The following is a 57,671-nucleotide window of genomic DNA, read 5'->3' on the forward strand; positions in this document are numbered from 1 at the left end:
AGCGCGCGGACAAGCTCGGCGTAGCGGAGCCGGAAGTTCTCGCCGAAGGCGAAAACCGTATCCGTGTCCGTCTGGCGGGCGTCCAGAACGAAGATGAGGTGCGCAAGCAAATCGGCAAACCGTCTTCCCTTACATTCCGCGACCCGGAAGGCAATAACATGCTGATCGGTACGGATTTTGTCGAAGGTGGAGCCTCGGTCGGTTACGATTCGACGAATCGTCCGGTTGTACAAATTAAGATGAAAGACCGCAGCAAATTTAAAGATGTGACTACAAAAATGGTAGGCAAGCCCCTTGCGATTTATCTTGATGAGGAAATGCTGTCCTCGCCGATGGTTAACACGCCGATCGACAGCGACGTAGCTACGATTTCAGGCAGCTTTACTTTCGAAGAAGCGCAAAAACTGGCCGACACGATCAACCTCGGTGCCCTCCCTCTGAAATTGACGGAGAAATACACGCAGGTAGTCGGCGCCTCCCTCGGACAGATGTCTCTGGAGCAAACGATCCGCGCGGGTATTATCGCATCCGTTATCATTCTGGTCTTTATGATTCTCCTTTACCGTCTGCCGGGTATTATTGCGGCCTTTACGCTTATCACGTATACTTGGCTGCTTCTCGTGCTGTTTGACTGGATCAACGCGACACTTACCCTTCCGGGGATTGCGGCACTCGTGCTCGGGATCGGGATGGCGGTCGACGCCAACATTATTACGTACGAACGGATCAAAGAAGAAATCCGCAGCGGCAAGAGCATTCCTTCTTCGCTTAAAGCGGGCTCCAAAGCCTCTTTCCGTACGATTATGGACGCGAATATCACCAATATCATTTCCAGCCTTGTGCTCTACTATATCGGCAACGGAGCTATCAAAGGCTTTGCTTTGACCACGATGCTCAGTATTATCGTGAGTATCTTGACGAACGTGTTCTTCTCGAGATTCCTCATTCACCTGCTCATTAAGGGTAATGTGTTTAAAAAGCCCGGCTATTTTGGCGTGAAGGAGGCGGAAATCCGTGAACTATAGTAACAAATTCAACTTTGTCAAACACCGGAACATCTTCTTCGCAATCTCCGGTATACTTGTATTGGCCGGTATTGTGACGCTCCTGCTGTTCCAAATGAATTACGGCGTCGACTTTAAAGCGGGTACTTCCATCGACGTTTCGGTAGGACAAGCGATCACCAAAGAGAAGGCGCAGGAAATTTACAAAGGCGCGGGCTTTGATCAGACGGTAACGATCGGCGGAGCCAACGGCGACCGCGTTTCCACCCGTTTCGATGAAATTCTGGGCAAAGAACAGGTCGATAAAATCAAGGCGGCTTTCGAAGCCCCTTATAAAGATAAGGTGTCCATGGAAGTGAACACCGTATCGCCCGACATTGCCAAGGAACTTGCCATTAAAGCGATCATCGGTATTCTCATCGCGAGTGTCGCGATCAGCATCTATGTGAGTATCCGGTTTGAATGGAGATTCGCGTTAGCCGCCATCATTTCCATTCTTCACGATGCGTTTATAGTCGTCGCAATGTTTGCCATTTTCCGTTTCGAGGTCGACTTGCCGTTCGTAGCCGCCGTACTGACTACCGTCGGTTACTCGATTAACGACAAGATCGTTATCTTCGACCGGATTCGTGAAAACCTTCGTTTCGCCAAGCTGAAAACTCCGGAAGATCTGGAGAAGCTTGTTCATGACAGCACATGGCAAACGATGGCCCGGAACATCAACACGGTTCTTACCGTATTGATCGCGGCTGTCTGCCTCTTTATTTTCGGCAGCGAATCTATTAAATTATTCGCCCTGGCGAAAATCATCGGTCTGACAAGCGGCGCATACTCTTCCATCTGTATCGCGAGCCCGCTGTGGTACCTGCTCAAAAGAAATTCGCTCGGCAACAAGCGCAAAGCCGCTCCTGCCGCAGCCGCAAAAGAATAAGCTCACTGCCGCGTGAATCCTTGTTCCCGCGGCTTTTCCTTGACATGAGATAGAAGCGTCACCCAGCAAACTATTCATTTAGGAGAGTCGACATGTCAGACGAACGATTTCAGAAAGCCGAAGTCGCCGCGTGGATTGGAATAGGTGGCAACATCGGTCTTACGGTTCTTAAGGGTGTGGTCGGCGTGATGGCGGGAAGCCGGAGCCTCTTGGCGGACGCCGTGCATTCCGCTTCGGATACAGCGGGTTCATTCGCTTCGCTGCGAAGTCTGAAAGCGCCGGGAACTCCCGTCGACCATGGCCGCTCCTACGGTCGTGACAAAGCGGAATCCATAGCCGCGATTCTAATTGCGGTCATTATGACGATCATTTCCGTGGAAATCAGTATGAACGCGGTGAAGGATATGGTTTCCGGCGTACATAACCCGCCCGAGAGCTACGCGCTTATTGCCGTTATCGCTTCCCTTGTTTGCAAAGAAGTCATGTTCCGGTACAATTACTGGGTCGGGAAAAAGCTCGGCTCACGCGATCTGATGATCGGCACATGGGAACACCGTTCCGGCGTGTATTCCTCGATTATGGCGCTGGCCGGGGTAGGAGGCGCTCTGATCGGTGAAAAAATGGGCTGGGGGTTTATGTACTACCTGGACCCGGCAGCAGCCGTCGCCGTCACCCTTCTTATCGTTAAAAACAGCTACGGGGTGATTACCGACGCGCTTCAGAAAACGATGGACCGTGCCCTGCATCAGGAAGATGCGCGGGATATGATCGACGCCGTACAAGGCGTAAAGGGCGTCATTTCCGTAGAAGACCTCCGAGCCCGGGAACACGGGCATTATGTCATTGTGGAGCTCAGAATCAGCGTGAATCCGCGCATTTCCGTTCTGGAAGGCAACGATATTGCAAGATCGGTCAAGTACCAGCTCATGAAAAAATTTATACACCTTTCGGATGTCACGATTCACGTATTCCCTTACGATTCGGGATATCCTTACAAACAAGGTATTGATGCCGCTGCAAATGACAGCGCGCAGATGCTTCATTAACGAACGAGCAAAGAAATGATTATGCAAGTTTAGGAGGAACAACGTGCTGGAATCCAAAGCAAGATGGCGGTTGGGCGCTGGAGACGAGGCCGTTGCCGGGCAGCTTTGCGATGCTCTCGGGATCGATCCGCTGCTTGCCAGGCTGCTTGTGCTGCGCGGAGTTAGCAGCGTTCCCGAAGCCGAACAGTTTCTCAGCGGAGGAAGCGGTCATTTTCATGATCCTTTCCTGATGGAAGGCATGGAAACGGCGGTCAGCCGGATCCGATCCGCTCTCGGCAGTGGACAAAAAATTCGTGTCTACGGCGACTACGATGCGGACGGAGTCAGCTCGACGGCGCTTATGGCTCACCTGCTCCGAGGTTTGGGCGCCAATTTCGACACCTACATTCCGCATCGAGTCAAAGAAGGCTACGGTTTGAATAAAGGGGCCGTTGATCTCGCCAAAGAGCAAGGAGTATCTCTAATTATCACGGTCGATACCGGTGTAAGTGCGGTAGAAGAAGTCGCTTATATTCAGGAGCTCGGCATGGACGTCATCGTGACGGACCATCATGAACCGCCCGGTACGCTGCCTCAGCCGCTTGCCTTGATTAATCCCAAGAAAGAAACCTGCCCCTATCCGTTTAAGGGGCTTGCAGGTGTTGGAGTCGCTTTAAAGCTGGCTCAGGGACTGCTGGGCCGTCTGCCCGAAGAATTGCTGGAGATTGCCGCAATCGGCACCGTAGCGGATTTAATGCCGCTGCATGACGAGAACCGGCTTATCGTTAAGCTCGGACTGGAACGAATGAGAAAGTCGGCTTATCCCGGACTGCGTGCCTTGATGGACGTCTCGGGTGTCGACCGGAGCGCAGTGAATGCCACGCACATCGGATTCAGCCTCGCGCCCCGGATCAATGCCAGCGGCAGGCTCGAGCATGCCTCGACGGCTCTCAAGCTTCTGGTGACGGAAGACGATGCCGAAGCGGTATCAATCGCGGAAGAGCTCGATCTGCTGAACAAAGAACGCCAGTTCATTGTAGACGAGCTGACGGGACTGGCTAAGGCCGCCGTGCAAGAAGAACAGGACGAAGCTTTGAAGCGGGGAGAAACGCCCAAAAACTTTCTCGTCGTTTCCGGTGAAAAATGGAATGTCGGTGTCGTCGGTATCGTGGCTTCGCGTTTGGTCGACACTTATTACCGGCCGACCATCGTGCTCAGCATAGATCCAGATACGGGCATGGCCAAAGGTTCCGCCCGCTCGATCGCGGGGTTCGATATGTATCAGGCGCTGACGCACTGCGCCGATCTCCTGGATCATTACGGCGGGCACCAGGCTGCAGCCGGCATGTCGCTGCGCAGGGAGAACATCGCCGAGTTTGAACGGAGGCTGAACGTTCTAGCCGGAGAATGGCTCACTGCGGAAGATTTTATCCCGCTGCTTGCCGTCGATGCGGAATGCAGCCTCAGCGAGGTGCCCCTCGAATGCATCGAGGAGCTGGAGAAGCTGGCGCCGTTCGGAGTAGGCAATCCGGCGCCGAAGATTTTGTTCAGCGGCCTCCGTCTCGATGAAATCAAGCTGATGGGCCGGGAGCGCCAGCATCTCAAGCTGGTTCTCACGGATGCCGCCGCCGAGATCGCGGCCGGAGTCGAGGCCGTGGGCTTCGGCAAAGGCTGGCTCGGCAGCCTGATGACGCCGCAGGCGCCCGTTGACATTGTCGGAGAACTCTCCGTCAATGAGTGGAACGGCGTGCGCAAGCCGCAGCTCATGCTGCAGGACTTGCGCATCCCGGCTCTCCAGGTCTTCGACTGGAGAGGCAAACCCGCCGCGCGCGTCGGCGAAGACCTGGCCGCGCTCGGCGAGCGGCTCGCCGCCCTTCCGGGGCGCGGCTCCGCCCGGCCGCCGGCCCTTGTCCTCTTCGGCGAAGAGGACCGGGCGCCCGGCGCCGGCGGGCGTCCGGCAGGCCCCGTGTGGCGGTGCCTGCCGGACGGGAGCCTGGCAGCGGACAATGAAACGGCCCGGGAACTTCAGTTCCCGGAAATGACCGACATTGTCCTCTGCACGGCTCCCCGCTCGCTCGCGCAGCTGGAGCGGGCGCTCGCTCAGGCGGACGGCATTCGCCGGTGCTATGCCGTCTTCGCCGATCCCGTGCCGCAGGATGGCGGCGCGATGCCTACGCGTGACCAGTTCAAAGCGGTCTACGCGTCCGTCAGGCAGCAGGGCATGTGGGATATGCGCAATCCCGCCCTGCTGCAATCGTTCAGCCGCCGGTCGGGCTTATCGGCCGCGATGATCTCTTTCGTCCTCGATGTGTTCGAGGAGCTGGGATTTATCGAGAAAGCCGGAGGCGTCGTCCGCCCGGTAGCCGCTCCGTCCAAGCGTGACCTGACGACCTCGAGAAAATACCAGGAACGTCTGTCGCGCGCGGAAGTCGACCGCGTCTGCGTGTATACGTCCGCCAAAGAATTAAGCGACTGGATTGCAGGCTGCCGTTCACCGCAGCAGCTGTCGTCCGCGCAACCCACATAAATGGAGGAATCCCCATGAATTTCAAAGAGTACATCCGCGTCATCGAAGATTTCCCGCAGCCGGGCATCCGTTTTAAAGACATTACGACCCTGCTGCAAAATGGGGCTGTATACAAAGAAGCGATCGACGAGATCGCCCGTTTCGTCAAAGACAAGGAAATCGACCTGATCGCCGGTCCGGAAGCACGCGGGTTCGTCGTGGGCGCTCCTCTTGCCTATGCGCTCGGAGTAGGTTTCGTGCCGATCCGCAAGAGCGGCAAGCTGCCGGGCAAAACCATTGAAGCGGACTACTCCCTGGAGTACGGCAAAGACAAGCTGGCGGTGCATGACAATGCGATCAAACCGGGTCAGCGCGTGCTGATTGCAGACGATCTGCTCGCAACCGGCGGCACCATCAAAACTTGCGTCAATCTGATCGAACAACTGGGCGGAGAAGTCGTGGGTTCGGCATTCCTGATCGAGCTGACTTATTTGAACGGCCGCAAGCAGCTGCCTGAGGGCAAAGACGTCTTCACTTTAATCCAGTACTAAGGTTAAGTTCCGATACCAAAAAAGGCCTGTTCTCCTTGCGGAGAGCAGGCTTTTTATACATGACTTTTTTCTTGAACGACGCAGATGAACTAATCGTTCGAAAGCTTCAACACCTCGACCAGTTTGAAGAAAAGGCTGAGCACGATAGCCGATACGGTCGCCAGCGCCATGCCTTTCAGCTCGAAGGAATCGATTTTGAGGGCCGCGCCGCTGAGGCCGATAATAAGCACGATGGAAGTCAAAATCAGATTAGTCGCCTTGGAATAATCGACTTTGCTTTCGACCAGCATCCGGATACCGGATGCGCCGATCACTCCGAAGAGCAGGAGCGAAACGCCGCCCATCACCGGAGTCGGGATGGTCATGATCAGTGCGGCAAGCTTGCCGGAGAAGGAGAGTACGATGGCAAAGCAGGCCGCGCCGCCGATGACCCAGGTGGAGTATACACGAGTCAACGCAAGTACGCCGATGTTTTCGCCATAGGTCGTATTCGGCGTAGAACCGACGAAACCGGACAGGATAGTAGAGATCCCGTTGCCGAGCAGCGAGCGGTCCAGTCCGGGATCCTTGGACAAGTCCTTGCCGACGATGTTGCCGGTTACGACGAGATGACCGATATGCTCGGCGATCACGACAAGGGCCGCAGGCAGGATGAGCACGATGGAAGTGAGGTCGAACTGCGGCGTGTACACCTGCGGCAGAGCGAACCAGTTCGCTTCCGAAACTTTGGCGAAGTCCACGATACCGACTGCGGCGGCTAAGATATATCCGATTACGATCGAGACGAGAATCGGAATGATTTTCATAAAGCCGCGGAACAGGACGTTGCCCAGCAGGGCGATCAGCAGGGTAACGATGGAGACGAGCAGCGCTTTGCTGTCGAGGGGAGCGCCGTCCTTCGGCAGGAATCCGGCCATGTCTGCGGCTGTCGGTGCCAGCTCAAGCCCGATAACGGCAACGATGGCGCCCATGGCGGCCGGCGGGAAAACGACGTCGATCCATTTCGTCCCGACTAGCTTGACCAGCAGAGCGACAAGCACGAAGACGATTCCGACGATGATGAAGCCGCCCAGCGCGGAATTGTAGCTCTTGGTGGCGAGCACGGCGAGCACCGGCGAAATGAAGGCGAAGCTGGAGCCCAGATAGGCCGGAATTTTTCCTTTACACAGAAAGATGTAGAGCAGGGTTCCGATCCCGTTCATCAGCAGCACGATGGCCGGGTTGACTTGAAACAGCGCGGGAACGAGAACAGTGGAGCCAAACATGGCGAACAAATGCTGCAGGCTCAGCGGAATGGTTTTGCCAAGAGATGGCCGTTCTTCAACCCCGATGGTACGGTTACTCATGTCCGAACATTTCCTCCTTTATCGCGTTTAAGCGATGATAGCTAGAGTTCCATCGACAAGTGTAGCAGATTTTCGGGATTCGTCTATAGCTTTTTTCGGACCGGAAGGAGAATTTGCGGAAAAAGGTCGTCATTTCCCGAATTTTCTTGTTTTGAGCGGGCTTGACAGTTGACGCAAGGCGCACAATTTAGGCATAATGAATAGAAATATCCATGTTTCGTAGAAAGGGTTTATTCATGGGAATAGAGCAGTTGCTGGAAAAGGCGGCACAGTACTTTAAAGAGACAGAACTCAACCGAATCAAAGAGGCGTACGAGTTCGCGGAACAAGCCCATCACGGGCAGGTGCGTAAATCCGGAGAGCCTTATATTTTACATCCTCTGGCCGTTGCCGACATTCTGGTCGACATGCAAATGGACGTGACGTCCATAATTGCGGCTCTGCTTCACGATGTCGTGGAAGACACTACGGTTTCGCTTGAGGCCGTCCAAGATAAATTCGGCAGAACCTGCGCCATGCTGGTAGACGGTTTGACCAAGCTGGAGCGGATCAAGTTTAAAACCAAAGAAGAGCAGCAGAACGAGAACTACCGCAAAATGTTCGTGGCGATGGCGCAAGATATCCGCGTCATTCTTATTAAACTGGCCGACCGGCTGCATAATATGCGGACCCTCAAGTACCAGTCCGAAGAGAGCCAGCGGCGGATCGCCGACGAGACGCTCGAAATCTTCTGCCCGATCGCCCACCGGCTCGGTATTTCCGCCATCAAATGGGAAATGGAAGATATCGCGCTCCGTTATCTGAACCCGCAGCAGTATTACCGGATCGTCAATCTCATGCAGAAGAAGCGGACGGAACGGGAGAAGTACATCGAGGACGTCATCCGGAATATCCAGGACAAGCTCCGCGAAATGGGAATCGAAGGCGATATTTCCGGCAGGCCCAAGCACATTTATTCCATCCATAAAAAAATGTCTTCGCGCAACAAGCAGTTTAACGAGATCTACGATCTGATGGCCCTGCGCGTCATCGTTGACAATATTAAGGATTGCTACGCCGCGCTCGGGATTATCCACACGCTGTGGAAGCCGATGCCGGGACGTTTTAAAGACTATATCGCCATGCCGAAGCCGAACATGTACCAGTCGCTCCATACGACGGTAATCGGCCCGAAGGGCGAGCCGCTCGAAGTCCAGATCCGGACTTGGGAGATGCACAAAACCGCCGAATACGGAATCGCGGCCCACTGGGCCTACAAAGAAGGCAACGGCTCCCCCGAGGGAACGTTCAGCGACAAAATGCAGTGGTTCCGTGAAATTCTCGAGCTGCAGAAAGAAACAGACAACGCGTCGGAATTTATGGAATCCATGAAGATGGATTTCTTTACCGATCTTGTTTTTGTTTTTACTCCCAAAGGGGAGGTTATCGAGCTTCCGGCGGGCGCGGTCCCGCTTGATTTTGCGTACCGCATTCATACCGAAGTCGGCAATCGCACCATCGGAGCCAAAATCAACGGCCGGATCGTGCCGCTGGACCACAAGCTCAAAACGGGCGATATCGTCGAAATTTTAACGTCCAAGCATTCGTACGGACCCAGCCAGGATTGGGTGAAAATCGCCCAGTCCTCGCACGCGCGCAGCAAAATCAAGCAGTGGTTCAAGAAAGAAAAGCGCGAGGAGAACGTGGCCAAAGGCCGCGAAGCCATCGAACGCGAGCTGAAGCGGCTGTCTTTCGATCCGCAGATGCTTATGACGGACGAGAAGCTGCTGGAGGCGGCCAAGAAATTCGCTTTTAACGATATCGAAGATATGATGTCCGCTATCGGGTTCGGCGGAATCACCGCCGCTCAGATATGTACGAAGCTTACGGAGAAGCTTCGCAAAGAGAAGGAAGCGGAAGAAGCCCAGGCGATGGAATTGACCAACGAGGTCAAGGAAGTCAAGGCGGCTCCCGCCGAGAAGAAAAGCAGACCGGTCAGCGGCGTAAGGGTAAAAGGAGTGGATAACCTCCTGATCCGCTTCGCGAGATGCTGCAACCCGGTGCCGGGCGACGACATTATCGGCTACATCACGCGCGGCCGCGGGGTGTCGGTTCACCGGACGGACTGTACGAACATTCCGGGAGAGAACACGGAGGAAGGCAACCGCGTCATCGAGGTCGAGTGGGCGGATTCCGTGGAATCGAATTTCCACGTGGAAATCGAAATCACGGGGCATGACCGCCGCGGTCTGCTGAACGAAGTGCTTCAGGTCGTTTCGGAAAGCAAAACGATGATTTCCGCGGTTTCCGGCCGTTCCGACAAGAACAAAATGGCCATGATTCACATGACCATCCTGATCCGCAACATCGAGCACCTACATGCCGTTGTGGAGAAGATCAAGCGGGTGGAGGACGTATATTCCGTTCAGCGGATTATGCAATAAGCACTTTCGGCAGGGAGAGTGGAATTAATGAAAGTCGTGGTACAGCGCAGCAAGGAAGCGCAGGTTACGGTAGACGGGGAAATCGTCGGCCGCATCGACAGGGGCTTGATGCTTCTGGTAGGGGTGGGCCATGAAGATACCGAAGAGGACGCCAAATATTTGGCGGACAAGATAGCGGGCTTGCGCATTTTCGAGGACGAACAGGAGAAAATGAACTTTTCCGTGAAAGATATCGGCGGCAGCGTGCTTTCCGTTTCGCAGTTTACCCTGTACGGGGACTGCCGGAAAGGCAGAAGACCGAATTTTATGGGAGCGGCCCGGCCCGAGCAGGCAGAGGCTTTGTACGATAAGTTCAACGGCCTTCTCCGCGAACAGGGCCTTCATGTGGAAACGGGGGCGTTCGGACAAATGATGGATGTCACTTTCACCAACTGGGGGCCGGTCACGCTTATTCTCGAAAGTAAAGCTTAATCGGGCGGGGGCAGGGCTGGCATAATGCGGCAGCTCTTGGGACAGGCTAAAAGTCGAAGCCGCCGGCCGGAGGGCCTTCTCTACGGGGAAGAACTTCCGCCGGCGCGCCACTAGACAGAGGAGCCTTCCTACACCATGCGCCGATCCCTTAAAGAAAAGCAAATGACCCAGCCGGAGAGCCAGCTCGCTCATTCCGCTTATTCCGAAAGAATACGTGCCGGAGCGGAGCTGTCCGGGATGGAAGCGAGCGGGGAAATCGCCCCCGTGCAAGGAAGATTCAAACGGACGGCCAAAGTGCCGCCGCGTTAACGAGACCGGCCTCCCAGCGGAAGGCCGGTTTTCATTTTGCGCGAATAAGGGAGACGCGGGAGCTCATCCGGCTTTAAGCCTTTGTCCCCCTTGCAAAATATGTTACACTAATCATGGTCATTTTTAGGAGGAAATGAAGCTTTTAGCCGATTGGCGGAGACCGTTCGGCTTCATTCCCGTATAAGAAGAAGTGGTGCTTGAATTTCCCGCAGTTCCGGGGATTCAAATAAGGTCACGACCCTACAAAACCGAGAGGTACACCCTAAGGCGGATAACGGGTTCAACTCCCCTACTCTCCGCTGTCCCGGACGTAATCATATGTAGTGCTCTAAACCGGAAAAAGCTCCGGAACAACCCCATGCACGCAGGACCACATGACCGGGACGCAAGCAGTAACGCAAGCAGTTGGAATACAATGAGGAAGGTGCCCCATGACAAAGAGTAAGAGCAACCATTCGAAGCATGCCGCATCAAAATCCTGGATCGTCTGGATGTGCCTGCTGATCGTGCTGACCGTAATCGCAGCCGCAGCCGCACTTTACTGGCAGTACCGCCATCACAACAAACCGAAACCGATCGTTCAGCATACGCTGTCCGAAGTGAAGTCGGCGTCGAATCTGGAGAAGCAGTATGATGTGATCGTCGTCGGTACGGACCCCGAGGGCGTAACAGCAGCGGTGTCCGCCGCCCGAAACGGGCAGAAGACCCTGCTGGTGGACGGGCACGACCGGGAAATTCTCGGCGGCCTGATGACACTCGGCTGGCTGAACAGCATCGACATGAACTATGTGCCGAATCCGTCCGTGCTCAATCCGCACGACGTGCTGAACAAAGGCCTTTTTTCCGAATGGTACAGTAAAATCGAAGGCGATTCCTTCAGCATCAACACGGCGGCGAACGCCTTCTACGACATGGTGCGCGGCGAAAAAAATATCGATCTTATGCTTAAACTTAAATCCATCGAGCCGCTCTTGTCCAATCAGGGACAGCAGACTCGCGTAGAAGGCATCACCCTTACAAAAGAAGACGGAACGAAGCAGGAAATCCGTGCGAATGCGGTGATCGATGCGACCCAAGACGGCGATATCGCCGCGGCGGCGGGCGTGCCTTTTACATACGGGCTGGAAGATTTGGGCAACAAAAACGCCAAAATGGCGGTCACGCTTGTTTTCAAGCTGAAAAATGTGACGCCTGAAGTCTGGTCCCAGATCAGCAAGCATTTGAAAACGGACGACGACCCGATGTCAGATGCCAACGAAGTCAGCGCATGGGGTTACAAAGAGCTTTACAACTACCCGGCGCTTAACCCGGAACGCGTGAAGATGCGCGGTCTGAACATCGGCCGCCAGGACGGCGACATGGTGCTGATCAATGCCCTGCAAATTTTCAATATCGACGGTCTGGACGCGAAGTCGCGTGCCGAGGCGTTTGAAATCGCGAAGAAAGAAATTCCGAACGTGGTCGGTTTCCTGAAAAAGAACTACCCCGAATTCGCGGGTGTCGAACTCGCGGGAACGGCTCCGGAGCTGTACGTCAGGGAGACGCGCCACATTCAGGGGGAATACCGGCTGAATATTATCGACCTGCTGGAAAACCGCGACCAATGGGACCGGATCGCGTTCGGCTCGTATCCGGTCGATATTCAGCGTCTGGCTCCGACGGACACCGGAATGGTCGTCACGCAGCCGGAGCAGTACGCGATTCCTTTCCGGAGCATCGTGCCCAAGAAGGTGGACGGGCTGCTCGTCGTCGGGCGCGCGGCTTCTTACGACACGCTTCCGCACGGCAGCGCCCGTGTCATCCCGGTCGGCATGGCCGAAGGTGAAGCGGCCGGCGCCGCGGCCAAGCTGGCCAAAGATGCGGGCCTGAGCTTCCGCGAGCTTGCCGCTTCGAAGGAGAATATTGCGAAGCTTCAAGACATGCTGAACAAACAGGGTGTGGATCTTAAGCCTTTCAGCATGAAGCCGCAGCCGTTTATGACCCATAAGCAGTATGAAGGTCTCAAAGCAGCCGTATCCATGTCTCTCGTAGGCGGCGGCTACAAGAACGAGTTTGAGCTGGACAAAGTGTCAAACCCGCAGCGCATGGTGAACTATATCACCCGGATGAAGAAAATCATCCCGTCGGCTTACGGCGGCGACCCGAGCGGTTCGCTGAAAGGGATCGACGAGGAAGCGCGCAAGAAGTCCGCGCTGACGCTCGATCAGGCTGCCTATACGATAACACAGGGACTGGGCATCGCGGTTTCGAAGGATGACGCTCTAGCCGAGCTTTCCAAGCGCGGAATCGTGCAGGAAACGTCGCTCGCGACTATCAAGGACAAGCAGAACCTGACCAACGGCGATACCTTTATGCTGATCATGGATTTGCATAAATACGCCGAAAGCAAAGGCGCAAAACCCGCGGCGTCATAAGATTGTCCGAGATTGTAACGAAATTGTAACTTGATTTTCATCTGGGATTAATGTTCGCGCCCTATACTAAATATCGACCCCCTTTACGATATAGATATCCATGGACAGTCTGCAGCTTAATGCTGCAGGCTCTTTTCTTTTTATGGCCTCATATTCTCGCAAGAACGGATTGTCAATGCAGGGCAATCATCTGATAGATTTGCCTTTTGTCGCCCGGCAGGGAAGCCTGCGCCACCTTGAGCTGGGAGGAGCCGTTCCCGTCCAGGAATACGCCGTCTACGAGTCCGCTTCTGCCCAGCGATCCCGCGATTGCGGCGCGGAACTGCTCGCCGGTGCACGGTGTCGGCGTTACGACCAGCCAGACGGCGTTGCTTTTGTCGTACACGATGCCGGTCCGCATGCGGGCTTCGTTCAGGGCCGGCATATTCTCCTCCTTGGCGAGCTTGCGCCAGTCGGCTTCGTTTTGCAGGCTCATGGAGATTCCGCCTTGAGCCCAGTAGCGGCTGCGGTCCGCTACCTTCAGCTCGGCCGCGTCTGACGCCTGCTGGACCGTAAACTGCCGGGCCGCACCGTCCCAGACGAGGGTTCCCCGCTTATGGCCGGTATTGAACCAGCCCGATCCGTATTCGCCCTGCGCCCCTTTGACCGGCCGGTCGTTCATAACGGCGATGCTGAGCAGGTTGCCCTGCCAGAAAAAGCCGCCGTTAATTCCGAACTCCGACAGCTCCATGATGTTGCCTTTTACGGCTTTGAGCGCGATCCGTTCGGGTTTGGTTTTCGCCACATGCAGCTCGACCCCGTTGGGCGCCGTTATTTGCGCATAGGCATAAGCAGGAGGGGGCGGGCCTTTTTCTCCGGACTGATGGGCGAAGAGCAGGGTGACGGCAAAACTGGCGGCCGCAACGGCACCGTAAATCGCAAGCAGCTTGTCTATTCGGGTGAAAAACCGGGGAAGCATAGCCAACCTCCTGTCTGTTCGGCTCTATGATTCACGAACTCTATGATCCTATTCTATGAGGGAGGCGCTAGAGTAGAACCCGCATTTTTCAAATGGCCGAAAAAGGTTTAAAGAAATGACAGCCCGGCGGCGGATGAGCAGGTGAAGGCATAACCGGGCCGTCGGCGGGATATTAGCTTAATAGACTTACTTTTGACAAGTCACTATGGTAAGATGTAACTAAGGAGATGATGTCGCATGGCAGATTTTCATTTGTGTCCCAAATTCGAGAATGCGTTTGAACTGCTTGGAAAACGTTGGACAGGGTTGATCATCCGGGTCCTTTTGAGCGGTCCCAAGCGTTTTAAAGATATATCCGATATGATTCCGAGCATGAGCGACAGAATGCTGTCCGAACGCTTCAAAGAGCTGGAGGCGGCGGGAATTCTGATCCGGCACGTTTACCCGGAGACGCCTGTACGGATCGAATACGAACTGACCGAGAAAGGCAAGGGCCTCGAACCGGTTATGGACGAGCTGCAAAAATGGGCGGAAACTTGGTAAGGGAAAAGCTTGACTTTGCCGGGAGAGCCGTTTACAATCATCTCTAATACAACCCTGAAAAACTTTGATCCGCTGAAGGGATGAAGTCGTTCGACTCCACGTACTCAGAGAGGGAAGCCCTGGCTGCAAGCTTCCTTATGATGGCCGAGCGTAAGACCTCCCGGAGGACAATCGGTGAACAGAGGGCTGCCGGTGCTTGTTCCTTGGAACCTGCCGTGCAGACCGCGTCTCATTAGCCGTTTTGCGTAGACGGGCGTTAACCGTATGAAGCGAAAATCAGCCGGGCCGGACTTTCCGCGCCGCAGGCCGCCGATTTTCGGAATGTGGGTGGCACCACGGGTGATGGTTAGTTACTGACGTCTCTCGTCCCTTTGACCGTTTTTGCGGTTTTAGGGATGGGGGACTTTTTTAATGGCAAAAAAGAAAGGGCCGTAGACGTCAAGACGACGGGGAAGTCGACAAGGAAAGCAAGGAGGAAGCTCGCATGAGCATGCAAAAGCCGAAGGGCACCCAGGACATTATGCCGGGTTCCGTAGAAAAGTGGCAGGCGCTGGAAAGCAAAGCCCGCGACCTGTGCAGCCGGTTCCGTTACCGGGAAATCCGTACGCCGATTTTCGAACACACCGAACTGTTCTCCAGGGGTGTCGGGGAGACGACGGATATCGTGGAGAAAGAAATGTACACGTTCCAGGACAAAGGAAACCGCAGCATTTCGCTTCGTCCGGAAGGAACGGCCGGCGTCGTACGCGCGTATGTGGAAAACAAACTGTACGGCGAGCCGGATATCAGCAAGCTGTTTTACATCGGACCCATGTTCCGGTATGAGCAGCCTCAGGCCGGACGCTACCGGCAGTTTCACCAGTTCGGGATCGAAGCGTTCGGCTCGGAGGATCCTTCGCTGGATGCCGAAGTCATCGCGTTCGGTTATACGTTTTACCGCGAACTGGGGATGACGGGCGTGTCCGTCGAGATTAACTCGGTCGGAACACCCGAGATCCGGGGAAATTACAAACAGAGACTGCAGGCGTTCCTGGAGCCTTTCAAGGATAAGCTCTGCAAGGACTGCCAGTCGCGGTTCGACCGCAACCCGATGCGGATTCTGGACTGCAAAGTCGACCAGAAGTATTTCGACGGGGCGCCCGAACTGCTGGACGATCTGGACGAAGCTTGCCGGACGCACTTCGAAGCGGTGAAACGCCATCTGACCGCGATGGAGATTCCGTTTACGATCAATCCCCGCCTCGTGCGCGGGCTCGATTATTACACGCACACCGCTTTTGAATATAAAGCGGCGGGCATCGGCTCTATCGATACGATCGGCGGCGGCGGCCGGTATAACGGCCTCGTCTCCGAGATCGGCGGTCAAGATCAGCCCGGCGTCGGCTTCGGCCTCGGCCTCGAGCGCGTTCTGCTCGTCCTGGAATCCCAGGGCGTGCAGCTTCCTCAGCCTCCAGGGCTGGACGTGTACCTGATCGGGCTCGGTCAGGCGGCCGAGGACGAGATCGTGAAGCGGCTCTACGAGCTGCGTGCGCACGGCATTCTGGCGGAGAAGGATTACCAGGGCCGCAAAATGAAAACGCAGATGAAATCGGCTGACCGCTCTGCGGCGCGTTTTGTCGCCATTCTGGGGGACGACGAGCTGGAGCGCGGTGAAATTACGGTCAAAACTATGGCCACCGGCGAGCAGGAAACGATCAAGCTGGAGGATTTTGCGGAAGCGATTTTGAAACGGACAAGATCCGGAAACGAAAATGGAGGGGTTCAGTCATTATGATGCTCAAAACACATCATTGCGGGCAATTAACGAAAGCGAACATCGGAGAAACGGTTATTCTGAACGGTTGGGTACAGCGCCGTCGCGACCTGGGAGGCGTCTTGTTCATCGACCTGCGCGACCGCAGCGGTCTCGTGCAGATCGTCTTCAACCCGGATTTCTCGGGAGAAGCGCTGGCGATCGGCGACCGCGCCCGCAACGAGTACGTACTGGCCGTAAAAGGGACCGTCGTCGAACGTGACGCCGAAACGGTAAATACCAACCTGCAGACCGGTGAAATCGAAGTCCGGATCACGGAAATCGAAATTATGAACGCGGCTAAAAATCCCCCGTTCTTCATCGAAGACGGCATCGAAATCGACGAGACGCTGCGCCTGAAGCACCGCTACCTGGATCTCCGCCGTCCGGAAATGCAGCAGACTCTGATGCTGCGTGCCAAAGCGGCCCGGATTTTCCGCGACTTCCTCGACGAGAACGGGTTCCTCGATATCGAGACACCGATCCTCACGGGCAGCACACCGGAAGGCGCGCGCGACTATCTCGTGCCGAGCCGTGTACACCCGGGCGAGTTCTTCGCGCTGCCGCAGTCTCCGCAGCTGTACAAACAGCTGCTTATGGTGAGCGGACTGGAGCGGTACTACCAGATCGCGCGCTGTTTCCGCGACGAGGATCTGCGGGCAGACCGTCAGCCGGAGTTCACGCAGGTGGACATCGAGACGTCCTTCCTGTCCCAGGATCAGCTTCTGGACATGATGGAGCAGCTGATCGTGCGTCTGTTCCGCGAAACGGTCGGAGCGGAGATTCCGACACCGTTCCAACGTCTGACTTACGCGGAAGCGATGGACAAATACGGCTCCGACAAGCCGGACCTGCGCTTCGGTCTGGAGCTGTCCACGGTGACCGATATCGTGGCGGACAGCGACGTAAAAGTGTTTAATATGGTCGCCAAAAACGGCGGCATCGTCAAAGCCTTGAACGCCAAGGGCTGCGGCGCGACGTGGAGCCGCAAAGAACTTGACGATCTCCAGCCGTTCGCATCCCGCTACGGCGGCAAAGGTCTCGCCTGGATCACCGTGAAGGAAGGCGAGTGGAAAGGGCCGATCGTCAAATTCTTCAAGGAAGAAGAGATCGCCGCGCTGACCGAGCGTCTGAACGTGGAAGAGGGAGACCTGCTCGTCTTCTCCGCAGACAAACCGAAAGTCGTATACGACGTATTGGGCAACCTTCGTCTGAAAGTCGGCCGCGATCTGGGTCTGATCGACGACAAAGCCTACAAATTCCTGTGGGTCGTCGACTTCCCGATGTTCGAGTACGACGAAGATGAGAAGCGGTATGTCGCCATGCATCACCCGTTCACCCGTCCGAAGGACGAAGATCTGCATCTCTTCGAAACGGACCCGGGCCAAATGCGCGCCCAAGCCTACGATATCGTGCTCAACGGCTACGAAGTAGGCGGCGGTTCCATGCGGATTTACCAGCGCGAGGTGCAGGAAAAAATGTTCGCGGCGCTCGGATTCACGCCTGAAAAAGCCAAAGAAAAATTCGGCTTCCTGCTGGAAGCTTTCGAATACGGCACGCCTCCGCACGGCGGAATGGCATACGGCTTCGACCGTCTGGTGATGCTGCTTGCGGGACGTACGAACCTGCGTGAAACGATCGCCTTCCCGAAAACGGCAAGCGCGTCCGATCCGCTTACCGATGCGCCGAGCGAAGTCGACGAGAAGCAGCTTGAACAGCTTTCCATCCGCATCGCGTTGAAACAACCGGCAGCCAAAGCTTAAGTTCGGCAGCCGCCACGCTCCCCGGCCGTGTAAATTTTACAGGCCGCAGGGTAAAATAGACGAAACAGGGAGGGACCTTCGGGTCCCTTTTTTTCGGGCCGCAGAGGTAAAACCAAGCGCACGACTTGACATTAACCACCGAATCAGGTCAAACTTAGCGTAAACCTATCATATTGTTAGCTGACAGAGGAGGAAATTCCGAATGCTTCATCAATTCTCCCGGACGGAACTTGCCATTGGACCCGAAGGCCTTGAGGTTATGAAAGGCAGCACAGTAGCCGTTCTCGGTATCGGCGGAGTCGGTTCCATAGCGGCCGAAGCCCTGGCCCGTACCGGAGTCGGACGAATTATACTGATCGATAAAGATGTGGTGGATATTACGAATGTGAACCGTCAGATCCATGCCCTTACGACGACGGTAGGACAACCTAAGGCCGAGCTTATGCAGGAGCGGATCAAGCTCATCAATCCCGAATGCGACGCCATCGCGCTGCGGATGTTCTACACGGAGGAAACGTACGAGCAGCTGTTTGACTACAAGCCGGACTATGTTCTGGACGCTTCGGATACCATCTCCTATAAGATTCATCTCATCAAGCAGTGCCTGGACCGTAAAATCCCGATGATCTCCAGCATGGGCGCGGCGAATAAAATGGACCCGACCAAGTTCCAGGTCGCCGACATTTCCAAAACGACGATGGACCCCATTGCCCGGGTCGTCCGGACGAAGCTCCGCAAGGAAGGCATCAAAAAAGGCGTGAAGGTGGTTTTCTCGACGGAAGAGCCGAAGAAACCGCGCGAAGATGTCACTCAGCGCATCGTTCCGGAGAACGCGCCGGAAATCCGCAAAGCGCAGCAGCCTCCGGCGAGCAACGCGTTTGTGCCGCCCGTTGCGGGCCTGATCATGGTCAGCGTATGCGTCAAAGACCTGCTGCACAACGCCGGCATCGACGTTTAACGACCCTTGCGAAGTCACAACAGCACCTAGAGAGGCAGGAAAGGTATGGCTTGGAAAAAGGTTCTCCTCACTTTATCCGCGGCTGCCGTGATAACTTCGGCAGCCGGACAGGCCTTTGCGGCGGCAGAGCACCGGGAGGCGGAACGGGCCGGCGGAAGCCGGGCTGAAGCTCCGCAGGAGGGACAGGCGGCGGAGGCGGAAGCAGGCCCGGCCGCAGGCCGCCTCTTCGCCGATGTGGCCCCGGATAACCGCAACGCGGACGCGATTGCGGATCTGGCTGCGCGGGGCCTCATCGAAGGAACGGCATCCGGCCGGTTCGATCCGGACGGGGCGCTGACCCGCGAGCAGTTTGCCAAGCTGCTCGCATCCGCCTTCGGACTCGGAACGTCCGAAGGGCCGACCCCCTTCACCGACCTCGTGTCCGCGTGGTCGGCGCCGTATATTTCGGCTGCCTATGCGGCAGGCCTCGTTGACGGCGTAACGGCCGTCAAGTTCATGCCCGCGCAGCCGGTAACCCGCCAGGCCGCCGCCGCGATGGTGTGGCGCTGGCTGGAGGCCCGGGGCGTCGAAGCCCCGGCGGCTGCACCCGGCCCGAGCGCGGGCGATGCCGATGCGTGGGCACAGGCGTCTGTGCGCAACATCATGGCGCTGGGGCTGCGCAGCGATTCGGGCGCGAGCTACGAACCGAAGCGCGTCATGACCCGCGGCGATGCGGCCGCGCTTGTTTCGCGGGCGCTGGCGCTTCTGGAGGCGACGGCCGGGGAGCGCGCGGCTAAAGCGGCGCAGCCCCTGACGGCGGACAAGGCGGCAAGCCTGATCAGGTTTAGCGAGCAGAAGACGGCGGAGCTGTTTCTGAGCCTGTTCGACCATGAACTGGCTTCCCGTACGAAGCCGCCATTTGAAGCGATCCGGCCCGCCCTGAGCCGTTATTATGCGGACCCGGAAAGCTGGAGAACATTCTATGAGCGCCATCTGGGCGGGATCTACGAAGCCGTGGCCATTTTTCCGGCTGTTTCGATGCCCGTGCCTTCGTTTAAAATCGTCAGCGTGACGGACGACAGGATCAAAGTCCGGGGCAAGAGGCCGGAAGGGGCCTACACGGATTCGGCCTTTCTGACGTATACGCTGCTCAAACGAAACGGGAGCTGGGTCATCGGCGGCCGCGAGGAAGAGAAGCTTACGGAGCCGTTCACCCGCGAAGAGGCGGAGGGGATTGTGGCCCGGTATTACAAAGCGGGCTCCGGTCTGTTCGAGCGGGAAGAGAGCGACCGCTACCTGTTTACCGTGACGGACCGTGGGGAGAAGCTGCGGTTATCCGTCAGCAAGGCCAAGGGAATTCTGGCGCTGGAAGAAGACTGAAGGATTCTCCGTCAGGACTCTCTTCTCCTAAATAAACCTGTTAAACAGGTTCGAATGTTATGAAGCGATTAGCCTTTATTCCGCTTTCCCGGCGGGATGAGGGCTTATTTGCGTTCCGCCGCAAGGTGGTCGACGTAGGGGGATACTCGGTTTTTGGCGTGTAAAAAGACAAACGGCCGGAAATACGGTCTGCCCGGGCGTTCGGTACTGCTTGTTCGGCAGGTTGCCAAATGCGATGCCTTGGAATGACATGGAAGCAAGCTGGGCAACGTATACCAAAGAACCGTTACGGATAAGAGAGGAAGGGAGGGGAATAACGGATGACCGGCACCAATGCGACGACGGAACAGATCGAACAATGGCTGACTGAGAAGCTGGCGCTCTCCGCCGATCTGGAAAATTGCGAGCTTACTTCGGACGGCAGGACGATGCGGCTGATTTACATGAAAAGCTTGTGCGATACGAAAATGATACGGAGATTTTTTATCGCCCCGTTTTTTGAAATCCGGTCGATGGACCTTTATGTGCAGTATATTTCTTCCCTGCCCAGCGGCATGGAGTTTACGAATGTGGTCAGAGCGCTTGATTTAATTCTATCGGGATCGGTGGCTCTGTTTGTCGACGGTAAAATATACCTGCTGGAAGCCTTGCAGGACGTAAAGAGCAGTGTAGGGGACGCCACGGTGGAGGCGATCGTGCAGGGTCCTCAGGACGCCTTTACGGAATCGATTTTTACGAATCTGAACTTGGTCCGCCGGCGTTATAAATCTTCCAATCTGAAAATCGAAAATTCAACGGTCGGCTATTTGTCCCAAACCGCCATCGCACTCGTTTACGACGACCGGAAAGTCGACATGGGAATCCTTAGAGACGTTAAAGATAAATTTTCGCAGCTGAAGGTAGACAAGATTCAATCGTCCGGCGAGCTGGAGAAAGCGCTCAGTTCCCAAGGCTTTCGGCTGGTGCCTACGATGATGACGACGGAACGGCCCGACCGGGCCATCGATAACTTGAGCGAAGGCAAAATTATTATTCTGATCGATACGAGTCCCTTTGCGCTTATTCTGCCGTCCACCTTTTTTGACTTTTTTACGGCTATGGACGATAAAGTGCAGCTCCCGTTCGTCGGCCTTTTTCTGCTCATTCTCCGTTATGTCGGCCTGTTTATGACCTTGACCCTGCCTGCCCTCTACGTGGCCTTTACTTCCTATAACCCCGAAATTTTGAAAATGAACTTGACGCTGCTTATCGCAGGGAGCCGGGCAAGCGTGCCGTATCCCTCTTTTGTCGAGGTTCTGATTATGCTCGTTATGATGGAATTTCTGATCGAAGCGAGCTTGCGGCTGCCGAAAGCCATCGGACCAACGGCGACGACGGTAGGCGGTCTGATTCTGGGGACGGCTTCCACGGAAGCGGGACTGGTCGGAAGCATCATGATTATTCTCGTGGCGGCGGTTGCCATCTCCAACTTTGTTATTCCGATCAACATGATGAGCTTTTCGGTCCGTTTCGCGAAGTACTGGTTCGTCTTGCTGGCCGCTATTTTCGGACTGCTCGGCGTAGTCGTCGGGGTCATCGGCAGTATTTTGTACTTGTGCAATCTTCGCAGCTTCGGGCGCCCTTATATGCGGCTGTTTCATATAAACGAGCAGCGCGGAGGAGGTACGGATGGTCACCAATAGATATGTGTACTACCTGATCGCCATCAATGCTTTAATCAGCATTATCATTTATGTGCCGAGAATTTTGCTGCAGCACCGGTTCGACGGCGCGTGGACTTCGATTCTCCTCGCGGTCCTTATCAGCTACCTGCTGATCCGATGGTTCACGACCCTGCTTGCTTCTTTCACCCGGCAGGGGTTTCCGGAAATGATGAAGCAGCATCTGCCGAAGTGGTTGAATGTGTTCGTCCAGCTGGTTATGATCGGGCTCTGGTTTTTTGCCGGGGGCATTACGCTTTTGTCTTTTGTGGATATCACCCTCCGTTACATAAGTCCGGACGTTCCCGCCTTTATGGTTATGATCGGCTATTTAATTGTGGTGTGCTGGGCCTGTACGCTCAACCCTGCTTCCATTTTGTTCGGGCTCGAAATTTTGCTCGTACTGAATTGTCCGATTGTCGCGTTCTTCATCATCCGGGCCATAACGTCACCCATGTTCGACTGGGACGCGGTGCTGCAAACCTTCACATTCAGTCTGCAGTGGCCTTCGTTTCAGGCGGTGGCTGCGGCGACTTTTCTTTTTACCGGTTATATCAATCTGGTTGTATTTAACCGGGTATTCGAAAAGTTTCATATGAGAGGCTATCTGCTTATTTCGCTGTCGGGTCTGCTGATTCTGCTGCTTACGATGATCGTGCCGATCGGAATGCACGGTTCCATGGGCGTATCCACGTACGTTTATCCGTGGTTTTCTCTGGCGGATTCCATCCGGGTCGATATGTTCCTCGTCGAACGGCTCGTGTTCGTTTTTTACCTGGTTTACATCTCCCTTTTTCTGATCAGCACGATCGTGCATTGGCATGTGGCACAAAGTCTGGCCCGGGGGTTGATCCGGTTTCCCGCCGCTGCGCGCGGGTCTAAATATCTCCCGTTTGGAGTCGTTGTCGTTTTCGCCGTAGCCTGCATGTGGATGCTCAAATTCAATCAGGAAGGGCTGATTAGAGCCGGAGAGATCTTTCTTGAAATCAGGCTCGTGGCTGAATTTAGTTTCGTGCTGCTGATTTTCTATATGTATCGGAAGGAGAAAAAGAAGTGAGGTACAAGCTGATGCTGTTTATTCCGGCTCTCCTGTTCCCGCTGCTTCTCGGCGGATGCAACTTCAAGGACATCGACAAACGCATTTTTGTGATCTCGATGGGGATAGACAAGTTGGATGATCGGGAAAACAACCTTCGTGTCAGCCTGAAACTGGCCATTCCCCAAGGAAATCCCAAAGAAGGGACCGAACAATTCGACATTATAGTCGAGGAAACGAAGACGATTGCGGACGCGGTAAGGAAAGCCAAGTCCAAGGTGGACAAAGAGCTGGATTTCGGTCATATGAAGGTGTTTCTGATCGGGGAAAGTATGGCTCACGATGATATTTATCAGATTATCAACTGGGGGGTGCGGCGCAGGGATGTTCAGCTCATTACGCTGCTGGCCATTGCCAAGCCAACCGCCTTGGACGTCCAGAAAATCAAGCCCCAGTCCGAGCGTATTCCCTCCAACGCCCTTATACTCGGCCTTTCCAAGAGCGGAACGGAATCGCCCTACATCGTAACGGAGTATTTATTCGATTACCAGCGGCGGCTCGAGGAAAGAGGAATGGATCCCATTCTTCCGATCGTCAAAGCCGAAGGAGACCATTTTAGAATCGATCAGCTGGCGCTCATGAAAAAACACCGGATCGGAATTGAGCTGACTCCCAATGAAACGAAATTGTATAACCTGCTGACGACCAAAAACTTAAAAACGAATCTGAGCGGTAAAATGGATGGAAGCTTGTACGAACTGAATCTGGAAAGCTCGCGGGCATCTTATAAAATAAACGCGCGGCCGGGAGAAGAACCGGTTCTCGCGTACGAAATTCACATAAAAGCGACTTTGGAAGAAAACGAGAGCCATAAGAAAATGACCCGGCCTGTTCTGGATACTATCGAGGACGCAACGGAAAAGGAAATAAACGGACAAGTGGAACGATTCTTAAAGAGGCTCCAAAAACAGGAGACGGACCCGATCGGCTTCGGCCTGCACTATATGTCCCGACGTTGGGATAACGCATCGGAATGGGAGGACTGGCAGAAAATATACCCTAAGCTGACGTTCAAAGTGAACACTCATGTCCGTATCCATTCCGCGGGAACGGCGCATTAGGCCGGGTACTTCGACAAATATGAGGCGTCAACAGTATAATAGGTAGATACTCTACATGCTGTTGAAAGGCGGAATTGCAGATGGAAATGGACTTATTCAGTGCCGCTGCCGAGAACGATTCCCGCGGAAAGCTTCTCGCGGACCGGATGCGGCCCCGCACTCTTGATGAATATATCGGCCAGGAACATATCGTGGGTTCCGGCAAGCTGCTGCGCCGGGCGATCGAGGCCGACCAGATCACGTCGATCGTGCTGTACGGGCCTCCCGGCTGCGGTAAAACCACGCTCGCGCACATTATATCGGAGAAGACGTCCGCCGATTTCGTAAGATTGAACGCCGTGGACGCTTCGGTCAAGGATGTGCGCGAGGTGATCGAGCAGGCCAAGTCGGCCAAGGCGCTGTACGGCCGCCGGACGATCCTGTTCCTCGACGAGGTGCACCGTTTCAACTCGGCGCGTCAGGACGCCCTGCTGCCCGCCGTGGAGCAGGGCACGATCGTGTTCATCGGAGCGACGACCGAGAACCCGTTCCACTATGTGAACGGGGCTCTGCTCTCCCGCTCCACGCTGTTTCAGCTTCACGGCTTGACCGAGAAGCATGCCCGCATCGCGATGGAGCGCGCCCTCGCCGATGAAGAGCGCGGACTCGGCTTTCTAAACATCGAAGCCGAAGAAGAGGCGCTTGCCCATATCGCGTTCATGGCGGGCGGAGATATCCGCCGTGCGCTCAATGCGCTAGAAATCGCCGCGCTGACGACCTCGGCGGATGCGGACGGCGTTGTCCGCATCTCGCTGGATATCGCGGAGGAGTCCATCCGCCGCCCGACCGTCAAAGCGGACGAGTCGACGCAGTACGACGTCCTCTCCGCGTTCCATAAGAGCGTGCGGGGGTCGTCCGACGCCGCTCTCTTCTGGTTCCTGTACGCCGTGGAGAAGCTCGGCATGGACCCGATGACGTTTATCCGGCGTCTGACCGTCGCATGCAGCGAAGACATCGGCCTGGCGAATCCGCAGGCTATGGTTCAGGCGGTTTCGGCGATGGAGGCCTATCACAAGATCGGCTGGCCGGAGGCGAAATATATCGTCTGCCAGGCGATTCTGTTCGCTGTGGAGAGTCCGAAATCCAACTCCATTCCGCTTGCCATCGGACGTGCGATGTCCGCCATGGACAGCATCGGAAAGGCGGAGGTTCCGCTGCATCTCAGGGATACCCACTACAAGGGAGCGGAACAGCTAGGGCATAAAGGCTACATGTATCCCCACAATTATCCGGGTCATTACGTGAAACAAGCGTATTTGCCGGAACAATTGGAGGGCGAAGTGTTTTTTAATGCCACGGAACAGGGTATGGAAGAGAAGATGAAAATAAATCAGCAGCGCCGGAACCGATGACCCTTCTAGAAGAGCCTGCGGCTTCCGGCAGGAACTGCAGGTAGCTGAAGGAGACCGATTATGACGGAGAAATATATTTTTCTCATTGCCGTCCTGCTGTTCGCCGGCGTGCTTATGTCTAAGTTTTCGTCCCGTTTCGGACTTCCGGCTCTCGTCTTTTTTATGCTGGTGGGCATGGGACTCAATCGTTTTATTTATTTCGACAACGCCCAGCTGACACAGTGGTTCGGGTTGATGGCGCTTATCGTTATTCTGTTCGACGGAGGCATGCATACGAAGTGGACGCATGTGAAGGAAGTGATCCGCCCCTCCCTGATGCTCGCCACTGCAGGCGTACTGCTGACTACGGCTATCGTCGGATTGAGCGCCTACTGGATTTTGCAGGTGACGCTTAAGGAAGGGCTGCTTCTCGGTGCCATTGTCGGATCTACGGACGCCGCGGCGGTATTTGCCGTTCTCGGCAATCAGAACGTAAAGAGAAGGCTGACCTCGACGCTGGAGGCGGAATCCGGCACGAACGACCCGATGGCGGTATTTCTGACGGTTTCCCTCATCGAGCTTATTCAAATGCCGGACACGAGCATCCTTCTACTGATCGGCAGTTTTTTATGGGAGATGGGTTTTGGGCTGGTGCTGGGACTGGTCATCGGCCGTCTGGCCGTCTGGAGCCTCAACAAAATCGATTTGGATTCTTCCGGGCTGTATCCCGTTCTGGCGCTTGCTTTTGCCATCTTTACCTACGGGTCTACGGCACTGCTTCACGGAAGCGGACTGCTGGCCGTCTATGTGATGGCCCTGCGGCTCGGCAACGCGGATTTTGCCTACCGGTTCTCGATCACGCGGTTTCATGAAGGGTTTGCCTGGATGATGCAGATTTTGATGTTTATGCTGCTCGGACTGCTGGCGTTCCCGGACGATCTTATCAGTATTGCCTGGCAGGGAGTAGCTCTTGCCCTTATTCTGATGTTCGTCGCGAGACCCGTCGGGGTGTTCGGAAGCATGCTCGGCACGGGATTTCAATACCGGGAAAAGCTGCTGATCTCTTGGGCCGGCCTGAGAGGGGCCGTTCCAATCGTGCTGGCCACGTATCCGCTGCTTGCGGGTCTGGAACACGGGCGCATGTTTTTTAACATTGTCTTCTTCATCGTGCTTCTGTCGACGCTGGTTCAGGGTTCCACCATTTCCGTCCTGTCCAAAAAGCTGGGTCTTACCGAAGGTTCGGCCAAGAACGACGCTCACACCCTTGAGCTTCTCGCTCTCGGAAAAGCGAATGCGGAAATTATCGAAATTAAAGTGACGGAAAACGGTCCGGTCAACAACAGGCTGATCAGTGACCTGGAGCTTCCGGAAGAAGTTCTCATTACGGCCATCGTCCGAAAAGGAAAAATTATAACGCCTCACGGGAATACGGAGCTTATCGAGGGGGACCTTCTGTATACGCTCGTTTCGAAGCCCATGAGGGAGAAGGTCAAGAAAATCTTTTATGAGGAATCCCCCGCCATTAAACCGGTTGATCTTAAACCCGAGAACGGACTGTGAGCACTGTCTGGACAAGGAAAAGCTAACGGGGTAAATTATTTCCCAGGTAATCAATGCTGGGCCTATTGTAAGTATGGTTGGCCAATATATGTACTTACAAAAAGAACGCGAATCCCTCTAAAAGGGATTCGCGTTCTTTTTGCTGTCGCTGTCGCTGTCGCTGTCGCTGTCGCTGTCGCTGTCGCTGTCGCTGTCGCTGTCGCTGTCGCTGTCGCTGTCGCTGTCGCTGTCGCTGTCGCTGTCGCTGTCGCTGTCGCTGTCGCTGTCGCTGTCGCTGTCGCTGTCGCTGTCGCTGTCGCTGTCGCTGTCGCTGCTGCGCAAGCAGACAGCCGGGCCCGGTTGAAACCGGAGCGACCGCGGTGCAGCGGAGCCGCCCAGGCAGCATTCCGTAGGCACGTTCCGTCTGACGTCTGCCTTAACGTGAGCCGGCCCCGCCTTCCGGGTTGTTGCTTCCGTCAAGCGGTGCACGGCCATGCGGCCGCTTTTGTGAGCCCGGCGGCTCGGGATGTTCGTCTTAGCGGTGCACCTTATCGATGATCCCGCCGCCCAGACAAATTTCGCCGTCGTAGAAAACGACGGATTGGCCGGGCGTGATCGCTTTCTGCGGCTCGTGGAATACCACTTCGGCCGCTCCGTCCTGGCCCAGCGTTACCGTAACGCCCTGATCAGGCTGACGGTAACGGAATTTAGCCGTACAGGTGAACTCGCCCTGAGGTCTCCGCGTGCTGATCCAGTTCACGTCCGTGGCGGACAGGCCTTTGCTGTAGAGGCGCGGGTGCTTGTCCCCCTGAACGACGTACAAAATGTTGCGCTCAAGATCTTTGTCCGCAACGAACCAGGGCTCGCCGGTACCCGAGCCGCCGATTCCGAGTCCCTGACGCTGACCGAGCGTGTAGTACATCAAGCCGTCGTGGCGGCCCTTCACTTCACCGTCCAGCGTCTGGATGTCTCCGGGCTGGGCGGGCAAGTACTGGCTCAGGAATTCTTTGAAGTTCCGTTCCCCGATAAAGCAGACGCCGGTGCTGTCCTTCTTCTTGGCGGTCGCAAGGCCTGCAGCCGCCGCGATTTCGCGGACCTGAGGCTTCGGCATGTGCCCGATAGGGAACATGGCTTTCGAAAGCTGGTACTGGTTCAGCGCATGCAGGAAGTAAGTCTGGTCCTTGTTCGAATCGTTTCCGCGAAGCAGGACGAATTCCCCGTCGCGTTCCTCCAGGCGGGCATAGTGGCCGGTCGCGATAAAATCGGCGCCCAGATCAAGACCTTTCTGCAGAAACTCGCCGAACTTGATTTCCCGGTTGCACATAACGTCCGGGTTCGGGGTGCGCCCGCTTTTGTATTCATCCAGGAAGTATTGGAACACCTTCTCGGAGTACTCTTTTTCAAAATTAACCGTATAAAACGGGATGTCGATCTGGTCGCAGACTCTCCGTACGTCTTCCGCGTCTTCCTCGGCGGTACAATGGCCGAACTCGTCGGTATCGTCCCAGTTTTTCATAAAGACGCCGATGACGTCATAGCCCTGCTCTTTCAATTGCAGAGCCGCTACGGAAGAGTCCACCCCGCCCGACATACCGAGAATGACTCTCTGTTTGCTCATGGCCGGTTCTAATCCTTTCTTGCCAAAAATGGCTGGTGACACCTGTATGAACCTCAGGGTTCTACCCATTATAACGCGCTTTTCGCAAAGTGAAAATATTTCATCAAGATGTCATGGTTTTGTAACCAAATTAATCGGAATTGTGATAACATAGTAAAGAACATGCCTAAATGGAATGAATCATAGAGAAATAGGATACCCTAGAGCTAGTAATCTTACACATAAGCAGGGGTAGAAGAGGTGTTAATTTGAAAATTTCAACAAAAGGCCGTTACGGTCTCACTATAATGATGGAACTGGCCGCAAGATTCGGGGAAGGGCCGACCTCGCTGAAAAGTATCGCAGAGAAACATCAACTATCCGAACATTACCTGGAGCAGCTCGTAGCTCCTCTGAGAAACGCAGGTCTTGTTAAAAGTATCCGCGGCGCCTACGGCGGATATATCCTTTCGAAAAACGCGGAAGAAATTACCGCGGGTGAAGTGATCCGAGTCCTGGAAGGTCCGATTTCACCGGTCGATTTTACGGAAGAAGACGATCCGGCCAAGCGGGATTTGTGGATTCGTATCCGCGACAGCATCGCGGAGGTTCTGGATTCCACAACTCTGGCTTCTTTGATTTCTTATCAAGAAGAAGGCAAACGCGACAGCTATATGTTCTATATTTGATTGCAGGGTGACCACTATGGGAATATATCTTGATCATGCCGCTACAACTCCTCTCCATCCGGAGGTGCTGGAAGCCATGATGCCTTACTATACGGACTATTTCGGCAACCCTTCAAGCATCCACAGCTACGGCCGGGCCGCCAAGACGGCGCTCGACCGTTCGAGGAGCGCTTTCTCGGCGGCAATCGGCTGTTCACCGGCCGATCTGCTGTTTACGAGCGGGGGAACCGAGAGCAACAATACAGCTTTGTACGGGGTCGTCGAAACCTTCGGGGGCAGACGCGCTCACGTGATTACAACCCAGATCGAGCACCACGCGGTGCTGCATCCGGCAGAACGTCTGGCGCGAATGGGCTGCGACGTTACATTTCTGCCAGTAGATATGACCGGTCTTATCCGAATGGAAGATCTGGAGGAAGCCATCCGGCCCGAGACCGTTCTGATCAGCGTAATGTACGTGAACAACGAGGTCGGCACCATCCAGCCGGTCGAAGAGATCGGACGGTTGGCCAGAAGCCGCGGCATCGCTTTTCATGTGGATGCGGTTCAGGCGCTGGGGAAGCTTCCGATCGACCTGTCCGTGCTTCCCGTAGATCTCATGAGCTTCTCCGCTCATAAAATCAACGGGCCCAAAGGCATCGGCGCTCTCTTTGCTTCCCGTAAGCTTCAATTGGCTCCGCAAGTATTGGGAGGCTCGCAGGAACGTAAAAAAAGAGCCGGCACAGAAAATGTGGCCGGAGTAGTCGGCTTTACAAAATCTCTGGAAATATATAACAATAATTACAAAGAATATAACAATCGAACTTCCGAGTACCGCCAACATATGGAGCGGATTTTCCTGGAGGAACTAGGACCTGACGGTTTTGTGGTCAACGGCAATCCGGATGTGTCCGCTCCCCATATTTTTAACGTGAGCTTTCCGGGAAGCCATACGGAAACCCTGCTCATGAATCTCGATCTGGAAGGTATCGCGGCTGCGAGCGGGTCCGCCTGCTCGTCGGGCTCTCTTGAACTTTCTCATGTCCTGAGGGCCATGGACCTTCCAGAATCTGTATGCAAGTCGGCTGTCCGTTTTAGCTTCGGTTTTGGGAATTCTATAGACCAGATTGAGACGGCGGCCCGTAAAACCGCAACCATCGTGAAGCGGATTCGTAGATAAGAGAAGGGTACGCTCTTTGGCGGCGGCAAGCTGTCATAAGGAGGTTTAATATTCCCCTTGCGTAAAGCCCGTGACATTATCGGATTGCCTGTATTTTGCTTATCCACAGGCAAACGTGCAGGAACGGTGAGAGACGTTCTATTCGACAATGAATGGACGATCCTCGGCGTTTTGCTGGACGCACAGCATTGGTATTCTTCTTGCCGTTATATTCCTGCCGGTGAAATTACGGCCTGCGGACAAGATGCGGTCACGATTGCCGACATGAAATCCGTAAGAAGCTATGCGGAAGCGGAGAGCCTGGGGCTGATCCCGCTGAACGGCGGCAAGCACAAGCTCAAAGAACTCCCCGTTATTACGGCAAACGGTCAGCAATTGGGAACGATCGAGGACGTTTATTTGCTTGAACAATTGGGTACAAAGATAATAGGTTTTGAACTGTCCGAAGGTTTCGTATCCGATTTAATGGAAGGTCGCAAGTGGCTCCCAATGCCGGTATCGCTAACCATTGGTGAGGATGCGGTGATTGTTCCGCTTAACTCCCGGCTCGAGGCGGAGGAAATCTTCGTATCTAAAGAAGAATAGGGTGAAAATTGCACATGATGCGCTGTCCAAATTGCAGTTCCAAGGATATCGGTAAAATCGGATCCCATCAATTCTATTGCTGGGGCTGCTTCATTGAACTCGCTGTGAACGGGGAGAAGATGTCCGTTTATCAAGTGGAGGAAGACGGTACGCTGAGTTCGCTCGACGATCTGTTTTTTGAAGAAGAAATGCCGCAAATTCACGCCCAATAAGGGTTTACAACTTAGTTAGCCGAAACATGAGAAATAAATAAAAGGCACCGCCTCTGTAGGGATAAGCTTAACCGCTTCGGCCCGGCAGGAGCGGTGCTTTTTGGTTTGGGCCGATCGAAGAGAACCTGCCGGCGCCGAAGGAGCTTGGATTAATTGCCAAGGTAGTACATATACTGAAGAAATGGAGAGGGACATTCATTCGCCGAAGTCTGTCAGCGTCAACAGGAGGGAACGCCATGAATTCGATTTTTAAAAACGGCTGGTTTGCCGGCCTGATTTATACGCTTCTCGGACTACTGGTCCTGTTCTTCCTGCTGCAAATAAGACCGATTCTCGGAAGTGTTTTCCATTTCTTGAAAGCGGTGCTGACCCCTTTCCTGATTGCGATGATTATTTCCTATGTGCTCAACCCTGTCGTCAATCTGCTGAGTACGCGCAAAGTTCCCCGGACGGCTGCCGTTCTGCTCATTTATGCCGTATTTCTGACCTCGCTCACGGTTATCTTTATGAATGTGACTCCGATGTTCGTCAAGCAGCTGGGGGAACTGAACGAACATATGCCTGAAATGACGATCAGGGCCCAGTCGCTTGTGGACGGCATGAAAAACAGCCAGCTCCTTCCGGATACGGTCCGATCGGGTATCCACGATGCAATTTTTAAACTCCAAAAAAATCTGTCCCTCAAAATTTCGGACACGATTCATGGCATCGGAGGCACCATCAATATGCTTCTGACCGCTTTCATCGTTCCTTTTCTCGCTTTTTATATGCTCAAGGATTTTCAATTGATCGAGAAAACCGTGCTGGCCATTGTTCCGAAATCGCGACGCAGGCAGGTGGTCAAGGTGCTGGTCGATATCGACACGGCGCTGGGCAACTATATTCGGGGGCAGTTCCTCGTTTGCGTTATCGTCGGGGTGCTGGCTTATATCGGTTACTGGGCCATCGGGATGCCGTATGCGCTGCTGCTGGCCGGGCTCGTTGCGGTTTTTAACATCATTCCTTATCTGGGCCCGTTCTTCGGGGCGGCTCCGGCTGTTATTATGGCGGCGACGGTTTCGGTGAAAATGCTCCTGCTTGTTATCGTAGTCAATACGATTGTGCAAATTTTGGAGGGGAACGTAATCTCCCCTCAGGTGGTGGGACGGACCCTGCATATGCATCCGCTGCTCATTATTTTTGCGCTGCTCGTCGGCGGAGAAGTGGCGGGGATACCGGGCCTGATTTTGGCCGTTCCCTTTTTTGCCGTGCTTAAGGTGGTGCTCCAGCATCTGTTTCTTTATTACATTCACAGGCGTACGGTGTAGATTCGGATAGAGGGCATAGAAAGATGCCGGACTAAGTAAGGAGTCAGAAGTCCGCTAATTAAAGGCGCGGCCGGGCAAAGTCGCCAATCGGATCTGGGCCGTTCTCTTGCGCTTGCAGGAGGCGTGCGTTACGATCAGACTAACGATTGTGCCGCCATTGAAGAGCGGCAAAAGGAGGTTGCCCATGGCACTCAAGGAGCCGCCCGTGACAGCGGAAGAACTGCCACCCGAACTTCTCCGCAGCCTGGGGGCAAAGCCTGAGGCAGCCGCCCGGGCGGACATGGACGAGAGCGGACGGCCGGATGACCGCTGGCTCATTGTAGGCGCCGGGCAAATCGGCGTCTACGCTTCCGGCGGCGCTTGCCTGCGCAGATTCGCGCCGGAAGCGGTCCGGAGCCTGCGGACCCAGGATGCTCCGCAGGGCGGAGGATGCCTCATCGCGGATACGGTTGCGGGTCCGGTCGTGCTCGTCCGCTACACGGGCGCCTGCGCCAAAGGGCTCGAAGCGGCGGTTCATACGGCCAATCTGCTCCTGGAAACCGGCGCTTTTGACCCCGCTGGCGGAGCAGGCGGAGACAGTGCCGGTCCATGCGCGCTGTGCGGAGAGGCGGCACCCGGGCAGGACCATGACTGCACGGCCGGAGATAAGCCGGAGCGGAGCAGTTCCGGGCGCCGGCGCGTGCTGACCCGGCTGCTTGCGTATACGCGCCCGTACCGCGGCCGGATGGTCCTGGCTGCGCTGTTTTTGATCATCGCGGTTTTGCTGGAGCTGGCGCCTCCGCTTGTGACCAAGATTATCGTCGACGATGTGTTGCATCCGGGAGGGATGGCCGAGACGCTGCTGATTTGGGTGGTGGCTCTCCTGGGCGCCCGATTGGTGCTGTCCGCGCTGCAGATCGCCCGGGGGTTTATCGGGGTCAAGGTCGGAGCGGCCATGATGAACGATATCCGCCGTGAAACGTTCGAGGCGCTGACCGAGCAGTCTCTCAGCTTCTACGACCGCCGCCAGACGTCGCAGTTTATCGGCCGGCTCAACCAGGACACGGATTCCATGAGACAGTTTCTCACGGAAGGCGTGATCTGGGTGGCGAGCCAGGTACTCACGGTCGCGGCTATTTTGTCGATGATGCTCGCCCTCAGCTGGAAGCTCACCCTGGTTGTGCTTCTGCCGACCCCGCTGCTGCTTGCGGGAGTCTGGATTTTGTGGCCGAGGGTCCGCCAGCTCTGGTACAAGCAGTGGAGAGCGCTAAACGCGCTTCAGACGCTGGTAGGCGATTCCCTTCAGGGCATCCGTGTCGTCAAGGCATTCGGCCGCGAAAAAAGCGAGCAGGCCCGGTACGGGGAAGCCAATCGGGAAATGATGACGCAAACCGTGCGGATGGAAGGGCTGTGGCAGGCTGCAGCTCCGCTGTTTATGCTCGTTACGGGCGCCGGCGGGATCATCGTGTGGTATTACGGCGGTCTGCAGGTGCTGGACGGCGGCTTGACCTTGGGGACTCTGATGGCCTTTACGGTTTACCTCACGATGTTTTTCGGTCCTTTGCAGTGGTTTACGCAGGCGATCAGCTGGACGAACCGGGCCGTGTCGGCCGCCGAGCGCGTTTTTGAAATTATGGATACGCCGCGCGAAGTTGCCGATACGGCAGATGCGGTTACTCCCGGCCGGCTGGAAGGCTCCGTTTCGCTGGACCGGGTTACATACGGTTACGAGAAGCATAAGCCTGTCCTGAAAGACATCTCTCTGGAAGTGAAGCCCGGTGAAATGATCGGATTTGTCGGACATTCGGGAGCGGGTAAATCTACGCTGATTCATCTGATCTGCCGGTTTTACGATCCGGACCGGGGGCAGATTTTAATAGACGGCATTCCGCTGAAGAAGCTGAGCCAGGAAAGCCTGCGGGCCCAGATCGGGGTTGTGCTTCAGGAAACGTTCCTTTTCGACGGGACGATTGCCGAAAACATCGCTTACGCGAAGCCGGAAGCATCGCCTCTGGAAATTATGCGGGCCGCAAAGATCGCCAACGCCCACGACTTTATCGTCGCGATGAGCGACGGCTACGACACGCGGGTCGGCGAACGCGGTCACCGCCTGTCCGGCGGGGAGAAACAGCGCATTGCCATTGCGCGCGCCATCCTGCACAATCCCCGTATTCTTATCCTGGACGAGGCGACCGCTTCCGTGGACACGGAGACGGAGCGTCTTATCCAGGAAGCCATTTCCCGGCTTGTCCGGGGACGGACGACCTTCGCGATCGCCCACCGCCTGTCGACTCTGCGCAGCGCGGACCGTCTCGCGGTGATCGACAAAGGACGCATAGCCGAAACCGGGACTCACGAGCAGCTGATGGAACAGGAAGGCATCTATTGGAAGCTTGTGAAGGCCCAGACCGAAACAGCGTTGATCAGGGAGCGTGATACCAGTGCCGAACCCGTATGAATCCGGCGGTTTCCCCGAAGGCGGGGACCCCTTCGATATCTTACTGCTTGAAGCAGATAAATGCCGGTTTCAACGCTCGGAAGGCGGCCTGCTTTGGTTGTCCTGCGATGGAAGGGAGCATGAGGAAATTCTGGTGTTCCGGACGTTTCCCTTTTCCGAGCCGGACCGGTACATCTCCATTCGTACCAAAGAGGGAGAGGAGATCGGTATCATCGCCGATTTGCGGCAGCTGGACGCTGCCTCCCGCCAGGAGCTGGAGAACGAACTATATTTGAGATACCTGCTTCCCCGCGTCGAAGCTATCCGCAGCATCAAGCAGAAGACGTCCGGTTGGCAGTGGGACATCGTTACCCAGTTCGGCCCGGAACGGCTGCAGCTTCCCAACCTGCATGACCACGTGTTCAGGCAAGGAGAGGATCGTCTCCTCTTGGTGGATACTGGAGACCGCAGACTGGAAGTGGCCAGCATTCGGAAGCTGGATCCGGCCAGTTTAAAGCAGCTGCAGAAGATTTTTTGAAATAAAGAAACCTTCCGCTCGTTGCGCAGCCTGACCGATCCGTTTGAAGCGGCTGCGCTTCTTTTCCGCCAATCGGCAAAAGAGGGACATGCCCAACGGCGGGGCTTCTTTAATCCGGATCGGTCAGGTTGACATCGTTTCCAGATATGAACTATAATTTTCGGTAACTGAGTCAAACTCGATAAGCAAAGCGCTGAAGAAATCCAGTACGCCATAGCCCATTGGCAGAGAGAAGGTTCCTTCTTCTATAGAAGAAGGCTGCGAGAACCTTTCATGAAGGATGGCCGAACGCTCATTTCGGAGTGTGGGTGACAAGTCACATAAGCCCAACGGCAAGCGGATCCGTTATCGTCCGCAACGAGGAGATTGGATGAAACGGCAAGGCGCCTGCCTGCACGTCATCCGATAACCAGGGTGGTACCGCGAATTTTTCGTCCCTGTTGATAACAGGGGCGTTTTTTGTTTCCTGTAGAGAGGGCCGAAGGAGCAGCAGTCCAAGCCTACTAAACCAAAACCATTTCAACAAACGGAGGCTCGAAACGCAATGAAAGCAAGTGAAATTCGTTCCAAGTGGCTGGAATTCTTCGCCAGCAAAGGACACAAAGTCGAGCCGAGCTCCTCGCTCGTGCCTCACAACGACCCTTCTCTTCTATGGATCAACGCCGGGATGGCGCCGCTCAAACCTTATTTTGACGGTCGTGTCGTTCCCGAGAATCCCAGAATCGTAAACGCGCAGAAATGCATCCGTACAAACGACATTGAGAATGTCGGCAAAACCCGCCGTCACCATACATTTTTCGAGATGCTCGGAAACTTCTCCATCGGCGACTACTTCAAAGAAGAAGCCATCACTTGGGCCTGGGAATTTCTGACGGACCCGAAATGGATCGGGTTCGATCCGGAGCGTTTGTCGGTCACCGTGTATCCCGAGGATACGGAAGCTTTTGAGTTTTGGAATAAAAAGATCGGTCTGCCGGAAGCGCGTATTTACAAGCTCGACGAGAACTTCTGGGATATCGGGGAAGGCCCGTGCGGACCTTGTACGGAAATCTTCTACGACCGCGGAGACAAATACGGCGATCTGAACGATCCAGAATGCTGGCCGGGCGGAGAGAATGAGCGTTTCCTGGAAGTGTGGAACCTCGTATTTTCCCAGTTCAACCACAACAAAGACGGCAGCTACACGCCGCTGCCCAACAAGAATATCGATACGGGCGCGGGTTTGGAGCGTTTCGCTTCGATTTTGCAGGATGTGGACTCCAACTTCGACACGGATTTGTTCCAGCCGATCATTGAAGCGACCTGCCGCATCGCGGGCGTGAAGTACAAGGAGAACGAAGAATTTGACGTGGCTTTGAAGGTCATCGCCGACCACGTCCGTACCGTCGCTTTTGCGGTGGGAGACGGCGTACTGCCTACGAACGAAGGCCGCGGCTACGTGATCCGCAGACTTCTGCGCCGCGCCGTCCGCTACGGCAAAGTACTCGGCATGGATAAACCGTTCCTGTACCGGCTCGTTCCGGTCGTAGGCGAAATCATGGGCGTTTACTACAATGAAGTCGTGGAGAAACGCGAGTTCATCGAGAAAATCATCCGCATCGAGGAAGAGCGTTTTCACGAAACGCTGTCCGACGGTCTTGCCATTCTAGCCGGCATGGTCGAGAGCACGCGTGCGGCGGGCGGGCGCGCCATCAGCGGGCCGGATGCGTTCAAGCTGTACGACACGTACGGATTCCCGGTCGATTTGACGGAGGATTTCGCGAACGAGCAGGGACTGGCCGTCGACCGCGAAGGATTCGAAGCGGCGATGGAAGAGCAGCGCGAGCGTGCGCGCAGCAACCGGAGCAAATCCGGCAGCATGAAAGTGCAGGGTGGAGCGCTCTCCGAGTTTACGGATAAAAGTGAATTTGTTGGATACACTGAATTGGTAGTTCCAGCCAAAGTGCTGGCGATCGTGCACGACAACGAGTTTGTGGATGCGGCGGGAACCGGCGAAACGTGCCAGGTCATACTCGACCGGACGCCGTTCTACGCCGAAAGCGGCGGACAGGTAGCCGACCGCGGCGTCATCGCGGGCGACGGCGTACGCGCCGCCGTACTCGAAGTCGGCAAAGCGCCGCACGGCCAGCACGTTCACAGCGTGACCGTCGAGCAGGGCATCCTGCGCACGGGCGATGCGGTTACGGCGCAAGTCTCCGGCGAGCTTCGCGGAGATACCGTGAAGAACCACACGGCCACTCACCTGCTGCATAAAGCGCTGAAGGAAGTGCTCGGCACGCACGTTAACCAGGCGGGCTCCCTCGTTGAACCGGACCGCCTGCGGTTCGATTTCTCCCACTTCGGCGGAATCACGCCGGAAGAACTGCAGGATGTCGAACGCCGCGTGAACGCTCAAATCTGGGCGAACACGCCGGTGGACATCTCCCTTCGCGGCATCGACGAAGCGAAAGCGATGGGCGCCATGGCGCTGTTCGGCGAGAAATACGGCGACATCGTCCGCGTCGTCCGCGTCGGCGATTACAGCCTCGAGCTTTGCGGCGGCTGCCACGTACTGAGCACGGGCGAAATCGGCTTGTTCAAGATTGTCAGCGAATCCGGAATCGGTTCCGGTATCCGCCGCATCGAAGCGGTGACAAGCCGTCAGGCCTACGAGTACGTGGACGGCCAACTGCAGCTGCTGAGGGATGCGGCCGGCGTTCTCAAGGCCAACGCCGCGGATGTGCCGAAGCGTCTGGACTCCACGCTCCAGCAGATGAAAGAGCTGGCGCGCGAGAACGAGTCGCTGCGGGCCAAGCTGGGCCGCATTGAAGCGGGCGCGCTGGAAGGCCGCCTGAAAGAAGTGGCGGGCGTTCCGGTCCTGGCCGCCCAGGTGAGCGCATCCGATATGGATTCCCTGCGGGGCATCGTGGATGAAATGAAAGCGAAGCTGGGCTCGGCCGTGATCGTGCTCGGCGCCGTCGCAGGCGACAAAGTCAACCTGGTTGCCGCCGTTACGCCGGATCTGATCGCCAAAGGGCTTCATGCCGGCAAGCTGATCAAAGAAACCGCGGCGAAATGCGGCGGCGGCGGCGGCGGACGCCCCGATATGGCCCAGGCCGGAGGCAAGGACCCGTCCAAGCTCCAGGAGGCGCTGGACGGCGTCGAAGCGCTTGTGGCCGGACAGATTTCTTAAATTTTCCTGCGGGAACAGGAATTTTCCGTCCCGCAGAGAATATATGACAATAGCGGGATTAACAGCATGTGCAACCGATAGAGTTTGAAAAAGCAAACATTGGAGGTGCCTTTCATGGATTTTATGGACAAAACGGTGAAATTCAATGTCAAAGCCGATGAGATCGAAACATCCCCCAAAGAAGTGCTATTAACTGTCTATGACGCTCTGCAGGAGAAAGGCTACAATCCGATCAATCAAATCGTCGGTTACTTGCTTTCCGGGGATCCGGCTTACATTCCCCGGCACAATAACGCCCGGAGCCTGATTCGCAAACGGGAACGCGACGAACTGATCGAAGAATTGGTGCGCTCTTATCTCAAAGAGCATAAATAAACGGGCCTGCGCCGATTCCCGGCAGACGGGTCCGGCTTAGGAGTTCACACGTATGAGAACGATGGGCCTAGACTATGGCGACAAAACAATCGGCGTTGCCGTCAGCGATCTTCTCGGGCTTACCGCCCAAGGGATCGAGGTTATACGCAGAGCCAGTCCGCAACACGATTTAGACCACCTGCGGCGGTTAATTGGGGAGTACGAAGTAACGGAGATCGTGGTCGGCCTCCCCAAAAATATGAACGGCTCGATCGGGCCGCGCGGCGAGCTTTGTCAGGAATTCGCCGCACAGTTGACCGAGACGTTTAACCTGCCCGTCCGCATGTGGGACGAACGATTGACTACGGTATCCGCGACCCGCACTCTTTTGGAGGCGGACGTTAGCCGGAAGAAGCGCAAGCAGGTGGTCGATAAGATCGCCGCCGTGCTGATTCTGCAGGGATATATGGACTCTAAACGATGAGGTGATGGAACCATGGCTAAAGAAGAGGATTTTCAGCAAGAGGAAGCGGAAATTATTTATATCCCCGATGATGAGGGCAACGAAGAAGAATTCGAAGTCGTCATGAAATTCGAAGTGGATGGTTCCGACAAAAAGTACATGATGGTCGTGCCGGTTGAAGGCGACGAGGAATCCGACGAAGTGTACGCATTTCGTTACGAGGAAGACGAGAACGGCGACGATCTGAAGCTTTACACCATCGAGGACGAGGAAGAATGGAATATCGTTGAAGAAACGTTTAATACACTAATCGCCGAAGAGGAAGAAGAAGCATGAGTGTAAAACAGACGAACGAGTTGCGGAGTTCCTTCGGAGATGATATTATTTTATTCGACGAACAGGACGAATCCACCGTCTTTCGCATCTTGACGGAGATTCTCCATGAAGACCGCCACTACGCCGTTCTGCAATCGGAAGAGATGAAGAAAGAAGGCGAAGTGTCCGTGTTCCGGGTATCCCGGGATTCGGAAGGCACACTGGAGCTGGAAACCATCGAAGATGACGAAGAGTGGGAAACCGTCTCCGAATTGTACGACGAACTCACGTTTCCGGAACACGACGAACCTTAAGAAAACTAAAGCAAACCAGAGCGGAGTCAAATCCGCTCTTTTTCATGCAGATGATTGACCAAGATGACTATTGCGGAGGAACTTATGCATCGTCCTAAATCACGAATAAAACGCTTGATGACCGGGCTGCTGGTGATTGTTCTGCTCTTAGCCGGCTGTGCTGCGGCCGCGGCTTATTATATACGGGGAGAACTGCAGCCGACCTCGGCTTCCGATCAGGAAAAGAAGGTCGAGATCGTATCCGGCGACGGCGTGAAAAATATCGCTTCCAAGCTTGAGCAGGAAGGCATTATCCGCAACGCCTCCGTTTTTATGTATTACTTGAAATGGAAGAACGAAGGCGGCCGTTTCCAAGCCGGCGAGTATGCGATGAAGCCGGGGATCGGAACGGATGAAATTATTGCGATGCTGAACAACGGGCAGACGGCAAAAGCGAACCGACTGACTATACCCGAGGGATACACAGTCACGCAGATTGCCGACAAAGTCGGACAGCATGAGGGGTTGGAAGCGTCTGCCTTCGTTAAGGCGGCGGAAGTGTACAAACCAACGGAAGGGGAAGAGCTGCTTGCCGGAATTCCGGCGGACGCCAAACTCAAGCATAGGCTGGAAGGGTATCTGTTCCCGGATACGTACGATATCCCCAAGGATGCTACCGAGCAGAAACTGATCACCCTCATGGTCGATCAGCTGGACAAGCGGCTGCAGAGCCTTCCCGCGGATTGGAAGGACAAGCTGAAGGCAAGCGGGCTGACATTCCATCAGATGATGACGATCGCTTCCCTGATCGAGCGTGAAGTGGTTGTGGACGAGGAACGTCCGCTCGTGGCAAGCGTCATTTACAACCGGCTGAAAATCAAACAGCCGCTGCAGATCGACGCGACTGTGCAGTATGCGCTGGGCAAGCAGAAAGAAAGACTGCTCGAAAGCGATCTGAAGATCGAAAGCCCTTATAATACGTATAAAAATCCGGGACTGCCTCCGGGACCCATCGCGAGTCCAAGCTTGGCGTCCATCGAGGCGGCGCTGTATCCGGCGGAGTCGAAATACTTTTATTACGTAACGAAAAAAGACGGCAGCCAGGGACATTTGTTCGGAGAGACCTATGCGCAGCATCTGGCCAACATCGAAAAGAGCAAGCAAACCGAGAAAAACGCGAAATAAGAAGGTGACGAGGTTGATTCCAAAACCCGAGCTGCTTATAACGGCAGGAACAGTAGAGGAAGCGAAGCGATTCATACAAGCCGGGGCGGACGCCGTGCTGGTCGGCGAAGCGGCATTCGGCATGCGCCTTCCGGGCGATGTGACGATTCAAGAACTGGAGGAACTGGTTCCTTACGTTCATGCTAAAGGCGCTAAAGTCTATGCGGCTGTAAACAATGTTTTCGATAACGAAGCGCTGCCTGAAGTTGAGAAATATCTTGCCGCCCTATCCGCTATCGGTGTGGACGGAGCCGTATATGGAGATCCCGCCGTACTGCGGATGGTGAACAAAGCGGAATTTAAGCTCCCGCTTCACTGGAATGCGGAAATGACGACGACGAACTACGCAACCGCGAATTACTGGGCGTCCCGCGGGGCCGTGCGTGCGGTTCTGGCCAGGGAACTGAACCTGGAGGAAACGCTTGAATTCAAGCGTCACGCCAAGTTGGAAGTTCAGGTTCAAGTGCACGGGATGACGAATATTTACCATTCCCGCCGCAGCCTGGTCGCCAATTACGTGGAGCATCTGGGAAAAGATGCGAACAGTGTCGACCGCTCCATGGATAACGGCCTTTTCCTGATTGAGCAGGAACGCCAGGAGGAGCGGTATCCGATTTATGAGGACAGCAACGGAACCCACGTGATGAGTTCCGACGATATCTGTATGCTGGAAGATCTTCATGAGCTGCTCAAGGGGAACATAGACAGCCTTAAGATTGAAGGACTGCTGAAATCCGCCGAATATAACGAAACCGTGGTAAGGGCATACCGTCAAGTGATTGATGCCTACTGTGCGGATCCGGATTCTTACAAATTCAACGACGAAATGCTGGAGCCTATCCGGCGCCTGCAAGATCCGGCCAGGGAATTGTCTTTCGGCTTTTTCTACAAAGAACAAGTATATTGAGGTGAACCACCATGAGTATGGCCGCAGCTGTTAACGAGCGTGCGCGCGGCAGACGCGTTCGTCTGGACAAGCCGGAGCTGCTTGCCCCGGCGGGAAGTCTGGAGAAGCTTAAGTTTGCCGTCCATTACGGGGCCGATGCCGTGTATATCGGCGGCCAGAAGTACGGTCTGCGCTCCAACGCCGACAACTTTACCTTCGAAGAAATGCGCGAAGGCGTCGAGTTTGCTAAACGTTACGGCGCCAAAGTTTTCGTGGCGACGAATATTTATGCCCACAATGAAGACATCGAGGGAATCGAAGACTATTTGAGAGAGCTTCAGGAAGCCGGCATTTCGGCTATCATCGCCGCCGACCCGATTATTATGGACGCCGCCAGACGCGTGGCTCCCAAGCTGGAGGTGCACTTAAGCACCCAGCAGTCGGTCATGAACTGGCAGACGGTACAATTTTGGAAAGAAGAAGGCATCGAGCGGGTAGTTCTTGCCCGCGAAGTGAGCATGGAGGATATCGACGAGATCAAACGGCATGTCGATATCGAGATCGAAGCGTTTATTCACGGAGCGATGTGCAGCTCCTACTCCGGACGCTGCGTCCTGTCCAACCATTTTACGGACCGCGACTCGAACCGGGGAGGGTGCTGCCAATCCTGCCGCTGGAAGTACGATCTGTACGCCAAGGGAGCTCCCTTGTCCGATCCGCTTGCGCCCGACTTTCCCCTGTACGGCGAAGAGGAAGATGCGTTTATGATGAGCGCCAAGGATTTATGCATGATCGAGCATATTCCCGATATGATCGAGTCCGGCGTGGACAGTTTTAAAATCGAAGGCAGAATGAAAAGCATCCATTACGTGGCGACGGTTGTTAATGCCTATCGCCAAGCCATCGACAGCTATTTTGAAAATCCGGCAGCCTATGCGGTCAAACCGCTCTGGCGCGACGAGATCAATAAAGCGGCTAACCGTCCGCTGAATACCGGATTTTTCTACGAAGCGCCCGGTCCCGAAGATCATATTTTCGGACCGGAGGACAAGGCGGCGAGCTACGATTTCGTCGGCGTAGTCATGGAGTATGACGAGAAGACGGGAACCGCCGTCATCCAGCAGCGCAATTACTTCAAACCGGGTGCGGAAGTGGAATTCTTCGGTCCGGGAGGCACGCACTTCAAGCAGCGGGTGGATGTCATTCGCGACGAGGAAGGCGCCGAGCTCGATGCGGCTCGTCATCCTCTCCAGCTTATCCGCATTCAAACCGAGCAGCCGGTTAAACCGCTGGATATGATGCGCAAGCGTACCCGTTAATGGATTTTAATACCGACTGGCTTAGGCCGGGCGGTATTTTTTTTTATTTCTAGGTCTGTATAATCAAAAAAAGATACCTTTATAGGAAAAATGGCACAAATCGAAGAGGAAAAACACAAATCGTCGTCGAACATTAAAACAAAAGTAGAAAATACTGGGGATATTAAGTTTTTTACGTAAGACTTTCTTCCTAAAAAAAATGGATGGTGGTGCCCATGATCAAAAAGCTTACACAGACAGCAACCCAGTTAAGAGAGCGTTTTCAAAAGAAACAAGCTCCGGCAGGGGGCGCTCCGAAGCCGGGACAATCGGGAGGCGGTTTTATTTCTTCCTCTATGGGATTGACCAACCCGGCAAAATCCGTAGGCATGAAATTGTTTCTTATTTTTATCGTCAGTATTTTATTTTTTGTTCTGACCGTGGGGATCACCTCGTACCAGCTTTCGAAAAGCGTCGTGCGCAACAAAGTGAGCGAAGCGTCGAAGCAGACCATGATCCAGGCGAGCCAGAAGCTCGATCTTCTTTTCGGCAGCTTTGAAGATTTAACGATGCAGATGATGCTCGATGCCGATTTGCAGCGCCTGCTTGATACGCGCAACGAGGTTAAAGAGGGTACATACGAGCAGCTCGAAGTCACCCGTAAAATTACGGAAAAAGTGAATTCCTATTTATTTTCCAACAAATCGATCAAAAGCATAACGCTGTTGAAAACAGACGGTCAGATGATCAACTCCAACGGAGCTTCCTTGAACGCTACGACGGATGAAATTACAAAAACGGACTGGTTCCAGGCCGTATCCAAAACCAGCGGGCAGCCGCTATGGCTCGATACGAAACCGAAAGGTTATTTCAGCGGAGAACCGAGTGTCGCCATGGGCCGCTACCTGAATTCGACGAGCACTTCCACGCCGATCGCGATGCTTCTGATGGAAATTCCTACGTCGATCCTGGAAAAAGAGCTTGGGCTTATCCAGCTCGGCGATGACAGCACGATGTACATTTCGGATGCGTTCAACAAGCTGATTTATGCGAAAGATCAAGCGCTTCTCGCAAAACCGTCCCCGGTTACGATCAGTGAAGAGAAGCAGAAGACGGCTTCCGGCGACTTCCTGTCATCGGATAAACAGACGCAGAACGTTTATTCGAAATTTGCCGGTACCGGCTGGTTCCTTGTAGGAAGCATGCCGGTCGGAGAACTGGTTAAAGACGCGAACGTGATCTTCAACCTGACGCTGGTAATTGCCCTTGTGGCGGCCGTTATCGCCGCATTTATCGGCATTTTCGTGGCGAGAATGATCGGCAGGCCGCTGGCCGGACTGGCCGGACTTATGAAGCAGGGCGCCCAGGGCAACCTGAAGGTCCGGGCGAATCTTAAGAGCCGGGACGAAATCGGCATGCTTGGAGAAAACTTCGACATGATGATGGAGCAGATTACGACGCTGGTCCGCCAGACGAACGAATCCGCCCAGGAAGTGCTGAACACGGCCTCGGAAGTCGCGAACGCCTCCAAGATTACGGCGACTTCCGCCAAGGAAATCGCGGTAGCGACCGACGAGATCTCGGGAGGAGCCGCAGGGCTCGCCTCCGAGTCCGAACGCGGGAACGAGCTGACGCATCATATCGGCGAGAAAATGAAGCAGGTGATGTCCGCTAACCTGGAAATGGGAACGGCGGCCTCCGGCGTCCGAAGCTCGGGCGAGCAGGGCACGAAGTACATGGAAGAGCTGATGGACAAAACCGGCCAGACGGAAGTGATGACCCGTTCCATGGTGGAGAAGGTCGACAACCTGAAAGAGAGCACCCGGTCCATCCGCAAAATACTGGAGATGCTGCACAATCTGACGAAGCAGACGAATATCCTCTCTCTTAACGCAACGATCGAGGCTGCAAGAGCCGGAACGGCAGGCAGAGGATTTATGGTGGTGGCCGATGAAATCCGCAAACTGGCGGATCAGTCCAAGCAGTCCATCGACGTTGTGGCCCAGATTACGGAAACGATTCAGCGCGAAATCGACGAAACCGTTCACGTGCTTCATCAAGCCTACCCGCTCTTCAATCAGCAAATCGGTGCCGTGAAAGAAGCGGACGGGATTTTTGCCCAAGTCCAGAATCACATGAGCCAATTTATCGAACGGTTGAACGCGGTGACGGAATCGATAAGCGAGCTCGATCAGTCGCAAGCCGTCTTGTCCGATGCGATGACGAATGTGAGTGCCGTGGCGGAGCAATCCCTGGCGACTTCCGAGGAAGTTGCTTCCCTCAGCTCCGAGCAGCTCAGCATCAGCCAGAATTTGGTGAAGCTGTCGGACAGATTGGAGAACCTCTCGAATTCCCTGAAAGACACGCTGTCCAAGTTTACGTTGTGATCTCGCAGAACGCCTCGTTTCCGGAAAGCCGGAAGCGGGCGTTTTTCTTTTTTTTCGTCCCCGAATGGAAGGTTTGGGCGCATTCCCCCTTGTCTATACTGGAATCAAAAGAAGCGGACACGGGAGCGGTGAATGTATGGGCAAAGAATTACCCGGTACTGCCGGAAAAGAAAAGACAGATTCCCGGGCGGGGATCCCGCTTGAGGAAAGCGGCACCGACGGTGGTAACGGCATCGATAGCATCCAAACGGACCCGCGCCGCAAACTTCTGCTGCTGCTCGGGTTGACCGGTATTCTGGCAATCCTGGCCGCGCGGCTATTTTGGATCCAGGTGCTGAGACCCCACCGCTTTTCGTCTTATGAGGTAGATCTGGTCAAAAACTCCGTTTTGCAGCGTCAGAAAAGCATTGTGCTCGATACGGGAAGAGGAGACATGTACGACCGGAATTTGAAGCCTCTGACCGGCAAAACAATCCGGACGGCCATCATTTTTCCGGTCCACCCCGATTACACGGGCTCGGCCGAACAGCTTCGGAAGGTCAGCGGAGCTTTCGGGGTGACGGCGGACGACTGGAAGGCTTTTGTAAAACAGGTGAAGGAGCCGCTTTTATGGACGGGGAGCCTGACGACTCCGGATGGGGGAAAGAACGGCGAACTATCTTCCAAATCCGGCGAGTCTGTGAAAGAACCGCTGGAATTAACGCCTTCCCAAATCGCTCTGCTTGAGGGGAGCGGGCTCTCTTACGTGCAGGTGACGGAGTACAAAACCCGCTATCCGGATCATCCCGCCGCAGCGCAGGTGATCGGCTACATCGGGCAGAACCCGGAGCGGATCTCCGGCCTGTACGCCCGCGAGCTTGCGGCCGGACATTTGACGCTTACCAGCGAGATTGGAGTATCCGGACTCGAGAAAACGTTCGAGTCCCGGCTGCGGGGCATCGGGGAACGCACTTTATCCGTGTTTACGGATGCGGGTAAACGGCCGCTGGACGCTCTAAGCGCCAGACTGATTTCACCGGATCAGTCCCGTTATCCCCTGCAGTTGATGACTACACTGGATTCGGGCATACAGCGGAGCATCGAAGAAAGGATGACGAGACGGGGAATTACAAAAGGGGCGGTCGTCGTCCTGGATGCCGCCAATGCGGATATCGTGGCGATGGCTTCCAAACCGTCATTCCATCCGGAGGAGATCAACGCGATAGATGGAGACTGGGCCAATTTGGGAGTCAAAGCTGCAGCGCCGGGTTCGATTTTCAAAACGGTTGTAGCCGCAGCGGCACTCGAGAAAGGCGTTGTTAAGCCGGATGAGACTTTTGACTGCCACGGGGCATGGGGGAAATACGGGTTTACCTGCTGGAAGAAGGAAGGTCACGGAAAGCTTACGTTCGAAGAAGGATTTGCCCAATCGTGCAATATCGTTTTCGGAGAAGTGATGCGGCGTCTGGATTCGGACGAGCTGGAAGCCTATGCACGGAATCTGGGGCTGCTGACTCCCGTCGGATGGAAAGGGAGCCTCACGGGAGGGGCCGCGGTCGCTCAGCTCGACGGTGAGGAAGGCGGCCAGCTCTTCGGCGCACAAACACCGAGAGACGATGAAGGAGTCCGCCTGCAGACCGCCATCGGCCAGAGAGACGTCCAAGTGACGCCCCTTCAGGCGGCGAATCTGGTCGTAACCGTCCTGCACCGGGGAAAAGCTCGCGCTCCGCGCCTCGTGAAAGAGATCCGGTTCCGGGACGGCCTGACCCTGGACTCGTTTCCGCCCAAGTTTCTCCCGGGTGCGAAGGATTTTCTCTCTCCTAGGGCAACAAGCGAACTCCTGCGGGAGATGAGGCTCGTCGTGCGTAGCGGAACGGCCGGACAGTTGAATGCGGCGAAGTGGCCGCTGGCCGGAAAGACGGGCACGGCGCAGGTACAGTCGGGATCGCACGAGACCGTTAACCAGTGGTTTATCGGCTACGGGCCCGTCGATGCTCCCCGGTATGCCGTAGCTGTCGTCATTCGCGAAGCTGCGCCGGAAGCGCCTTCAGAAGCGGTTCCGCTGGCGCGTGAGATCCTGGACATGCTGGCGGATCAGCCGAACTGATCCTGCGCGGAAGCGAGCTGGGGCGGTTTCGCCGCCCGGGGGAGTGTGACAAGCACGCGGGTTCCCCGGCCGGGCACGCTCGTCACCTGCACCTTTCCGCTGAAGGTTTCGATGATGCGGAACGCGACCATGACGCTGAGTCCGGTCCCCTTTTGTTTCGTGGAATAAAAAGGGGAGCCGAGGCGGGCGATTTCTTCCGCGTCCATCCCGACTCCGGTATCTTCGATGGAGATGCAGACGCTTTTCGGCTCGGGATAAGCTTCTATTCGCAAGCGTCCGCCTTCCGGCATCGCTTCGATTCCGTTTCGCGACAGATTCACGAGGCATTGGATCAATTTTTCCGCGTTTGCCGTGATCCATAAAGACGGGGGAGCGTGCGTTTCCAGCTGAACCTTGCCGCTGCCGGCGTATCCTTGAATGCGCTGGACCAGGCTGACTATGATACCGCTTACGGATACCGGCTCGGTTATTTCGGCTTGAGGCTTGGCGAAGGCGAGATAGCTTGTAATAATTTGCTGGACGCGGTCCATTTCTTCGATCGCCATCGCGGTGTACATTTTTTTCTTTTCTTCGTTAACTTCCGTCTGGGATAAAATTTGCAGAAAACCTCTGGCAACCGTCATCGGATTACGGATTTCATGCGCCACGGAAGCGGCCAATTCGCCGAGGACGTTTAGCTTTTCCGCCCGCTGCGATTCCAGCCGGCTGACTCGGCTCTCTCGGATTAATTCAGACAAACAGATGACAATGGCCATGGAAATACCGTGCAATAAAATAGAGAACGCATGAAAGGAAAAAAAATCGTGCGGAAGAGGCAGCTGGTCCTTGCGATGGAAAAAGACTTGAAAAGCCATAAACATAAAACCCAGACCCGCGGACAGAAGGACGGGACATAAAAAAACGGAGAACCGGCTCTCTGTCTTGTGAAATTTGAGGTGCAGCCCGGCAAAGCAGGCGCATATGAGCAGAAAAACCGCATCTGCCGGTAAAGAGGCCGGGAAAACGAATCCATGCAGAAGCAGAAGGCTGGCCGAAACGGCTAAGGCAGGAAGAAGACCTCCGTGCAGAAAGCTGCTTACGAGGGGGATCATGAACAAGCTTTGCTTGATTCCGCTGCCGGAGCTGTAGGGATAAGTCGCGCATGCGAGTGCAGCCAGAATGCTCACGAGTGTCATCATAGGCTTATACGATTTTTTGCTTAACGGATTGCTATCATCGAAGAAAGGGGACAAGATCACAGGTGAACACGATATCAGGACGTTAAACAATACTTCATGAAAACTGATCGACATACGGTTCGCCTACTATCTTTAGGGATTTATAGGAAGTCCGTCCCGTATTTCAGATAAGATTAGGACAGTATACCTAGGCATTATTTTCCACAATTGTTCAGCTGTGTATTACTTCGATAGAGTTATACAAATTTCCTACTTGGAAAATGCCACACTTCACATCCTGATGGAAGAAAATGAACCCGTCCTTGCGGCAGGCGCCTTGTTTCCCCTACAATAAACAAATAAACGGCTAATGCCGTGCCGAACTGCATCAGAGGATGGACCGATAGTCAGAAGGAGAATTGCCGAATGGAATCATTGCCGTTATTACCCGAAAAGATTACGCTCCTTGACCGCTCCGGGGACCTGGAGGCGGATTTGTTGTTTCCGTTTGCCCTCGAAGAGCTGCTCATCCGCAAAGTGGGGGAAGGAGCCGACCCCATCGTTCATTTGTGGAGGCACCCCCAAGGTCTGGTACTCGGTCTCCGGGACAGCCGGCTGCCTTATGCCCCCCAAGCGGCGGACAGAATAGGCAGGGAAGGAAGAGCGGTGATTGTGCGCAATTCCGGGGGAGCAGCCGTGCCGCTGGATCCGGGAGTAGTGAATGTAACTTTGATTACACCCAAACCTGTGGGCAAAATAGATTTTCACGATGATTTCGAAACCATGTACCGCTTTCTGGGCGGTGTCCTGGCAGATTGGAATACGGGCGTCGCCAAAGGGGAAATCGCCGGCTCCTACTGCCCCGGCGATTTCGATTTGAGCGTCGGCGGCCGCAAGTTTTGCGGCATCGCCCAGCGCAGGCAGGCACGCGCGCTGTCGGTGCAGGCTTTCGTCGTCGTGGAGGGCACCGGGGCGGAGAAAGCCGCCGTGGCGCGCTCGTTTTACGACGAGGCGGGGCAGGGCGCGGCGCCGGACAGCTACCCGGACGTGGAGCCCGGGCGCATGACGAGCCTTGCCGAGTACGCGGGCGCCGGTCTCACTTCGCCCGCGTTCTGCCGTCTGACGGGCGAATGGCTCGCCCGTCAGACGCGGGTGCGTGCAGCGGATTACCGGGAATTCGCTGCGGACGAAGACATCGCGGCGATGATGCGCACGATGCGGGAGCGCTACGGCTTCAAGGCCGCGGATTAGCGCTTCGCCGGCGCAAGCCTCCCGTACCCAACAAAAAACCTCCATGTCCACGAAATTTCGTGGACATGGAGGTTTTTTTATCGTTCAGACCGTTAGCCGAAAAATCTTTCCAAAATCGCGGGAAGCTCCTTCTGCCAGAAGCCCCACACGTGTTTGCCCGGCTTTTCTTCATAGAAGAGGCGGACGTTTTTTTGTTCGAGAAGAGCTTTCGAGAGCCGGTTCGCCTCCACGAAGTCAAAGGTGCCGCGCTCGGTCTTAACCTCCTCCTCGTCCAGGCCGATCAGCATGTACAGTTCCAGCCAGGAAAGATCTCCCTCGGACTGCAGACGGCTGCGGGTCGGTTCCAAAAAAGCGCCGGACAGGGATATAACTCTTGCAAAGAGGTGAGGATAAGTTAGGGCAAGATGCAGAGAAACCGTGCCTCCGAGGGAATCTCCTGCCAGGATACGTTCGCTTTTGTCGGTGCGTACGGCATACTTGGACTCGACGAAGGGGAGCATCTCTTCCGCGAAGAAGCGGATGTACGCCTCGTGGTTTTCCCCGTCCGGCGAATATTCCGAGGTCCGGATTTTGACGTTTACGTCGACGCCTACGATAATGGCCGGCTCCCAGCCGTGGTCGAGGATGCCTGCGGTCATGGTGGTCGCTATCCGGCCGAAGTTAAAAAATTCTTCTCCGTCCTGACAGTAAATGACCGGATACGACAGAACTTCGTTATAACCCGGAGGCAGGAAAATACGCACGGATCGTGTCGAATCGAGGTGCTTGGAGCTGATTTCCTCTTTTACAATGGTTCTTTTATAGTGTCTGGAATCGGTCATAACGGGCATCCTTTCTTTACTCCTTTAAAGGAGGTTGTATTATAATAGTGTAAAGGTTTTGTTGATCTGTATTATATATATAAAACATCTGTACTATCCCGAATCGATATACGGGCGTTATTACAGCAAGTTACCTGTTGATATTCCATACGAAACAGGTTTATAATAATTAGTATAACAGAAAGTCTTTTTCCTGGCATGAAAATCATAGATGAGGTGACAATCACATGAGCAAGCCGCAGTATGAAGTAAGTTCCGGGCAAGTACAGCCCTTGACCATTATCGGGCCGGACGGAACCGTGGTTAATGAAGAGAAAATGCCGAAACTTAGTGACGACCAATTAAAAGAACTTATGCGCCGCATGGTGTTCACCCGTGTTTGGGACGAACGCGCGATCAATTTGGGACGTCAAGGCCGCCTTGGCTTCTATGCGCCGGTTTCCGGACAAGAAGCTTCCATGATCGGCAGCGAATTCGCTCTTAACAAAGAAGACTTCATTTGCCCGGGCTACCGCGATATGCCGCAAATCGTATGGCACGGTCTGCCGATGTATCAGGCGTTCCTATACTCCCGCGGCCATCAGCACGGCGGCCAGGTACCTGCGGATGTGAACGTTCTGATGCCTCAGATCATCATCGGCGCTCAAATCCTGCACGCTACCGGTATCGGCATGGCGTTCAAGAAAAAAGGCGAGAAGCGCGTTGCCATTACGTATACCGGCGACGGCGGAAGCTCCGAGGGCGATTTCTACGAAGGTCTTAACTTCGGCGGAGCGTTCAAGCTTCCGGTTATTTACATGGTACAGAACAACGGTTACGCGATCACGACTCCGTTCTCCAAGCAGACCGGCGCTCAATCCATCGCCCATAAGGCGCTGGCAGCGGGTATCCGCGGCGTTCAGGTAGACGGCATGGACGTTCTGGCCGTTTACGCGGCCGTATCCGAAGCGGCTGAAATTGCCCGCAACGGCGGAGGCCCTACGCTGATCGAATCCCTTACTTACCGTTTCAAGCCGCACTCCATGGCGGACGACACGACGAAATACCGTACGAAGGACGAAGAAGGCGAATGGGCGCCTAAAGATCCGATCGTACGCTTCCGTACTTATCTGACGCAGAAGGGCCTCTGGAGCGAGGAAGAAGAAGCGAAAGTGAAAGAGGAAGCGAAAGCGACTGTAGCGGAGCAGATCAAAAAAGCCGAGCAAACCGAGAAAATGACGGTAGGCGGCCTGATCGATTCCATGTTCGAAACGACTCCGAAGCACCTGGAAGAGCAAAAAGCGCAGTTCTCCTAAGCGAGACCGCAGACGCAGCCAGCAGACGGTCAGCGGCCTCTTTGGACGGCCGCCAACCCTTTTTACACTAAATATTCCGGTCTAAGGCCGTGTTCTCTGATAGAAGAACGATATGGGAGGCAGTAGATGTCATGGCACAAATGACGATGATTCAAGCGATTCAAGACGCTATGCGCGTAGAGCTTGCAAGAGATAAGAACGTTGTGTTGTTCGGTGAAGACGTAGGCCATGTGGGCGGCGTGTTCCGTGCAACGGAAGGACTCCAGAAAGAATTCGGCGAGGATCGGGTATTCGATACTCCGCTGGCCGAATCCGCTATCGGCGGTCTGGCTGTAGGTATGGCGACTCAAGGCTTCCGTCCGATCGCTGAAATCCAGTTCGTGGGCTTCATTTATGAAGCGCTGGACCAAATGGCTGTACAAGCAGCCCGTATGCGCTACCGTTCCGGCGGCAGCTACCAGGCTCCGATCGTATTCCGTACGCCTTTCGGCGGCGGCGTTAAGGCAGCCGAGCTTCACACGGACTCCCTGGAAGGTTTGATGATCCAAACACCGGGTATTAAAGTAGTAATTCCTTCTAACCCGTACGATGCGAAAGGCCTTATGATCGCGGCGATCCGCGACAACGATCCGGTATTCTTCATGGAACACCTGAACTTGTACCGTTCTTTCCGCCAGGAAGTTCCGGAAGGCGAGTACACGGTAGAGCTGGGCAAAGCGAACGTCGTTCGCGAAGGTTCCGACGCTACGATCATCACTTACGGCGCCATGGTTCACACTTCCCTGAAAGCTGCGGAAGAGATCGAGAAAACCCGCGGCGTGAAAGTGGAAGTCATCGACGTCCGTACGCTGATGCCTTTGGACATCGACACGATTGTCGAATCCATCAAGAAAACCAACCGTGCCATTGTGGTGCAGGAAGCACAGAAAACGTCGGGTGCTGCCGCTGAAATTATCGCACAAATCAACGAAAAGGCTATTCTGCATCTGGAAGCGCCGGTTCTCCGCGTGGCCGCTCCGGATACGGTTTATCCGTTTGCCCAAATCGAAGATCAGTGGCTTCCGACACCTGCCCGCATTATCGACGGGCTGAACCAAGTGCTGGATTTCTAATCCTGCCTGCGGCTCCACGATTTTACTACTCAATATAGGAGGTTGTTCTTCTTGGCACGTTTTGAATATAAGTTCCCGGAACTTGGCGAAGGCATTCATGAAGGCGAGATTGTCAAAGTCAATGTTAAAGCGGGCGACAAGGTTGATGACGATACGATTCTGATGGAAGTTCAGAACGACAAAGCAGTCGTGGAAGTTCCTTGCCCGGTTAACGGCCAGATTCAGGAAGTGCTGATCAAGGAAGGCCAAGTTTGCCACGTCGGCGAAGTGGTCATGATCATCGACGCGGAAGGCGAGATTCCGGAATCGGAAACTTCCGCTGCGGCTCCTTCACCGGAAGCGGCTGCACCGGCTCCTTCCAACGCGCCTTCGACTGAGCTTCCTAAGAAGGAAGACCAGGGCGCTCCGACTGCACCGGCTCCGGAAGAAACGAAGAAATCCGAAGGCGGCAAGCCGTCGGCTGCCCCTAAAGACATTCTGGCCACTCCTAGCGTACGCAAATTTGCGCGCGAGAAGGGCATCAACATCGCGGAAGTGTCCGGCACAGGCAAGAACGGCCGCATTACCCGCGAAGACATCGAAGGCTTCAAATCCGGCGGTGCATCCGCTGCACAGGCCGATCAGCCTGCTCAGGAGAAAGCGGCTCCTTCCAAAGCGGCCTCCGCACCTGCGGTACAAGGCGAGCTGGAAGAAGAGCGCATTCCGTTCAAAGGCATCCGCAAAGTGATCGCCAATGCCATGGTGAAATCCAAGCATACGGCTCCTCACGTGACACTGCTGGATGAAGTCGACGTGACGCAGCTCGTCGCGCTCCGCACCAAAGCGAAGCCGCTTGCCGAGAAGAAAGGCGTTAAGCTTACTTACCTGCCGTTCATCGTTAAAGCGCTCGTAGCGGCCTGCCGCCAGTTCCCGGTCATGAACGCCATGATCGACGAAGAAAAGCAGGAGATCGTGTACAAGAAATACTTTAATGTCGGTATCGCAACCGATACGGACAACGGACTTCTCGTACCTGTCATTCACCATGCGGACCGTCAAAACATCTGGATGATTGCGGATTCCATCCGCGATCTGGCCACACGCGGCCGCGACGGCAAGCTGACTCCGCACGAAATGAAAGGCGGCACGGTCACGATTACCAACATCGGATCCGCCGGCGGTATGTTCTTCACTCCGGTTATCAACTATCCGGAAGTCGCCATTCTCGGCACCGGCCGTATTTCCGAGAAGCCTGTCGTGAAGAACGGTGAAATCGTCATTGCTCCGGTAATGGCTCTGTCTCTCAGCTTCGACCACCGTCTGGTTGACGGCGCAACAGCACAAAATTTCATGAACTATATCAAGCAGCTGCTTAACGATCCCGAGCTGCTCGTGATGGAGGTATAAAGCGATGGTAGTAGGAGATGCTTCTTTAGATATTGACGTTCTGGTAATTGGTGCGGGTCCCGGCGGCTATGTGGCTGCCATCCGCGCTGCACAGCTTGGCAAAAGCGTTCTGATCGTGGATAAATCCGAGTGGGGCGGCGTCTGCCTGAACCGCGGCTGTATCCCTTCCAAGGCTCTTATTTCCGCGGCGCACCAGTACGAAGCGGCCCAGCATTCCGAAGTGATGGGAGTAAGCGTGGAGAACGTTAAGCTGGACTACGCGAAAACCCAAGAGTGGAAAGCTTCCGTTGTGAAAAAGCTGACCAGCGGCGTTGCCGGTCTGCTCAAAGGCAACAAAGTGCAAATGTTCCAGGGCGAAGTCATGTTCATCAACGAAAACGAAGCGCGTGTTTTCAATGAACAAGAAGCTCCGCGCTACCGTTTCAAGCACTGCATCATCGCGACCGGTTCCCGTCCGATCGAGCTGAAGCCGTTCCCGTTCGGCGGACGTATTCTTTCCTCGACCGAAGCGCTGGAACTGAAAGAAATTCCGAAAAGCATGGTAGTGATCGGCGGCGGATACATCGGTATCGAGCTGGGTCAAACTTTCGCGAAATTCGGTACGAAAGTAACGGTACTTGAAGGTTCCGATACGGTTCTTCCGGGCTTCGAGAAAGAAATGACCCGCCTGGTTGCCAAAAACCTGGGCAAACTGAACGTGGAAGTGTTCACGGAAGCTCTTGCTCAAAGCTCCGAGCAAACCGAGAACGACGTCACGGTAACGTTCACGGTCAAAGGCGAAGAGAAGAAAGTAACGGCCGACTACGTGCTCGTAACTGTCGGACGTCGTCCGAACACGGACGGCGAGCTTGGCCTCGACCTGATCAACGTGAAATTGACCGACCGCGGTCTGATTGAAGTTGACGAGCAGGGCCGCACGAGCATTCCGCACATCTTCGCTATCGGCGATATCGTTCCAGGCCTGGCTCTGGCGCACAAAGCTTCTTACGAAGGTAAAGTAGCGGCGGAAGCTATTGCCGGACAGCCTAGCGTTGTCGATTACAAGGCCATCCCGGCCGTTGTATTCTCCGATCCGGAAATCGCTTCGGTAGGTCTTAACGAAACCGAAGCCAAAGAGAAAGGCATGAACGTTTCCGTGGGCAAGTTCCCTTATGCCGCTAACGGCCGTGCTCTTTCCCTGAACGCGACCGAAGGTTTCGTTAAAATCGTAGCGAACAAGGACACCGGTCTTGTTGTCGGTTCCCAAATCGTAGGACCAGAAGCATCGAACCTGATTGCCGAAATCGGTCTGGCGATCGAAATGGGAGCTACGCTCGAAGATATCGCGCTCACGATTCATGCTCACCCGACGCTTGGTGAGATCGTAGCTGAAGCCGCCGAAGGCGCGCTTGGCCACCCGATCCATATGCTGGGCAAATAACTTCCATTATTTCTTCTTAAAATAGACACAATCAGACATGCGCCGGAGATAATTCTCTGACGCATGTCTTTTTTTACAGGAATTTGAACTAGGTCCGCAGTATTAAAGAAGGTACAAATAATAGGTACACTGGCTTATAAATTCGAGTCAAACCTCTAAGGAGGTGTCTCTACATCGTAAAGGAATTAATCGTCAATTTTGCTCTTCTGCTTGCATTTCTGTTTGCCGTCAGTCAGCTCTACAAAGATGAACGGTTGGATTTCACGAAGCCGTGGACACGGATAAAAACCGGTCTGGCAACAGGTGCATTCGGAATCGTCTTAATGTATTTCAGCATTCCGATCGCCCCCCAGACCATCGTTGATTTTCGCGGGTATGCCGTCTTGCTGGCCGTGCATTTCGGAGGCATATATTCCGGCTTTATTGCCGCCGTTCTCATTGCCGCTGCGCGCATCGCCTTGTTCGGCGGCCCCAACTTGTCTGCCCTCATAGGCGCGGCGAATGTACTTTTTATCGCTCTTGCCGGAGGCCTTGTGTTAAGAAGTGCGGACAAGCGGTACTGGTCGCGCTGGACGAAAATGATGGCGGTTCTCCTGGTCACGACCGGAGCCGCTATATTTTCGGCCATAGGCACGACGAGCCTGCCTATTATGCCGGTTATTCTCGGTACACTGGCGGTAGGCGGATTTTTTATCGGATACATGGTCAATTATATCGTGAGAGCCCACCAGCTTTTTCTGCTGATGAAAGAAGCGTCGCATGTCGATTTTTTGACGGGCCTGAACAATCACCGCACCTTCGACAGGCTCTTTAACGAGCTCGTTCAAGCGGCGGGTCGTAAACAGGAGGAACTGTCCCTACTGACGCTGGATATCGATTATTTTAAAAAAATCAACGATACGTACGGCCACCCTGCAGGGGATGCGGTTCTCCAGCAGATCGGGGTGCTGCTGAGAGATTCATCCCGCAGAATGGATGAAGTGTGCCGGACCGGCGGGGAAGAGTTTGCGGTCCTGCTCCCGGACTGCGGCCGGAAAGAAGCTCTGCACTATGCGGAGCAGATCCGCTCCAGAGTGGAGCGCCATTCCTTCCTGCTCGGAGACGGGAAGGCGATCCGCCTGACGATCTC

48 protein-coding genes (2 of these 48 cut by a window edge) are annotated in these 57,671 nt (G+C 55.0%); 43 read left to right on the top strand and 5 right to left on the bottom strand.

All coding sequences use genetic code 11. From position 1 onward, the window contains the following. The 5 genes from secD to ACI48J_RS06710 form a co-directional block, all read left to right on the top strand. On the top strand, window positions 1-1,025 hold the 3' portion of the coding sequence (gene secD, locus ACI48J_RS06690; RefSeq protein ID WP_326054345.1) for a protein translocase subunit SecD. It extends 208 nt beyond the left edge of the window; only the last 1,025 of its 1,233 coding nucleotides appear in the window; its start codon lies off the left edge, out of view; it ends in the stop codon at window positions 1,023-1,025. Then, window positions 1,015-1,935, top strand: coding sequence for a protein translocase subunit SecF (secF, locus tag ACI48J_RS06695; protein ID WP_405082232.1), 921 nt, complete (start codon window positions 1,015-1,017; stop codon window positions 1,933-1,935). Before secD ends, secF begins: the two co-directional genes overlap by 11 nt. Before the next feature lie 92 nt (window positions 1,936-2,027). After that, on the top strand, window positions 2,028-2,981 hold the full coding sequence (locus ACI48J_RS06700) for a cation diffusion facilitator family transporter (RefSeq protein WP_405082233.1): 954 nt from the start codon (window positions 2,028-2,030) through the stop codon (window positions 2,979-2,981). A gap of 43 nt (window positions 2,982-3,024) precedes the next feature. Then, window positions 3,025-5,487, top strand: a complete 2,463-nt coding sequence (gene recJ / locus ACI48J_RS06705) for a single-stranded-DNA-specific exonuclease RecJ (protein WP_405082234.1) — start codon at window positions 3,025-3,027, stop codon at window positions 5,485-5,487. A 14-nt stretch (window positions 5,488-5,501) separates the two neighbouring features. Further along, window positions 5,502-6,017, top strand: a complete 516-nt coding sequence (locus ACI48J_RS06710; protein WP_405082235.1) for an adenine phosphoribosyltransferase — start codon at window positions 5,502-5,504, stop codon at window positions 6,015-6,017. An 89-nt stretch (window positions 6,018-6,106) separates the two neighbouring features. On the opposite strand, the gene uraA is transcribed toward ACI48J_RS06710, so the two are convergent. Next, window positions 6,107-7,363, bottom strand: a complete 1,257-nt coding sequence (uraA, locus tag ACI48J_RS06715) for a uracil permease (protein ID WP_405082236.1) — start codon at window positions 7,361-7,363, stop codon at window positions 6,107-6,109. Between the two features lie 236 nt (window positions 7,364-7,599). Between uraA and ACI48J_RS06720 the strand changes: the two genes are divergently transcribed. The 4 genes from ACI48J_RS06720 (at window position 7,600) to ACI48J_RS06735 (ending at window position 12,980) form a co-directional block, all read left to right on the top strand. After that, window positions 7,600-9,786: a bifunctional (p)ppGpp synthetase/guanosine-3',5'-bis(diphosphate) 3'-pyrophosphohydrolase gene (locus ACI48J_RS06720; protein ID WP_326055292.1), complete on the top strand. Its 2,187-nt coding sequence runs from the start codon at window positions 7,600-7,602 to the stop codon at window positions 9,784-9,786. Window positions 9,787-9,813: 27 nt separating this feature from the next. Then, window positions 9,814-10,257: a D-aminoacyl-tRNA deacylase gene (dtd, locus tag ACI48J_RS06725; protein WP_405082237.1), complete on the top strand. Its 444-nt coding sequence runs from the start codon at window positions 9,814-9,816 to the stop codon at window positions 10,255-10,257. Between the two features lie 135 nt (window positions 10,258-10,392). Next, on the top strand, window positions 10,393-10,566 hold the full coding sequence (locus ACI48J_RS06730) for a hypothetical protein (protein ID WP_326055289.1): 174 nt from the start codon (window positions 10,393-10,395) through the stop codon (window positions 10,564-10,566). Window positions 10,567-10,997: 431 nt separating this feature from the next. After that, window positions 10,998-12,980, top strand: a complete 1,983-nt coding sequence (locus ACI48J_RS06735) for an FAD-dependent oxidoreductase (protein WP_405082238.1) — start codon at window positions 10,998-11,000, stop codon at window positions 12,978-12,980. A 172-nt stretch (window positions 12,981-13,152) separates the two neighbouring features. Here the strand turns inward: ACI48J_RS06735 and ACI48J_RS06740 are convergent, their stop codons facing one another. After that, window positions 13,153-13,938 carry a phosphodiester glycosidase family protein gene (locus ACI48J_RS06740; RefSeq protein WP_405082239.1) on the bottom strand — a complete coding sequence of 262 codons (786 nt, stop codon included), beginning with the start codon at window positions 13,936-13,938 and terminating at the stop codon, window positions 13,153-13,155. 237 nt (window positions 13,939-14,175) lie between these two features. On the opposite strand from ACI48J_RS06740, the gene ACI48J_RS06745 reads away from it, so the two are divergent. The 11 genes from ACI48J_RS06745 (at window position 14,176) to ACI48J_RS06795 (ending at window position 27,483) form a co-directional block, all read left to right on the top strand. Beyond that, window positions 14,176-14,481 carry a helix-turn-helix domain-containing protein gene (locus tag ACI48J_RS06745; protein WP_009674280.1) on the top strand — a complete coding sequence of 102 codons (306 nt, stop codon included), beginning with the start codon at window positions 14,176-14,178 and terminating at the stop codon, window positions 14,479-14,481. A 484-nt stretch (window positions 14,482-14,965) separates the two neighbouring features. Further along, complete coding sequence (hisS, locus tag ACI48J_RS06750) at window positions 14,966-16,255, top strand: histidine--tRNA ligase (RefSeq protein ID WP_405082240.1); 1,290 nt, start codon at window positions 14,966-14,968, stop codon at window positions 16,253-16,255. Beyond that, window positions 16,252-18,036 (top strand): aspartate--tRNA ligase, encoded by a 1,785-nt coding sequence (aspS, locus tag ACI48J_RS06755; RefSeq protein WP_326055282.1) that lies wholly within the window; start codon window positions 16,252-16,254, stop codon window positions 18,034-18,036. The genes hisS and aspS overlap by 4 nt, the downstream gene beginning before the upstream one ends. A 202-nt stretch (window positions 18,037-18,238) precedes the next feature. Then, window positions 18,239-18,994 (top strand): ThiF family adenylyltransferase, encoded by a 756-nt coding sequence (locus ACI48J_RS06760; RefSeq protein WP_009674276.1) that lies wholly within the window; start codon window positions 18,239-18,241, stop codon window positions 18,992-18,994. A 45-nt stretch (window positions 18,995-19,039) separates the two neighbouring features. Further along, window positions 19,040-20,353, top strand: a complete 1,314-nt coding sequence (locus tag ACI48J_RS06765) for an S-layer homology domain-containing protein (RefSeq protein ID WP_405082241.1) — start codon at window positions 19,040-19,042, stop codon at window positions 20,351-20,353. Between the two features lie 320 nt (window positions 20,354-20,673). Then, window positions 20,674-22,035 carry a spore germination protein gene (locus tag ACI48J_RS06770; RefSeq protein WP_405082242.1) on the top strand — a complete coding sequence of 454 codons (1,362 nt, stop codon included), beginning with the start codon at window positions 20,674-20,676 and terminating at the stop codon, window positions 22,033-22,035. Next, window positions 22,022-23,110, top strand: coding sequence for a GerAB/ArcD/ProY family transporter (locus ACI48J_RS06775; protein WP_405082243.1), 1,089 nt, complete (start codon window positions 22,022-22,024; stop codon window positions 23,108-23,110). Before ACI48J_RS06770 ends, ACI48J_RS06775 begins: the two co-directional genes overlap by 14 nt. Continuing rightward, window positions 23,107-24,210: a Ger(x)C family spore germination protein gene (locus tag ACI48J_RS06780; RefSeq protein WP_405082244.1), complete on the top strand. Its 1,104-nt coding sequence runs from the start codon at window positions 23,107-23,109 to the stop codon at window positions 24,208-24,210. Before ACI48J_RS06775 ends, ACI48J_RS06780 begins: the two co-directional genes overlap by 4 nt. Before the next feature lie 80 nt (window positions 24,211-24,290). Continuing rightward, window positions 24,291-25,601, top strand: coding sequence for a replication-associated recombination protein A (locus tag ACI48J_RS06785; protein WP_405082245.1), 1,311 nt, complete (start codon window positions 24,291-24,293; stop codon window positions 25,599-25,601). Between the two features lie 60 nt (window positions 25,602-25,661). Continuing rightward, window positions 25,662-27,140: a potassium/proton antiporter gene (locus tag ACI48J_RS06790; protein ID WP_326056730.1), complete on the top strand. Its 1,479-nt coding sequence runs from the start codon at window positions 25,662-25,664 to the stop codon at window positions 27,138-27,140. Between the two features lie 139 nt (window positions 27,141-27,279). Continuing rightward, on the top strand, window positions 27,280-27,483 hold the full coding sequence (locus ACI48J_RS06795) for a hypothetical protein (RefSeq protein WP_405082246.1): 204 nt from the start codon (window positions 27,280-27,282) through the stop codon (window positions 27,481-27,483). A 171-nt stretch (window positions 27,484-27,654) separates the two neighbouring features. Here the strand turns inward: ACI48J_RS06795 and mnmA are convergent, their stop codons facing one another. After that, entirely contained in the window at window positions 27,655-28,737 is a 1,083-nt protein-coding gene (mnmA, locus tag ACI48J_RS06800; RefSeq protein ID WP_326050817.1) for a tRNA 2-thiouridine(34) synthase MnmA, read from the bottom strand. 248 nt (window positions 28,738-28,985) lie between these two features. On the opposite strand from mnmA, the gene cymR reads away from it, so the two are divergent. From cymR to ACI48J_RS06885, 17 genes are all read left to right on the top strand, one after another. Continuing rightward, a complete protein-coding gene (gene cymR, locus ACI48J_RS06805; RefSeq protein WP_009676580.1) occupies window positions 28,986-29,405 on the top strand; it encodes a cysteine metabolism transcriptional regulator CymR in 420 nt (139 codons plus the stop codon). Between the two features lie 16 nt (window positions 29,406-29,421). After that, window positions 29,422-30,564 (top strand): cysteine desulfurase family protein, encoded by a 1,143-nt coding sequence (locus tag ACI48J_RS06810; RefSeq protein WP_405082247.1) that lies wholly within the window; start codon window positions 29,422-29,424, stop codon window positions 30,562-30,564. 57 nt (window positions 30,565-30,621) lie between these two features. Next, window positions 30,622-31,149 (top strand): PRC-barrel domain-containing protein, encoded by a 528-nt coding sequence (locus ACI48J_RS06815; protein WP_218228254.1) that lies wholly within the window; start codon window positions 30,622-30,624, stop codon window positions 31,147-31,149. A 14-nt stretch (window positions 31,150-31,163) separates the two neighbouring features. After that, complete coding sequence (locus tag ACI48J_RS06820; RefSeq protein ID WP_009676575.1) at window positions 31,164-31,361, top strand: hypothetical protein; 198 nt, start codon at window positions 31,164-31,166, stop codon at window positions 31,359-31,361. Between the two features lie 236 nt (window positions 31,362-31,597). Then, window positions 31,598-32,668 carry an AI-2E family transporter gene (locus ACI48J_RS06825; RefSeq protein ID WP_405082248.1) on the top strand — a complete coding sequence of 357 codons (1,071 nt, stop codon included), beginning with the start codon at window positions 31,598-31,600 and terminating at the stop codon, window positions 32,666-32,668. A 184-nt stretch (window positions 32,669-32,852) separates the two neighbouring features. Then, the gene (locus ACI48J_RS06830; RefSeq protein ID WP_405082249.1) at window positions 32,853-35,105 is read left to right on the top strand and encodes an ABC transporter ATP-binding protein; all 2,253 of its coding nucleotides are present in this window, start codon (window positions 32,853-32,855) and stop codon (window positions 35,103-35,105) included. Next, on the top strand, window positions 35,089-35,622 hold the full coding sequence (locus ACI48J_RS06835; protein WP_405082250.1) for a DUF1854 domain-containing protein: 534 nt from the start codon (window positions 35,089-35,091) through the stop codon (window positions 35,620-35,622). The genes ACI48J_RS06830 and ACI48J_RS06835 overlap by 17 nt, the downstream gene beginning before the upstream one ends. Window positions 35,623-36,166: 544 nt before the next feature. Beyond that, window positions 36,167-38,794: an alanine--tRNA ligase gene (alaS, locus tag ACI48J_RS06840; protein ID WP_405082251.1), complete on the top strand. Its 2,628-nt coding sequence runs from the start codon at window positions 36,167-36,169 to the stop codon at window positions 38,792-38,794. Between the two features lie 114 nt (window positions 38,795-38,908). Next, window positions 38,909-39,169, top strand: a complete 261-nt coding sequence (locus ACI48J_RS06845; protein WP_009676594.1) for an IreB family regulatory phosphoprotein — start codon at window positions 38,909-38,911, stop codon at window positions 39,167-39,169. A gap of 52 nt (window positions 39,170-39,221) precedes the next feature. Further along, window positions 39,222-39,632, top strand: a complete 411-nt coding sequence (gene ruvX / locus ACI48J_RS06850) for a Holliday junction resolvase RuvX (RefSeq protein ID WP_009676576.1) — start codon at window positions 39,222-39,224, stop codon at window positions 39,630-39,632. A 12-nt stretch (window positions 39,633-39,644) separates the two neighbouring features. Continuing rightward, window positions 39,645-39,947 (top strand): DUF1292 domain-containing protein, encoded by a 303-nt coding sequence (locus tag ACI48J_RS06855; RefSeq protein ID WP_009676589.1) that lies wholly within the window; start codon window positions 39,645-39,647, stop codon window positions 39,945-39,947. Further along, on the top strand, window positions 39,944-40,240 hold the full coding sequence (locus tag ACI48J_RS06860; protein ID WP_009676585.1) for a DUF1292 domain-containing protein: 297 nt from the start codon (window positions 39,944-39,946) through the stop codon (window positions 40,238-40,240). The genes ACI48J_RS06855 and ACI48J_RS06860 overlap by 4 nt, the downstream gene beginning before the upstream one ends. 84 nt (window positions 40,241-40,324) lie before the next feature. Then, a complete protein-coding gene (gene mltG / locus ACI48J_RS06865; RefSeq protein WP_405082252.1) occupies window positions 40,325-41,404 on the top strand; it encodes an endolytic transglycosylase MltG in 1,080 nt (359 codons plus the stop codon). A gap of 13 nt (window positions 41,405-41,417) precedes the next feature. Then, window positions 41,418-42,350, top strand: a complete 933-nt coding sequence (locus ACI48J_RS06870; protein ID WP_326050832.1) for a peptidase U32 family protein — start codon at window positions 41,418-41,420, stop codon at window positions 42,348-42,350. Between the two features lie 17 nt (window positions 42,351-42,367). Next, window positions 42,368-43,648, top strand: coding sequence for a U32 family peptidase (locus ACI48J_RS06875; protein ID WP_405083188.1), 1,281 nt, complete (start codon window positions 42,368-42,370; stop codon window positions 43,646-43,648). Window positions 43,649-43,863: 215 nt separating this feature from the next. Then, a complete protein-coding gene (locus ACI48J_RS06880; RefSeq protein WP_405082253.1) occupies window positions 43,864-46,014 on the top strand; it encodes a methyl-accepting chemotaxis protein in 2,151 nt (716 codons plus the stop codon). A 136-nt stretch (window positions 46,015-46,150) separates the two neighbouring features. Beyond that, window positions 46,151-48,100, top strand: coding sequence for a peptidoglycan D,D-transpeptidase FtsI family protein (locus ACI48J_RS06885; protein ID WP_405082254.1), 1,950 nt, complete (start codon window positions 46,151-46,153; stop codon window positions 48,098-48,100). Here the strand turns inward: ACI48J_RS06885 and ACI48J_RS06890 are convergent. After that, a complete protein-coding gene (locus ACI48J_RS06890; RefSeq protein ID WP_326050837.1) occupies window positions 48,088-49,392 on the bottom strand; it encodes an ATP-binding protein in 1,305 nt (434 codons plus the stop codon). The two genes, ACI48J_RS06885 and ACI48J_RS06890, sit on opposite strands and share 13 nt — an antisense overlap. Before the next feature lie 291 nt (window positions 49,393-49,683). On the opposite strand from ACI48J_RS06890, the gene ACI48J_RS06895 reads away from it, so the two are divergent. Next, window positions 49,684-50,508 carry a biotin/lipoate A/B protein ligase family protein gene (locus tag ACI48J_RS06895; RefSeq protein ID WP_405082255.1) on the top strand — a complete coding sequence of 275 codons (825 nt, stop codon included), beginning with the start codon at window positions 49,684-49,686 and terminating at the stop codon, window positions 50,506-50,508. Between the two features lie 92 nt (window positions 50,509-50,600). On the opposite strand, the gene ACI48J_RS06900 is transcribed toward ACI48J_RS06895, so the two are convergent. Then, window positions 50,601-51,329, bottom strand: a complete 729-nt coding sequence (locus tag ACI48J_RS06900; RefSeq protein WP_405082256.1) for an alpha/beta hydrolase — start codon at window positions 51,327-51,329, stop codon at window positions 50,601-50,603. Window positions 51,330-51,556: 227 nt separating this feature from the next. On the opposite strand from ACI48J_RS06900, the gene pdhA reads away from it, so the two are divergent. The 5 genes from pdhA to ACI48J_RS06925 all read left to right on the top strand — a co-directional run. After that, the gene (gene pdhA, locus ACI48J_RS06905) at window positions 51,557-52,624 is read left to right on the top strand and encodes a pyruvate dehydrogenase (acetyl-transferring) E1 component subunit alpha (RefSeq protein WP_405082257.1); all 1,068 of its coding nucleotides are present in this window, start codon (window positions 51,557-51,559) and stop codon (window positions 52,622-52,624) included. Between the two features lie 131 nt (window positions 52,625-52,755). Further along, window positions 52,756-53,736 (top strand): alpha-ketoacid dehydrogenase subunit beta, encoded by a 981-nt coding sequence (locus ACI48J_RS06910; RefSeq protein ID WP_009673352.1) that lies wholly within the window; start codon window positions 52,756-52,758, stop codon window positions 53,734-53,736. Between the two features lie 51 nt (window positions 53,737-53,787). Beyond that, on the top strand, window positions 53,788-55,122 hold the full coding sequence (locus tag ACI48J_RS06915) for a dihydrolipoamide acetyltransferase family protein (protein WP_405082258.1): 1,335 nt from the start codon (window positions 53,788-53,790) through the stop codon (window positions 55,120-55,122). A gap of 4 nt (window positions 55,123-55,126) precedes the next feature. Then, the gene (gene lpdA, locus ACI48J_RS06920; RefSeq protein WP_103993394.1) at window positions 55,127-56,542 is read left to right on the top strand and encodes a dihydrolipoyl dehydrogenase; all 1,416 of its coding nucleotides are present in this window, start codon (window positions 55,127-55,129) and stop codon (window positions 56,540-56,542) included. 323 nt (window positions 56,543-56,865) lie between these two features. Then, window positions 56,866-57,671 carry the 5' portion of a diguanylate cyclase gene (locus ACI48J_RS06925; RefSeq protein WP_405082259.1) on the top strand. It continues 106 nt past the right edge of the window, so 806 of the gene's 912 nt are visible here — the first part of the coding sequence; its start codon is at window positions 56,866-56,868; its stop codon lies beyond the right edge, outside the window.

The sequence above is a fragment of the Paenibacillus chitinolyticus genome, assembly GCF_045038035.1.
GTDB lineage: Bacteria > Bacillota > Bacilli > Paenibacillales > NBRC-103111 > Paenibacillus_F > Paenibacillus_F chitinolyticus_A.

Coding starts and splice junctions, on each gene's coding strand:
- ACI48J_RS06710 (WP_405082235.1), top strand. CDS start 5,502: ATGAATTTCAAAGAGTACATCCGCGTCATCGAAGATTTCCCGCAGCCG.
- ACI48J_RS06785 (WP_405082245.1), top strand. CDS start 24,291: ATGGAAATGGACTTATTCAGTGCCGCTGCCGAGAACGATTCCCGCGGA.
- ACI48J_RS06890 (WP_326050837.1), bottom strand. CDS start 49,392: ATGTCGATCAGTTTTCATGAAGTATTGTTTAACGTCCTGATATCGTGT.
- ACI48J_RS06825 (WP_405082248.1), top strand. CDS start 31,598: ATGAATTCGATTTTTAAAAACGGCTGGTTTGCCGGCCTGATTTATACG.
- ACI48J_RS06885 (WP_405082254.1), top strand. CDS start 46,151: ATGGGCAAAGAATTACCCGGTACTGCCGGAAAAGAAAAGACAGATTCC.
- ACI48J_RS06855 (WP_009676589.1), top strand. CDS start 39,645: ATGGCTAAAGAAGAGGATTTTCAGCAAGAGGAAGCGGAAATTATTTAT.
- uraA (WP_405082236.1), bottom strand. CDS start 7,363: ATGAGTAACCGTACCATCGGGGTTGAAGAACGGCCATCTCTTGGCAAA.
- ACI48J_RS06760 (WP_009674276.1), top strand. CDS start 18,239: ATGCTTCATCAATTCTCCCGGACGGAACTTGCCATTGGACCCGAAGGC.
- mltG (WP_405082252.1), top strand. CDS start 40,325: ATGCATCGTCCTAAATCACGAATAAAACGCTTGATGACCGGGCTGCTG.
- ACI48J_RS06830 (WP_405082249.1), top strand. CDS start 32,853: ATGGCACTCAAGGAGCCGCCCGTGACAGCGGAAGAACTGCCACCCGAA.
- ACI48J_RS06875 (WP_405083188.1), top strand. CDS start 42,368: ATGGCCGCAGCTGTTAACGAGCGTGCGCGCGGCAGACGCGTTCGTCTG.
- ACI48J_RS06765 (WP_405082241.1), top strand. CDS start 19,040: ATGGCTTGGAAAAAGGTTCTCCTCACTTTATCCGCGGCTGCCGTGATA.
- ACI48J_RS06745 (WP_009674280.1), top strand. CDS start 14,176: ATGGCAGATTTTCATTTGTGTCCCAAATTCGAGAATGCGTTTGAACTG.
- pdhA (WP_405082257.1), top strand. CDS start 51,557: ATGAGCAAGCCGCAGTATGAAGTAAGTTCCGGGCAAGTACAGCCCTTG.
- dtd (WP_405082237.1), top strand. CDS start 9,814: ATGAAAGTCGTGGTACAGCGCAGCAAGGAAGCGCAGGTTACGGTAGAC.
- ACI48J_RS06735 (WP_405082238.1), top strand. CDS start 10,998: ATGACAAAGAGTAAGAGCAACCATTCGAAGCATGCCGCATCAAAATCC.
- aspS (WP_326055282.1), top strand. CDS start 16,252: ATGATGCTCAAAACACATCATTGCGGGCAATTAACGAAAGCGAACATC.
- ACI48J_RS06860 (WP_009676585.1), top strand. CDS start 39,944: ATGAGTGTAAAACAGACGAACGAGTTGCGGAGTTCCTTCGGAGATGAT.
- lpdA (WP_103993394.1), top strand. CDS start 55,127: ATGGTAGTAGGAGATGCTTCTTTAGATATTGACGTTCTGGTAATTGGT.
- ACI48J_RS06910 (WP_009673352.1), top strand. CDS start 52,756: ATGGCACAAATGACGATGATTCAAGCGATTCAAGACGCTATGCGCGTA.
- ACI48J_RS06730 (WP_326055289.1), top strand. CDS start 10,393: ATGCGCCGATCCCTTAAAGAAAAGCAAATGACCCAGCCGGAGAGCCAG.
- ACI48J_RS06895 (WP_405082255.1), top strand. CDS start 49,684: ATGGAATCATTGCCGTTATTACCCGAAAAGATTACGCTCCTTGACCGC.
- ACI48J_RS06820 (WP_009676575.1), top strand. CDS start 31,164: ATGATGCGCTGTCCAAATTGCAGTTCCAAGGATATCGGTAAAATCGGA.
- hisS (WP_405082240.1), top strand. CDS start 14,966: ATGAGCATGCAAAAGCCGAAGGGCACCCAGGACATTATGCCGGGTTCC.
- mnmA (WP_326050817.1), bottom strand. CDS start 28,737: ATGAGCAAACAGAGAGTCATTCTCGGTATGTCGGGCGGGGTGGACTCT.
- ACI48J_RS06810 (WP_405082247.1), top strand. CDS start 29,422: ATGGGAATATATCTTGATCATGCCGCTACAACTCCTCTCCATCCGGAG.
- ACI48J_RS06900 (WP_405082256.1), bottom strand. CDS start 51,329: ATGACCGATTCCAGACACTATAAAAGAACCATTGTAAAAGAGGAAATC.
- alaS (WP_405082251.1), top strand. CDS start 36,167: ATGAAAGCAAGTGAAATTCGTTCCAAGTGGCTGGAATTCTTCGCCAGC.
- ACI48J_RS06845 (WP_009676594.1), top strand. CDS start 38,909: ATGGATTTTATGGACAAAACGGTGAAATTCAATGTCAAAGCCGATGAG.
- ACI48J_RS06700 (WP_405082233.1), top strand. CDS start 2,028: ATGTCAGACGAACGATTTCAGAAAGCCGAAGTCGCCGCGTGGATTGGA.
- ACI48J_RS06720 (WP_326055292.1), top strand. CDS start 7,600: ATGGGAATAGAGCAGTTGCTGGAAAAGGCGGCACAGTACTTTAAAGAG.
- ACI48J_RS06880 (WP_405082253.1), top strand. CDS start 43,864: ATGATCAAAAAGCTTACACAGACAGCAACCCAGTTAAGAGAGCGTTTT.
- ACI48J_RS06790 (WP_326056730.1), top strand. CDS start 25,662: ATGACGGAGAAATATATTTTTCTCATTGCCGTCCTGCTGTTCGCCGGC.
- ACI48J_RS06770 (WP_405082242.1), top strand. CDS start 20,674: ATGACCGGCACCAATGCGACGACGGAACAGATCGAACAATGGCTGACT.
- ruvX (WP_009676576.1), top strand. CDS start 39,222: ATGAGAACGATGGGCCTAGACTATGGCGACAAAACAATCGGCGTTGCC.
- ACI48J_RS06775 (WP_405082243.1), top strand. CDS start 22,022: ATGGTCACCAATAGATATGTGTACTACCTGATCGCCATCAATGCTTTA.
- ACI48J_RS06740 (WP_405082239.1), bottom strand. CDS start 13,938: ATGCTTCCCCGGTTTTTCACCCGAATAGACAAGCTGCTTGCGATTTAC.